This window comes from Streptomyces sp. NPDC020807, from assembly GCF_040641575.1.
GTDB lineage: Bacteria > Actinomycetota > Actinomycetes > Streptomycetales > Streptomycetaceae > Streptomyces.
This window is the reverse complement of the sequence record NZ_JBFADU010000033.1, coordinates 1-55,128: the sequence shown is the minus strand read 5'-3', so window position 1 is coordinate 55,128 and position 55,128 is coordinate 1. Positions and strand designations below refer to the sequence as shown.

Sequence of the window (55,128 nt, the reverse complement as noted above, 5' to 3'; positions counted from 1 at the left end):
GCACCCGACGGCCTCGCCCACCTCGGCGACTCCGAGTGGCGGGACGTCGACGCGGCGATCCGGTACGCGGTCCGGCGCGGTGCGGAGAAGGTCGTCCTGCACGGCTGGGGGACCGGCGCGTCGATGGCGCTGCGGGCCGCCGCCGAGTCGGGGGTGCGCGACCGGATCGCCGGCCTCGTCCTCGACTCCCCGGTCCTCGACTGGGAGGCCACCTTCCGCAACCTCGCCGCGGCCCACCGCGTCCCGTCCCCCCTGCTCCCGCTCGCGGTCCGCGCGGCCGAGGGCAGGACCGGCCTCCACGGCGACCGCCTCGAGGCGGCCTCGGAACCGGACGCCCTGAAGGTACCGGTCCTCCTCTTCCACGGCCCGGAGGACACGATCGCCCCCTGGGACCCCTCCGTGGAACTGGCCGTGCGCCGCCCCGGGCTCGTCACCCTCCAGACCGTCCGCCAGGCCCCGCACGCCGCCATGTGGAACGCCGACCCCTCCCGGTACGAGGAAGCCCTCCGCCGCTTCCTGACCCCGCTCCTCTGATTCCGCCGGGGCGCCCGGACGGGCGTTCGCGCGCCCCTTCCCGCGGCCGATCTGACGAGGCCGTGGATTCCGATTGGGCTTTCGGGCCGTCAGCGGGAAGACTGCCCCCGTGACGTCTCGAAAGCCCGATGAACCATTGGCGCGCAACTCCAGACTCCGACTCGTCCGTCCGCGGGCGCTTGCCACTGCCCGACGGGCCGTGACGAACCGGCGGACCCGCCCGGCGCCGCGCCCGCCCGAGGGCACTCCGCCCCGCGCGGAACTCGCCCGCCAGGCCCGGCACGTCCTCGCCGACGCCGTCCGGATCGCCCGATGGGCCGCCGCCCCCCGCGGGCCGCGGTCCCTCTCCCGTACGGGCCTGCCCCCGCAGGAACGGGCCGCGGTCGAGCTCGACCTGACCCCCGGCCAGGTCAGAACCGGCTGGGACCGCGCCCGGCTCGCCGGCCTCGTCGAGATGCACGGCGACACCGCCCGCCCCGGCTGGCGGCTGCACGCCTGGGACCGCGACGACTCCGCCGTCCTGCGCGGCTGGGTCGCCCTCTTCGACGCCTGGTCCCTGGTCCACCCGGCCCCCGAGGACGTCGCGCCCAGCGCCGTCGCCGAGGTCGTCGAGGCCGTCCCGCAGGTGCTCTCCCTCCTCCAGCTCTCCCAGGGCCCGGTCCCCGTCCCGGCCCTCCTCGACCTGCTCGGCCAGCGCGTCGCGGAGCTCCGCGAGGAGCGCTGCGAGGTCCCCGCGCCCGGCCAGCTCCCCGGTCAGACGGCGGGCCGGTCCGCCGACCTGCCCGCCGAGGAGCCCCCGGTCGGCCTCCCCGGCCTCCTCGACTGGGCCCTCGACGGCCTCGCCGCCGTCGGCGCGCTCACCCTCGACCCCGGCGCGGACGGCCGTCAGGCCACCCTCACACCCCTCGGCAACTGGGCGGTCTGGGTCAAGCTGGAGCAGATCTGCGTCGCCGCGCAGAGCCCCGCCGGCAACATCGAGCAGTCCGCCGAGGACATGCTCCGCGGCTGCGCCCGGCTCACCCCCGGCCCGGCCCGCGCCGAGTACCGGGCCTGGCTCGCCGCCCGCACCCTCTCCAGCGCCGTGGCCGAACTCCTCGCCGTCGCGCGTGGCGAGGACGCCCTCCTTCGCGGCCTCGCCTTCGAGGCGCTCCGCGTCGTCGGCGCCCCCGCCGAGGCCGAGGTCCGGGCCACCGTCACCGAGCCCTCCCTCCGCCCGTACGCCCTGCTGTGGATCGCGGAGTACGAGGGAGCGGACCCCGACGACGCCCCGGAGGTCCTCACCCGCGAGGAGGCCACCTGGCTCTGGGTGGACACGGCCGCCGCCGTCGCCGACCACGGCGAGAGCGAGCTCCTCGTCCGGCACCTCGAATCCGCCGTCCAGGGCACGGTCCCGGCGCTCCTCGACGAGGTCAGGGCCGTCGGCCACCCCCGTACGGTCCAGGTCCTCGTCGCCCTGGCCGCCGCCCACCCGGACCCGGCCCTCTCCAAGGCCGTCCGCCGGGCCGCGTTCCAGGTCCACACCGGCAGCGCCTGACCGCCCGGAGCGAGCCGTCCCGGCGCCCCCGCTACTCCGCGGCGGCGCCGGGCACGTACGTCCCGAAGCTCCAGATGTTGCCCTCGGCGTCTCTCGCCGTGTAGTCCCTGGCCCCGTACTCCTGGTCGGTCGGCGACATCAGGATCTCCATCGCCCGAATGTGACCCGGGTCTCATGGTCGCAGCCGCCACTGACAGCGCGGTCGCGACTCAGCGGAAGGTGTTGCACTGGGCCATGTCGCCGGTCCTGTACCCCTGGTAGAACCACTGCTGCCGCTGCGCCGCCGATCCGTGCGTCCAGCTCTCCGGCGTCACCCGGCCCTGGAACTTCTCCTGGATCCGGTCGTCGCCGACGGCGGCCGCCGCGTCGAGCCCGTCCCGGATGTCCGCGTCCGTGAGCCGCGTGAGCAGCAGCCGGCCCGTCTTGTCGTCGGGGGTGGTCGTCGCGTGCCGGGCCCACACCCCGGCGTAGCAGTCCGCCTGGAGCTCGACCCGCACCGCGTTGGAGTTCGCGCCGGTCCGCCCGTCCTGGGCGCGGCTCAGCGTCCCCATCAGGTTCTGTACGTGGTGGCCGTACTCGTGCGCCACCACGTACGCCTGCGCGAAGGGTCCGCCGCTCGACCCGAACTTGGTCCGGAGCTCGTCGAAGAAGCCCAGGTCCAGGTAGACCTGCCGGTCCCCGGGGCAGTAGAACGGCCCGACGGCCGAGCTGGCCGCGCCGCACGCGGTCCCGACCCGGTCGGTGAACATCACGGTCGACGCGTTGGCGTACGTCCCGCCCCGGCGCGCGTACTCGCTCCGCCAGAAGTCCTGGACGCTGTTGACCACGGCGACGGTCCGGCAGTCCTCGCGCGCGTTGGCGTCCGAGCCCTTCTTGCAGGCCTGGGTGACCTGGGCCGCCGACGACGAGGTCGCCACCGGCTGGTCCTCGCCGCCCGAGGAGAGCCCGAGCTGGTCCGGCCCGACCCCGAAGAGCACGCCCAGGATCAGCGCGATGAAGCCGATGATCCCGCCGCCGACGGTCGCCTTGCCGCCGGGGATGCGGCTGCCCCGCACGTCCCGGACCTCCGAGGTGTCCAGGTCGGCGTCGTCGTCGAACTGCACGGTCCACCACCCTCCGCGTCACTGCCGCGGCAGTGGCCGCCGCCCTGCGCCGAGTATCGGATGATCTGCACCGCATCGCCCCTTTTGGGGTTCAGGGGGGAGTAGGGGATGGTTTGTGGCGATCAGATCTGGCGGTGTTCCGTGCCCCACATGGCCGAAAACCAGTTGCAGGTGCCCGTTAGACTGGCCGTATGGACATTCTTCCCTGGGACCTGATCCCCTGGGACATTCTTCCCTGGGTGCATTAGCGGCGTCGAAGCCTGCCACCAGTCGTTCTTCCGCCGTTTCCCACCGCCTGGAGTCTGTCCGTGATCACCGCCACCGGCATCGAGCTGCGCGCCGGCGCCCGCGTCCTCATCGAATCCGCTTCCTTCCGCATCGCCAAGGGCGACCGCATCGGCCTCGTCGGCCGCAACGGAGCGGGCAAGACCACCCTCACCAAGTGCCTCGCGGGCGAGGGCCAGCCCGCCGCCGGCGCCATCGCCCGCTCCGGCGAGGTCGGCTACCTCCCGCAGGACCCGCGCACCGGCGACCTCGACGTCCTGGCCCGCGACCGGATCCTCTCGGCCCGCGGCCTCGACACGCTCCTCAAGAAGATGCGCATGAACGAGGAGCGCATCGCCACCGGCTCCGGGGCCACCCGCGACAAGGCCATGCGGCAGTACGAGCGCCAGGAGACCGAGTTCCTGACCAAGGGCGGGTACGCGGCCGAGGCCGAGGCCTCCACCATCGCCGCCGCCCTCGGCCTGCCCGACCGCGTCATGGGCCAGCCGCTGCACACCCTCTCCGGTGGTCAGCGCCGCCGCGTCGAGCTCGCCCGGATCCTCTTCTCGGACGCCGACACGCTCCTCCTCGACGAGCCCACCAACCACCTCGACGCCGACTCCATCGTCTGGCTGCGCGACTACCTGAAGACCTACCGCGGCGGCTTCGTCGTCATCTCCCACGACGTCGAGCTCGTCGAGACCGTCGTCAACAAGGTCTTCTACCTGGACGCCAACCGCTCCACGATCGACGTCTACAACATGGGCTGGAAGCTCTACCAGCAGCAGCGCGAGGCCGACGAGAAGCGCCGCAAGCGCGAGCGCCAGAACGCCGAGAAGAAGGCCGCGGCCCTCAACTCGCAGGCCGACAAGATGCGCGCCAAGGCCACCAAGACCGTCGCCGCGCAGAACATGGCCAAGCGCGCCGAGCGCCTGCTCTCCGGCCTGGAGGCCGTCCGCGCCTCCGACAAGGTCGCCAAGCTCCGCTTCCCGGAGCCCGCGCCCTGCGGCAAGACCCCGCTGACCGCCGAGGGGCTCTCCAAGTCCTACGGCTCGCTGGAGATCTTCACCGACGTCGACCTCGCGATCGACAAGGGCTCCCGCGTCGTCATCCTCGGCCTCAACGGTGCCGGCAAGACGACCCTGCTCCGCCTGCTCGGCGGCGTCGAGAAGCCCGACACCGGCGAGGTCACCCCCGGTCACGGCCTGAAGCTCGGCTACTACGCCCAGGAGCACGAGACGCTCGACCCGGAGCGGACCGTCCTGGAGAACATGCGCTCGGCCGCGCCCGACCTCGACCTCGTCGAGGTCCGCAAGACGCTCGGCTCCTTCCTCTTCTCCGGCGACGACGTCGACAAGCCGGCCGGGGTGCTCTCCGGCGGCGAGAAGACCCGGCTGGCACTCGCGACCCTGGTCGTCTCCTCGGCGAACGTGCTCCTCCTCGACGAGCCGACCAACAACCTCGACCCGGCCAGCCGCGAGGAGATCCTCGGCGCGCTGCGCACGTACAAGGGCGCGGTCGTCCTCGTCACCCACGACGAGGGCGCGGTCGAGGCGCTCGACCCGGAGCGGATCATCCTGCTCCCGGACGGCGTCGAGGACCTGTACGGCCCGGACTACCGGGACCTGGTGGCCCTGGCCTGACCCTCACGGGCCACGGTGATCATTCCGGGCTGGATCATTCGGCTCATGGGTGATCCTTCATCTGAGTGAGGATGTCTCGTACATCCCGGCGCGGTGCTCTGCCGAATCCTTCCGGCAGACCCGCGCCGTACGTGTGTTCCCCCTGCGTCGCTGACCTGGCACTTCCCGCGCCACCTCGGTCGGGAGCGGCTTCCCGCGTGCCCGGAATCGGGGACTCCGATCGTGATGAGCGCGTATGCCTCCGCAAACCGGGCGGGACGGACCTTGTCGAATGGGTGGCCAGGACGGCGGGGAGGGGTGATCATGAGAAGTCCAGAGCGCACTTCCCATGAGGAGGCACGGGTGGCCGAGACTCTGAAGAAGGGCAGCCGGGTGACCGGCGCCGCGCGCGACAAGCTCGCGGCAGACCTGAAGAAGAAGTACGACTCCGGTGCGAGCATCCGGGCGCTGGCCGAGGAAACCGGCCGCTCCTACGGATTCGTCCACCGGATGCTCAGCGAATCCGGAGTCACGCTGCGTGGACGCGGCGGAGCGACCCGGGGCAAGAAGGCGGCCTCGGTCTGACATCGGGGCGGCTCGTTCGGGCCACCGGGTCTCTCGGTGGCCACCCGGTCGACCTGCCGGTCGGCCAGGTGGTTACTGTGCAGTCACTTAGCATCCCGTTATGCAGTGCTGCACCGGAACCGGAGGCGCCCCATGACTACGCTCGACGATTCCGAGTTCGATACCGAGCTCGTGTTCGACAAGGACGGTGTACGGCTCACCGTCGAGGACGCCGTTGCCACGGTGACCCTGACCAACCCGGCGAAGCGCAACGCCCAGTCTCCCGCTCTGTGGCGGGCGTTGACGGAAGCCGGCCGGTCGTTGCCCGGCAGCGTGCGGGTCGTCGTCCTGCGCGGTGAGGGAAAATCCTTCTCCGCGGGACTCGACCGGCAGGCGTTCACGCCCGAGGGCTTCGACGGAGAGCCGTCCTTCCTCGATCTCGCGCGCGGTTCCGACGAGGACCTCGATGCCGAGATCGCCGAGTACCAGGAGGCTTTCACCTGGTGGCGCCGGAACGACCTCGTCTCGATCGCGGTCGTCCAGGGCCACGCCATCGGCGCGGGCTTCCAGCTCGCACTCGCCTGCGATCTGCGGATCGTCGCCGAGGACGTGCAGTTCGCCATGCGCGAGACCAGCCTGGGGCTCGTCCCGGACCTGACCGGGACGCACCCGCTCGTCTCGCTCGTCGGCTATGCCCGCGCGCTGGAGATCTGCGCCACCGGCCGCTTCGTCCACGCGGAGGAGGCCGAGCGCATCGGTCTCGCCAACATCGCCGTGCCCGTCGAGGAACTCGACGCGACGGTACGGGACTTGAGCGCCGCCCTGCTCGCGGCGCCGCGCGCCGCGGTCAACGAGACCAAGGCGCTCCTCCAGGGCGCCTCCGGTCGCTCGTACGAGGAGCAGCGCGTCGCCGAGCGCGCCGCCCAGGCCCGTCGCCTGCGCGACCTCGCGGGCGTCGGCGACTGACCCACCGGCTGCCGGACCTCAGCGCAGCTCCGAGACCAGCACCGTGACCGCCGTCACCCCAGGGGTGGCGGCGGTCACGGCCGTCCGGACGGCCCGGGCCACCTCCAGGGGTCTGTGCCCGGCGGTCACGGCGACCTCGACCCGCACCCGGTCCGGGGTGCGGCGGACCGGCGGGCCGAGCGTGTCCGTCACACCCGCCACCCCCGGCACCCGCAGCGCCGCGAGGGCGGCCGGATCGTCCGTGGCGGGGGAGGGTCGCCCGGACGGCGCAACGGGAGCGCCGGCGTCCTCCGGCACCGCGTCGAGCAGCTCCGTCACCCGCAGGTCCACGGCCGCGACGGCGAGCCCGAGGCCGTCCTCCGCCGCGCCCAGCAGGGCCGCGCGCAGCGCGGCCGCGAGCTCGGGCAGCGGCCGCAGCCCCGCGACGGCGGCGAACCCTCCGGAGATCCGCAGGGCCCCGGGCTCCGCCTCGTCCCTGCCGATCCTGAGCTCGCCCGGCACCGCGCCCGCCACGGACCGGGCGGCCGCGTCCAGCGCGACCCGTACCGCGCGCTCGGCGATCCACGCGTCCTCGGCCTCCGCCCCGAGCGGCAGCAGCCTGCCCGGCGCGAGGCGGTCCCGTACCGCAGCCGTCCAACTCTCCGCCGTCGTCATGACACCAGACTGCCGTATCCCCGGGGCGAGATCGGGAAGCCGCCCTTAGTGTGGGCGAAGTACCTCGAAATATCCCGGAAGGGGCTGAAACGCGATGACGGATACCGGACACGCGGACACCGGCGCGAGCGAGGAACAGCGCGAAGGGCGCCGTACCTCCGTGACCAAGAGGGGCGGCGGCGACCCGGCCTCGCGGGGCCGCACCACGATCGCCGACGGCGTCGTGGAGAAGATCGCCGGCCTCGCCGCACGCGACGTCGTCGGCGTCCACGCGATGGGCAGCGGCCTCTCGCGCACCTTCGGAGCCGTACGGGACAAGGTGCCCGGCGGCGGGAAGACGAACGTCACCAGGGGCGTGAAGGCCGAGGTCGGCGAGGTGCAGACGGCGCTCGACCTGGAGATCGTCGTCGACTACGGCGTCTCCATCTCCGACGTCGCCGGCGCCGTACGGGAGAACGTCATCGCCGCGGTGGAGCGGATGACCGGCCTCGAGGTCGTCGAGGTCAACATCGCGGTGAGCGACGTCAAACTCCCGGAAGACGAGGAGGACGAACCGGAGCCGAGACTCCAGTAGGCCCGAGACTCCAGTAAGGGGACGGCAATGAACATGGCGGTGGTCGGCCTGCTGGCCGGCATGGCTCTCGGCTTCGCCGGGTACTTCGGCGGCTTCGGGGCGTTTCTGCTGGTCGCGGCCCTGGGCGCGATCGGCTTCGTGGTCGGCCGCTTCCTCGACGGCGACCTCGAACCCGGCGACCTGTTCCGGGGCCGCGAGCGCGGCGACCGGCGGCGGTGACGCGGGTGGCAGGAGATTCGGTCCGCGACCGGGGGGCGACGACGATCGCCGACCGGGTCGTCGCGAAGATCGCCGCCCAGGCGGCGCGGGAAGCCCTGGGCACCGTCCCGGCGGGCGCCTCCGCGCCGCACGCCTCGGTGGTCGTCCACCGGGACGTCGCCCGGGTCGCGGTGAGCCTCGAACTCCCCTACCCCTCCGACATCGGCCGCCAGTGCGGGGCCGTACGGGGCCGGGTCCGCACCCGGGTGGAGGACCTCGTCGGCATGGAGGTGCACGAGGTGTCCGTCCACGTGGAACACCTGCACTCCCCGCACACCCGCAGCACCGACCCGAGGGGCCGCCTCTCATGACCACCACCCCGGACCCGGCCCCGGCACCCCCCGCCGGGGCCGCGTCCCCCGACCCCGTCCCCGTGCTCGCCGGTGAGCCCGCCCCCGGCGGGCCCGTTCGGCGTTTCTGGGCGGTCCGGCGCGTGCCCGCGGCGATCGTCGCCGCCGTCGTGCTCGGGGCAGCCGGGCTGCTGCTCTACGACGTCGCGGCGGTGCGGGCCGAACGGGACGCCATGGCGTGGCGGCGCGAGCTCGCCGACGCGCTGGCGACGAAGCCGCTCGACAGCACCACCGTGGTCGCCGGCGCCGCCCTCGCGGTCCTGCTCGGCCTCTGGCTGCTGGTCCTCGCGGCGACCCCGGGACTGCGCGCCGTCCTCCCCATGCGCCGCGAACACGCCGACGTGCGGGCCGGTCTCGACCGGGACGCCGCCGCGCTCGTCCTGCGCGACCGCGCCATGGAGGTCTCCGGCGTGCGGTCCGTCCGGGTGAACGTCGGCCGGTCCAAGATCGCCGTCCGCGCGGTCTCGCACTTCCGGGACCTCGACGAGGTCCGCACCGACGTCGAGAACGTCCTCGCCGCCGGGGTCGACGAACTCGGCCTCGCCCACCCGCCCGCGCTGACCGTCCGGGTCACCCGACCGCCCAAGAAGGGGTGACCCCGGTGACCGTCGTCCTCCGCCGCGTCAACCGCTTCCTGCTCGGCCTCGCCGGGCTGCTCCTCGTCCTCGGCGGCGGTGCCGTCCTCGCCGCCGTCCTCGACCTCTCGGTACCGTCCTGGTGGCCCTGGTCGGGCCCCGACGACGTCCTGCTCCCCGCCGCCGACCGGCAGCGCTGGCGCGAGGAGAGCTGGTGGTGGCCGGTGGTCATCGCGGCCCTCGCGATCGTCGTCCTGCTCGCCCTCTGGTGGCTGCTCGTCCAGTTCCGCCGGGCCCGCCTCCGCGAGGTCGTCGTCGACACCGGCGACGGCGAGGAGGCCCTGGTCCGCGCCCGGACCCTGGAAGCGGCCATGGAGGCCGACGCCACCGCCCAGGAGGGCGTGGCCCGGGCGAAGATCTCCCTCACGGGCCGCCGCACCGCGCCCCGCACGCGCGTCGCGCTCCTCCTGGAGCCGTACGCGGCCCCCGGAGACGCCCTGTCAGCCCTCAGCGACGAGGCCCTCGCCCACGCCCGTACGTCCACGGGCCTCGCCGCGCTTCCCACCGAGGCCCGCCTGCGGGCGGTGCGGCACCGCGCCCGCAGGGTGACCTGACGGAGCCCGTCAGAAACCGGAGCGCGCCCCGCCGTCCACCGGCAGCATCACGCCCGTCAGGTACGAGGCCGCGGGGGACAGGAGGAAGGCCGCCGTGCGGCCGAACTCCTCCGGCGTGCCGTAGCGGCGCAGCGGGATCTCGGCCTCGTTCGCCGCGCGCGCCGCGTCCGCGTCGCCCGACAGCGCGTCGAGCGAGCGCACCCGGTCCGTGTCGATGCGGCTCGGCAGCAGGCCGACGACCCGCACTCCGCGCGGCCCCAGGTCGTTCGCGAGCGACTTCGCGAAGCCCGCGAGGCCGGGCCGCAGGCCGTTCGAGATGGTCAGGCCGGGAATCGGCTCGTGCACGGAGGCGGAGAGCACGAAGCCGACGACTCCGCCCTCGGTCAGCGTCTCGGCCGCCGCGCGGGCGAGGCGCACGGCCCCGAGGAAGACGGTGTCGAAGGCCGCCGCCCACTGCTCGTCGGTGTTGTCGGCGGCGAAGCCCGGGGCCGGACCGCCGACGCTGATCAGGATGCCGTCGAAGCCGCCGAACCGGGCCCGCGCCTCGGCGATCAGCCGGGCCGGGGTCCCCGGGTCGGTGTTGTCGGAGGCTACGCCCGCCGCACCCGCCCCGAGCTCGGCCACGGCCTCGGCGACCGTCTTCTCCTCGCGCCCGGTGACCAGCACCTTCGCGCCCTCGGCGAGCAGCGCCTCGGCCGAGGCGCGCCCGAGTCCCCGGGTCGCGCCGGTCACGACGTACACGCGGTCCTTCAGTCCAAGATCCATGCGCCTATCCTGCCGGGTCCGGCTCCCCGGGTGCCAGCGCGAGGGCCGTGCCCACCAGGCCGATGTGGCTGAACGCCTGCGGGAAGTTGCCCAGCTGACGCCCGGCCACCGGGTCGTACTCCTCCGCGAGGAGCCCCACGTCGTTGGTGAGGCCGACGAGCCGCTCGAACAGCTCGCGCGCCTCCGCCTCGCGCCCGGTCAGCCGCAGCGCGTCCGCCAGCCAGAACGAGCAGACGAGGAAGGTCCCCTCCTGGCCGGGCAGCCCGTCCACGGCCGCCGTCCCCGTGCCGTCGGCGACGCTGTAGCGCCGCAGGAACCCGCCGTGCGAGAGCTCCGCCCGCACCGCGTCCACCGTCCCGACCACCCGCGGGTCGTCCGGCGGCAGGAAGCCGACCCGGGGGATGAGCAGCGTGGCGGCGTCCAGCTCCCGGGAGCCGTACGACTGCGTGAAGGTGTTCCGGTCGGGGTCGTACGCCTTCGCGCACACCTCCGCGTGGATCTCGTCCCGCATCGCCCGCCACCGCGCAGGGTCCCCGGGCAGCGTGGGGTCCGCCTCCAGGGTCCGTACGGCCCGGTCGGCGGCGACCCAGGCCATCACCTTCGAGTGGGTGAAGTGGCGGCGCGGCCCGCGCACCTCCCAGAGGCCCTCGTCGGGGTTCCGCCAGGTCGACTCCAGGAAGCCGAGCAGGCTCAGCTGGAGGTTCCAGGCGTGCCGCACGGGCGGGATCCCGGCCTTCCGCGCGAGGTGCAGCGAGTCCATGACCTCGCCGTACACGTCGAGCTGGAACTGCTCCACCGCCGCGTTCCCGGTCCGCACCGGCGCCGATTCGGCGTACCCGCGCAGCCACGGCAGGACCGTCTCGGGCAGCCGCCGCTCCCCGGCGGGGCCGTACATGATCTGGAGGTCCGCCGGGTCACCCGCGACGGAGCGGAGCAGCCAGTCCCGCCAGGCGGCCGCCTCCTCGACGTATCCGGCGGCGAGCAGCACGCCGAGGGTGAGGGAGGAGTCGCGCAGCCAGCAGGCGCGGTAGTCCCAGTTCCGTACGCCACCGAGCTCCTCCGGCAGGGAGGTGGTGGGGGCGGCGACGATCCCGCCGGTCGGGGCGTAGGTGAGCGCCTTGAGGGTGATGAGCGAGCGCAGCACGGTCGCCCGGTGGGGTCCTCGGTAGGTGCAGCGGGCCGCCCAGTCCCGCCAGTCGGCGACGGAGAGCTCCAGGGCCTCGAAGGGGTCGACGAGGACGGGGCGCGGTTCGTGGGAGGGGTGCCAGGTGAGGACGAAGGCGACCTTCTCGCCGGCGGCGACGGTGAAGGAGGAGCAGGTGGCGAACTGCTGGCCCCAGGTCTTCACGGGCGGCTCGCTGCGCAGCCAGACCGCGTCGGGTCCCGCGACGGCGACGCGGTGGCCGTCGGAGCGGCGCACCCACGGCACGATCGAGCCGTAGTCGAAGCGGAGCCGCAGCACGGAGCTCATCTCGACGGTGCCGCTGACGCCCTCGACGATCCGCATGACGTCGGGGGCCCTGTCCCGTTGCGGCATGAAGTCGACGACCTTGACCGTGCCCGTGCGGGTCTCCCAGAGGGTCTCCAGGACGAGCGTGTCCTCGACGTAGCGGCGGTCGGTGCAGCCCGTGGCGCCCTTGGGGGCGATCCGCCAGTGGCCGTTGTCCTCGTCGCCGAGGAGGGCGGCGAAGCAGGCGGCCGAGTCGAAGCGGGGGAGACACAGCCAGTCGATCGACCCGTCGCGGCCGACGAGCGCGGCGGTCTGGAGGTCGCCGATGAGGGCGTAGTCGTCGATACGTTGCGTCACGCTCTGGGCTGTTCCCGGAAGCGCGTGCCGTCAATCAGGGGGCCGGGGCCGCCTGGGGCTCCGCGTCCGCCCCGTCCCCCGCCGGGGAGCCCCGACCTGCCGCCGCCTCCGCGCGGTCGCGCTTCTCGCGGCGGACGAGGATCACCCAGCCGACGGGCACCCCGAGGGTGAAGAGCCACCACTGCACGGCGTACGCCATGTGTGCGCCGATCGAGTCGTGGTCGGGCTCGGCGATCTGCTCGGGCGTGCCGCCGGCCGCCCGGGGCCCGGTCTGCTCGACGTACCCGCCGAGGACCTCGCGCCCGATGAGCGCGGACTGCTGCTCGCTGCTGATCAGCATGACCTGCCGGTCCGGCAGGCCCTTGAGGTCCTTGATGCCGCTGGCGCCGGTCGTCTCGTCGGCCTTGAGGCGGCCGGTGACGGTGACCTCGCCCGTGGGGGCGGGCGGCACGTCGGGGTAGGCGCGCTGGTCGGCGGCGGCCGGCACCCAGCCGCGGTTCACGAGGAGGACCTTGCCGTCCTCCAGGACCAGCGGGGTCAGGACGTGCACGCCGACCCGGTCGTCGGAGGAGGTGCGGCGGCGGACGACCACCTCGTGGGAGGTGTCGAAGGTGCCGGTGGCGGTGACCTGGCGCCAGTAGTCGGCGCGCGGGACGGTGTGGCCGGGGGCGGTGAGCTCCTCGACCGGGACCGGCTTCGCCCGGAGGTTGTCCGCGATCAGGGCGTTCTGGGCGACCCGGCGCTCGTGCCGGTGGAACTGCCAGAAGCCCAGCTCGATCATCGTGGGGATGAGGACGAGGGCGACGAGGGTGAGGATCACCCACTGCCGGGACAACAGGAAGCGGTACACGCCGTCGACGGTACCTTGCGCCGAAAGGCCCCCTTGCGGCGGGTCGCCGGAGGGGGCCGGGTCCTGCGCGGGGGGCGAGCCCGGATCGTTTCCTCACACGCGGTCGACGATGCCCACCTTCCCCTCGGCCCGGGCGCAGTGGGCGCCGCAGTACCAGCTGCCCTCGACCTCGACGCCCTGGCCGATGATCTGGACCCGGCAGTGCTCGCAGATGGGCGCCATGCGGTGAATGGCGCAGGAGAAGCAGTCGAAGACGTGGATCGCGCCCTGGGCGTGAACCTCGAAGGACATGCCGTAATCGTTTCCGCAGACCTCGCAACGTGCCATGGGCCACAGGGTGGGGCTCCGGCCGGGCGCGCGCCGCGTGCCACGCCCGTCCGGCCCCGCGCGTCACCCGTCTGCCGGGGCCACGTCCCGCAGGAGCTGCGTGTAGGCCGCCTCGTCGACGACCGGGGTGCCGAAGGACTTCGCCTTGAGGGTCTTGGAGGTGGGCGCGTCGGGGTCGTTCGTGACGAGGAGGCTCGTCAGCCGGGAGACGCTCGTGGCGACGTGCAGCCCGGCCTCGACCGTGCGGTCCTCCAGGAGCTCCCGGTCGACCGAGGTGTCCCCGGAGAACGCGACCCGCATGCCCTGCTTGAGCGGCCGGTCCGCCTCGTAGCGGCCGGGGTTCGGGTGGGGGCAGGCCGGGCGCTTGCGCGAGGGGCGCCAGCTGTTCATGCGGTACGAGGCGGCGGCCCCGCCCCCGTACGAGGACTGGTGACCGACGCGCGGCCGCTCCGGCGCCGCCGAGGAGGCCCACTCCGTCAGCGGCCGGCACTCCAGCAGCGGGAGCCGGACGTTGCGCTCGGCCGCCGCGTGCAGGCTCGGCCGGAAGGCCTCGGCGAGGACGCGGGCGTCGTCGAGCGCGTTGTGCGCGCGCTGCTGGACGACGCCGAAGTGCGCGGCGAGCGTCGCCAGCTTGTGGTTGGGCAGCGGCAGCGCCAGCTCCTTGGCGAGCGCGATCGTGCACAGGCGCTGGCGGACGGGGGCGGTGGACTCGGCCCGCGCGTACTCCCTGGCGATCATCTGCCAGTCGAACATCGCGTTGTGCGCGACGAGGACCCGGCCGTCGAGGCGGGCCGCGAACTCGGCGGCGATCTCCGGGAAGAGCGGCGCGCCCTCCAGGACGTCGCTGGTCAGGCCGTGGATCCAGACCGGGCCCGGGTCGCGCTCGGGGTTGACGAGCGTGTACCAGTGGTCCTCGACGTTCCCCTGGGCGTCGAGCCGGTAGACGGCAGCGGACACTATCCGGTCGTCGCGGGCGAGGCCGGTGGTCTCCACGTCGACGACCGCGTACCCCTGCGGGTAGGCGGTCGGCCACGTCACTGCTGTCGTACGGTCGTCGGGCATAGCCCATGAGAATACGGCCCGCCACGGACACTCCCGTCCCCGGAGCCCTTCCGGCGGCGGGTTCAGGGCGTGCGGGCCCCCGCGAGCAGGCCCTCCACCAGGGCCCGTACGGACTCCGTGAAGAGCGCCTCGGTGTCGACCGGGGCGGCCAGGGCCTCGGCCAGGACCGGGTCCGAGCCGGTGGACGGCTCCTCGCGCCACAGCTCCTCCTCGCCCGGCGACTGGGCGGGGGAGCGCTCGCGGTTCCGCTCCACGAGGACGTACCCGACGACCTGGAACTGCACCGCGCGCACGGCCCGCGCCGCGTCCGCCCCGCGCAGCCCCGCCGCGTGGGCCTCGTGGACGAGGGCCCGCTGCGCCGGCAGGAACATGCGCTCCGTCAGGCCCCGCTCGTGGACCATCGCCACCAGGTGCGGGCGCTCGCGCAGCGACCGGCGCATCGCGCGGGCGACCGAGACCATCCGCTCGGCGGGGGTCGCGCCCCGCGGGCGGATCGTGCCGAGGTCGGTGACCGTGCGGTCGACGAGCGCGTCGAGGAGGGACTCGCGGTTGCCGACGTGCCAGTAGATCGAGGTCACCGCCGTGCCCAGCTCGGCGGCGAGCCTGCGCATGGTCAGGGCCGCCGGTCCGTGCTCCTTCACCAGCGCGGCTGCGGTGTCCAGGACTTCGTCGCGGCTGAGCGCCGAGCGTGCCATCGCTTCCCCCTCAACTCCATCGCGTGCACGGGTCTTTACCCGTCATCGGTCAGCGTGTAACTGTGTTACAGAGCCACCTGACGCCACGTCAGGTCGACTGTTGTCCCGAAGGGCGGTACGTCATGGCACGAGTACGGTACGGAGCGCGCAGCGACGCCGAGGCGGCGGCGGCGCGCGAACGGTCCGCGAAGCTCCCCGACATCTGGTCCACCGGAGTGGTCGCCGTCTGGGAGACCGACCCCGACGTCGTCGCGGCGGTCCTGCCGCCCCCGCTGAAGCCCACCGGCCGCCCGCTCGTCCGGGCCAACATCAGCAAGGTCGACCTCCCCGGCTACCCCCTCGGCGCCGGCTCCGTCGCCGTCGCCGCCGCCCACGGCGACCGCGAGGGCTGGTACCCGCTGGTCATGCCGATGACCCACGAGCGCGCCCTGATCGGCGGCCGCGAGGTCTTCGGCGAACCCAAGAAGCTCGGCGAGGTGAAGGTCGAGCGCGACGGACTCGTCGTCAGCGCCTCCCTCGCCCGCCACGGCATCGCCTTCGTCGAGGTGCGCGGCGCCGTCTCCGGCGAGCTGCCGGTCCCCGCGCCCGCCGAGAAGACCGACTTCTACTTCAAGTTCCTGCCCGGCGTCGACGGCACCGGCTTCGACGCCGACCCCGTCCTCGTCCACTGCGTCCGCAACGAGAAGGTGCGGAAACTGGAGGGCGTCACCGGCGACGTGGTCCTCCGCGAGTCCATGTACGACCCCGTCGCCGACCTCCCCGTCCGCCGGATCGTCGAGATCACCATCGGCGAGAAGACCACCGACCAGAAGGGCACGGTCGCCGAGCGCGTCTCCGCGCAGGCCCTCCTCCCGTACATCCACCAGCGGTACGACGACCCGCTCCAGATCCTCGACGGACCGCCGGAGGGGAGCGCCTGATGGAGCTGCGCGCAGGACAGGTGGCCGTCGTCACCGGCGCCGCGAGCGGCATCGGACTCGCCATGGCCCGCCGCTTCGCCGCCGAGGGCCTGGCCGTCGTCCTCGGGGACGTCGAGCAGGGCGCCCTCGCGGCCGCCGCCGAGGAACTGACCGGGAGCGGGGCCCAGGTCCTCGCCCGGACCGTCGACGTCTCCGACCAGGACGACGTCCGGGCCTTCGCGGACGCGGCCTACGACACCTTCGGCAACGTCCACGTCCTCTGCAACAACGCGGGCGTCGGCTCCGGCGCCGAGGGCCGCATGTGGGAGCACGAGCCGAACGACTGGAAGTGGGCCTTCTCCGTCAACATCTGGGGCGTCTTCCACGGCATCCAGGCCTTCGTCCCCCGCATGATCGCGAGCGGCCAGCCCGGCCACGTCGTCAACACCTCCAGCGGCGACGGCGGCATCGCCCCGCTCCCCACCGCCTCCGTGTACGCGGTCACCAAGGCGGCCGTCGTCACCATGACCGAGTCGCTCTACGCCCACCTCAGGGCCGAGGGCGCGAACGTCGGCGCCTCCGTCCTCTTCCCCGGCCCGCACATGCTCCGCACCGGGCTCTGGGAGTCGCACCGCAACCGCCCCGAGCGGTACGCGAAGCAGCGCCCCCGCAAGACCCCGTACCGCAGCCTCGACCAGTTCGAGGCGGCGATGAAGGAGGCCGGCAAGGAGGTCGCCTTCACCCCGGTCGAGGACGTCGCCGAGCACGTCGTCGACGGCATCCGCGCCGACCGCTTCTGGATGCTGCCGGCGAGCGAGCACAGCGACCGCCAGATCCGGGCGCGCTCCCGCTCGATGCTCGACCGCGCCAACCCGTCGTACCTGGAGAGCTTCATCCTCGACTGAGGCGGCGGGCTCCCGCGTACAAGAGGACACCGAGACACGCGAATCATCCCGAGGACAGTGACATGACGTACGAAGACCCGTACCTGATCATCTCCTCCGACTGCCACGCCGGGCTGCCCACCGAGCAGTACCGGCCCTACCTGGACTCCCGCCATCACCGCGCCTTCGACGAGTTCCTCGCCGGCCGCGACGCCCGCCGCGAGGCGATGACCCGCCTCGGGGTGCGCAACGAGGCCTTCGCCGACAAGTGGTTCCACGACAACGAGGAAGGCCTGCGCGGCGGCTGGGACGCGGCCCAGCGGCTCAAGGAACTCGACGGCGACGGCGTCGCGGCCGAGGTCGTCTTCCCCGACGCGGACGCCGTCGACAGCCAGACCGCCGCCCCCTTCGGCGTCGGCCTCGGCCTCTCCGGCGACCAGGACCCCGAGCTCGGCATGGCGGGCGCGCAGGCGCACAACCGCTGGCTCGCCGAGTTCGTCGGACAGAACCCCGAGCGGCACTGCGGCGTGGCGCTGCTCCCCGTCACCGCCGAGCCCGGCAAGGTCGTCGCCGAGATCCACCGGGCCAAGGAGTCCGGCCTCGGCGCGCTGATGATCCCCTCGATGTGGGTGGACAAGGCCCCGTACCACGACCGCCGTTACGACCCCGTCTGGGCCGCCGCCGCCGAGACCGGCATGCCCGTCGTCACCCACTCCGGCGCCGCACCCCGCGAGGAGTACGGCGACCACCTCGGGATCTACGTCTCCGAGGTCACCTTCTGGCCCGCCAGGCCGCTCTGGTTCCTGCTCTGGTCCGGCGTCTTCGAGCGCCACCCCGGCCTGAAGTTCGGCGTCGCCGAGTCCGGCTGCTGGTGGCTGCCGAACCTCCTGTGGTTCATGGACCGCCTCTACCTGGGCGCGCACGGCGGCAAGAAGCTGTCGCCGTTCGCCGAGCTGAAGCGACCCCCGAGCGAGTACCTCGACCGGCAGGTCTTCGTCTGCGCGACCAACACCAAGCGGCGCGAGCTGGCCCAGCGGTACGAGATCGGCGTCGACAACATCCTCTGGGGCTCGGACTTCCCGCACCCCGAGGGCACCTGGCCTGCCACGCGCGCGTGGCTGCGGAACACCTTCCACGACATCCCGGTGGAGGAGACCCGGCGGATCCTCGGCCTCGCGGCGGCGGAGGTCTTCGGCTTCGACACGGCCGCGCTCGAACCGATAGCCCGCCGGATCGGCCCCACCCCGGCCGAACTCGGCCAGTCGCCCGACCAGGCGGCGGTGGAGGCGTCCTGGGCGCGCTCGCGCGAGGTGGGCCGCCACTGGCTCACGGAACACGACTTCCCGTCCCTCGGAACGAACTGAGAGGCCTCCGGGACCATGGACAGATACACCGTCATCTCGGCCGACTGCCACGCGGGCGCGGACCTCCTGGACTACAAGCCGTACCTGGAGAGGAAGCACCACGACGACTTCGACGCCTGGGCGGCGACCTACGTCAACCCGTACGAGGACCTCCTCGCGGACACCGCCGACCGCAACTGGAACTCGGCGCGCAGACTGCGCGAACTGGAAGAGGACGGAGTCGTCGCGGAAGTCGTCTTCCCCAACACGATTCCCCCCTTCTTCCCCAAGGCGTCCCTCATGGCGCAGCCGCCGACCCGCGCCGAGTACGAGAAGCGCTGGGCCGGGCTCCAGGCGCACAACCGCTGGCTGGCCGAGTTCTGCGCGGACGCCCCGGGCCGGCGGGCGGGCGTGGCGCAGATCCTGCTCAACGACGTGGACGCGGCGGTCGCGGAGATCCGCCGCACCCGCGAGGCGGGCCTCACCGGCGGCATCCTGCTCCCCGGCGTCCCGCCCGGCTCACCCGTCCCCGAGCTGTACTCGGAGGCGTACGACCCGATCTGGGCGGTCTGCGCGGAGCTCGACGTCCCCGTCAACCACCACGGCGGCTCCGCGTCCCCGCCCCTGGGCGACGAACCGGCGGCGCGGGCGGTCTTCATGGTGGAGACGACCTGGTTCTCCCACCGGGCCCTGTGGCACCTGGTCTTCGGCGGCGCGTTCCGCCGCCACCCGAACCTCAAACTGGTCCTGACGGAACAGGGCTCGGGCTGGATCCCCGGCGTCCTGGACATGCTGGACTACTACCACGGCCGCCTGGTCTCCGCCGCGACGAAGGCGTCCACCGCCGAGTCCAAGTTCGGCGCGGGACTCGCCGAGTCCATGGGCAGGGGCCCCAGCGAGGTCTGGCGGGACAACTGCTTCGTCGGCGCGAGCTTCATGCGCCCGCACGAGGTGCCGCTGCGCGAACGGATCGGCCTCGACAAGATCATGTGGGGGACGGACTACCCGCACGACGAGGGCACGACCCCGTACTCCCGCGAAGGCCTGCGCATCGCCTACGCGGGCCTGCCGAAGGACGAGGTCGCGGCCATGGTCGGCGGCAACGCGGCCCGCGTCTACGGCTTCGACCTCCCCCTCCTCGACCGGCTGGCCGCCGTCCACGGCCCGACCGTCGAGGAGATCGCCGAACCCCTCAAGGAGGTCCCGGCGGGCGCCACCAGCCCCGCCTTCGCCCCGGGCGGGTCGGTCCGCGTCTGGTGACCTCGGGGGTGCGACCCTCCTGAGGTGACCGACGCGCCCGATCCCCCCGTCCACGACGAGGCCCACGGCGGAGGCCTCGGCTCCCGTCTCAACTGGCTCCGGGCCGCCGTGCTCGGAGCCAACGACGGAGTCGTCTCCACCGCGGGCCTCGTCGTCGGCGTGGCGGGCGCCACCGAGTCCCAGGCGGCCCTGCTCACGGCCGGCCTCTCGGGCCTCCTCGCCGGGTCGATGTCGATGGCCGTGGGGGAGTACGTCTCCGTCTCCACCCAACGGGACTCGGAGGAGGCCGCCCTCGCCGTCGAACGACGCGAACTCCGCGAGAGCCCGCAGGCGGAACTCGCCGAGCTCACCGCCCTCCTCACGGCCCGGGGACTCTCCCCGGACGTGGCCCGGGAAGCGGCGGAACAGCTCACCGAACGCGACGCCCTGCGCGCCCACGCGCGCGTGGAACTGGGCATCGACCCCGACGACCTCACCAACCCCTGGCACGCGGCATGGGCGAGCTTCCTCGCCTTCACCGCGGGCGCCCTGCTCCCCCTCCTCGCGATCGTCCTCCCCCCGCCCGCGACCCGCCTCTGGATCACCGTCGCCTCGGTCCTGGCGGCCCTGGTGCTCACCGGCTGGTGGAGCGCCCGCCTCGGCAACGCCCCGACGCGCCGCGCCATCCTCCGCAACGTGGGCGGCGGCGCCCTGGCGATGGCGGTGACGTACGGCGCGGGCTCGCTGCTGGGAGCGGTGGGGGTCTGAGGCACGACCCCTTGTGAGAAGGGGCTAAAAGCGACTGACCACGGGCCTCGCATACTTGTCGGTAACCGTCCTGGCGAGCCTCGGCGCCCCCGCCTACCGTCGACGCCACGAGAACAACGGCACCGGAGGTCGTCGTCGCATGAGCACCACCACTGCCCCGCCCTTCGCGGCGACGGCGTCGACCGCCTCGCGCGTCCTCCTCGGAGCGTTCGCCGTGGCGGCGGCGGTGGACCTGGGGTCGCTCCTCGTGGGCGCCGAGCTCGGCCACGTCCTGGCCAAGCCCCTCCTGATGACGCTGCTCGCCGCGTACGCGGCCACGCGGGGCGCCCCGAAGCTCCTGACGGCGGCGCTGCTGTTCGGCTGGGGAGGCGACGTCCTCCTCCTCCTGGACGCCGACTGGGCCTTCCTCGTGGGCATGGGCTCGTTCGCGGCCGGCCACGTCTGCTACCTGGCCCTCTTCGGCCGACGGAGTACGTCCACGTTCCTCGGCCTCGTCTACCTGGGGGCGCTGACCACGACCCTCGCGTCCCTCGTGCCGGACCTCCCGTCCGACCTGCGGATCCCGGTGGCCGGCTACTCACTGCTCCTGGCGGCGACGGCCTGCAAGTCCAGCTCCCTCGGACGGCTCGCGGGCCTCGGCGGAGCCCTCTTCCTGCTCTCCGACACCCTGATCGCGACGGGCATCGCGGGATGGCCCCAGCTGCCGGTGCCCGACTTCTGGGTCATGCTGACGTACATCGGGGCGCAGTACCTGCTGACCACGGGGGTACTGCGAGCAATGTACGGTGAACGTCGTACAACCGTCTGACAGCGAGGACCGTCCGCCATGCGCGCCACCACCATCCACGCCCCGTTCGACATGCGCGTGGAGGACGTGCCCGACCCGGTCGTCCAGGACCCCACGGACGTCGTCGTCCGCGTCCTGCGCGCCTGCATCTGCGGCAGCGACCTCTGGGCCTACCGCGGCGAGGCGGCCCGGCAGCCGGGCCAGCGGATCGGCCACGAGTTCCTCGGCGTGGTCGAGGCGGCCGGCTCCGACGTCACCGGCTTCGCCGCCGGCGACCTCGTCGTGGCTCCCTTCGTCTGGTCCGACGGCACCTGCGACTACTGCGCCGAGGGCCTCCAGACCTCCTGCCCGCGCGGCGGCTTCTGGGGCTCGGTCGGCTCCGACGGCGGCCAGGGCGAGGCCGTACGCGTCCCCTTCGCCGACGGCACCCTCGTGAAGCTGCCCGCCGAGGGGGCCTCCGACGACCACATGCTCACCGCGCTCCTCGCCCTCTCCGACGTCATGGGCACGGGCCACCACGCGGCGCTCGGCGCGGGCGTGAAGCCCGGCTCGACCGTCGCGGTCGTCGGCGACGGCGCGGTAGGCCTCTGCGGCGTCCTCGCGGCGAAGCGCCTCGGCGCCGAGCGGATCATCGCGCTGGGCCGCCACACGGCCCGTACCGACATAGCCCGCCTCTTCGGCGCGACGGACGTCGTCGCCGAACGCGGCGAGGCGGCTGAGGCGGCCGTCCGCGAACTGACGGGCGGCCAGGGCGCGCACGGCGTCATCGAGGCGGTCGGCACGGAGCAGTCCATGCGCACGGCGGTCGCGATCGCCCGCGACGGCGGCTCGATCGGCTACGTCGGCGTCCCCCACGGCAGCGGCACCGGCCTCGACCTCTCGGTCATGTTCGACCGCAACATCGCCCTGCGCGGCGGCGTCGCCCCCGTCCGCGCCTACCTCGCCGAGCTCCTCCCCGACGTCCTCGAAGGCCGCCTGGACCCGTCCCCGGTCTTCGACGCCACGGTCACCCTGGAAGACGTCCCCGCCGGCTACAAGTCGATGGACGACCGCACGTCCCTCAAGGTCCTGATCAAGCCGTAACCGACACCGCCGCGTCCCCCCACGGGGGTGACCGACGAACCCCGCGGCCGACCTCAGCCGGGGGCGCAGCCCCCGGGAAGAACCCCCTCACCCGCTCCCGCCCCCGGCAGGGTTCGGGAAGGGGCGGGGTGGGGGATCCGAACGTCCTACACCTCCCACCCCGCCACGTCGCCCCCGGCCACCCCCACCGGCCGCGCCCACCCCCCGGGCCCGCCCTCGTACGTCACCGGTGACACCGCGTGCCGCACCAGCCCGAGCGCGCTCGCCGTGTCCGTGAGGTGGCGGGCGGGCTCGTACCGCGGGAGGGCGTGGGTCAGCCAGTGGCCCGTCTGCGCGAGCGCGAGCCGTACGAGCCGCGACCCGCCCTCCCGCTCCTGCTCCGTCAGCGACCGCAGCACCGCCGCCGCCAGCAGGTACCCCGTCCCGTGGTCGAGCGCCTGCGCCGGCAGCGCCCCGGGGTCGTCCGTCGACCCCTCCGTGACCGCGACCCCCGTCGCCACCTGCACCAGCGAGTCGAAGCCCCGCCGCTCCGCCCACGGCCCGTAGTCGCCCCAGGCGGAGAGCCGCGCGGTCACGAGCCCCGGCCGGTCGAGGCCGAAGCGGTCGAGCGCGCCGGGCCGGTAGCCGGTGACCAGGACGTCGGCCGAGTCGAGGAGTTCGTCGAAGGTACGGCGGTCCGACGCCCGGTCCAGGTCGAGGGCCACCGTCCGCTTGCCGACGTCCGTGTCCGCGTGCTGGTCCGGCAGTTCGGGGTTGCCGGGCGGGTCGACCCGCAGCACGTCCGCCCCGAGCAGCGCGAGCGTCCGCGTCGCCACCGGCCCGGCGATCACCCGGGTCAGGTCCAGGACCCGGAGCCGCCCGGTGCGCCGCCGGGGCGCGGCCTCGTCCAGCCGTTCCCGCGTCAGCAGCGGCCGTGAGGCCACCTCCCGCCCCTGCGCGCTCGCGGCCCACTCCTCGGGCGTCCGCAGGGCCACGGCCAGGCCCCCGGCCGCGTACACCGCCGTCTCGACGTCGACGGCCTTCCGCTCGGCGACGGCCGCGGCCACCGCCTCCACGGATTCCTCGACGCCCAGCGCCGCCAGCAGCGCCGCCCGGTGGTGCGGGTAGTTCGCGTGCGTCCGCACCCACCCGTCCGCCGCCCGCCAGAACCGCGACAGGGGCGCGAAGTTCACCGGTACCCGCCCGTCCACCCGCAGGTGGCGCTCGCTCACGAAGGCGGTGGCGACGGCCCCGTCGTCGACCCGGACCGCGGGACGGCCGGGGAGCCGCTCCACCGCGGCCAGCGAGCAGACGGCCACCGCCGCCCGCGCGAGGTCCATCACGGGCAGCCGCGCCGGCAGCAGCCCGGAGACCCCGCCGTACTCCACGCGGTCGACGAGGGCGGGATCGCCGCCCAGGGCCGACCACAGCAACTCCGTACCCGTACGCACTCCGTTGTTCATGACCGCACTATGCACAAAGGGTGGCACTGAGTGCCACCCTTTGCCTTGCGTCCACCTACTGCGTACCGCTTACTTCACGGCGTCCAGCGCGTCGACCAGACCGGCCCCGTAGAAGCCGTTCTTCTGCTTGCCGCCCTCGCACACCGCGTCAACGGTGCCGTTCCCGTCGATGTCGTACGGGTTCGTGCACGCGCGCTCGTCGGCCTGCGCGGCGAGGAGCGCCTTGAGCGCCGCCGGGCTGGCCTTCGGGTGCGAGGACTTGAGGAGCGCGAGGACACCCGCCGCGTGCGGCGAGGCCATCGACGTACCGGCCTTGTAGTTGTAGCCCCCGTTGACCGTGGTCGACAGGATGCGGCCGTTCACCGCCGGGGCGTCCGGCGTCTGGTACTCGGTGCGGTCGCCACCGGGGGCGGCGACGTCGATGACGCCGAGACCGTAGTTGGAGTACGACGCCTTCAGGTCCTTCGCGCCGGTCGCCGAGACCGTCACGACGCCCGGCAGCTGCGCCGGGTAGTCGAAGCACTCGCTCGGGTCGATGATCCGGTCACCGGGGGTGGTGTCGTTCGGGCTGCTGTTGTCGAGGATCTCGTCGGCAGCCAGGTCGAACTTGGAGTTGCCGGCCGCGGCCACATTGACCGTGCCCTTCTTCTCCGCGTACCGGGTCGCGCGGGTGACCGCCTCGATGAGGGCCTTCTGGTCCTCGTCGGTCTTGCAGGCGAACATCCACGGGTCGGTGTAGTAGCTGTTGTTCGTGATGTCGACGCCGTGCTCGGCCGCCCACACGAAGCCGCAGACCACGGCCTCGGTGTAGAAGAAGCCGTCCGGGGTCGACACCTTGATGCCGGAGACCTTGACGCCCGGGGCGACACCGGTGATGCCGACGCCGTTCTTGGCGGCGGCGATGGTGCCGGCGACGTGCGTGCCGTGGTCGCTCTCGCCCGCGTTCGGACGCCACGAGCCGGCGGTGGTGTCCGGCTTGCCGGACACGCAGTTGGCGGACGCGGCGGCGTCGAAGTTCGGCGCCAGGTCCGGGTGGGTGTCGTCGACACCCGTGTCGATGACGCCGACGGTGACGTTCTTGCTGCCGAGCGTCTTCTTGTGCGCCTGGTCGGCCTTGATGGCCGGCAGGTCCCACTGGAGGGGCTCGAGCGGGTCCTGACCGTCCGCGGCGGTGGCCGCGGCGGCCTGCGCCTCGGCGGCGGACAGCGCCTGGGCGCCCTCGCCGACCGAGTCGTCCGACTGGACGGTGAGCGGGGCGGTGCGGGTCGCACCGGCCGACAGCACGCCGCGCGCCTGCCGGATCGTCTTCGCGAACTCGGGGTTCTGCGAGTGGACGACTATGACGCCTATCTGGTCGTACGAGATGACCACTTCGCCGCCCGCGGCGGCTATCGCCTTCCGCACCGAGCCGGCGGTCCAGCGACCACCCTCGACGTTGACGACGTACGAGAGCTTCGGCCCGTTCGTCGCCACCACGGAGGCGGCGGGAGCGTCACTCAGTTCCGCGGCGGAGGCGGCGCCGGAGGGAAGGAAGCCGAGCGAGGCCGTGAGCGCGAGACCAGCAGGCAGAGCAAGAGCTCGGCCGCGCCTCGATCCCAGATGAGCCATGGGTTCTCCACATCATCCGATGTACTGCCCATACGCGGGTTTACGCACGGACAGGTGCATGACGAGTGAAGTTATCGCTGATCAGCCCATTTCTTCAATGAGTTGAGAAGACTTGATGAAGATCTGTTCGAAGATGTCACCCGTCTGAACCATTTCTCCGTGCCGCCCGTGCCGTTGGGCAGGGGAGGAGCTCCGAACCGGAGCCCCGGTTTCCACACCCCTGGTGAGGCCCCCTTGACCCAGTCCTCCGTCCCCGCGTCACGAGGAGATTCCGTGGCTACCGAAGCCCCGCCGCCGCCCAGAAACGGAGCGGAGGCCGACCGCGTCCCCGGCCGGCCCACGACGGAACAGTTCGTCGAGGTCCAGGAGGGCGAGGAGTTCGGCGAACTGCGCCGCACGTACCGCTCCTTCGCCTTCCCCCTCACGATCGCGTTCATCGCCTGGTACCTGCTCTACGTGCTGCTCTCCAACTACGCGGGCGGCTTCATGGGCACCAAGCTCTTCGGCAACATCAACGTGGCACTGGTCCTGGGCCTCGGCCAGTTCCTGACGACCTTCCTCATCGCCTGGCTGTACTCGCGGCACGCGGCGAACCGTCTCGACCCCCGAGCCGAGGCGATCCGGAACCGCATGGAGGGCGACGCATGAGCACCCTGAGCACCCTGGGCTCCACCGTCACCACCCTGGGCTCCCCCGCCACCCTGATCACGGCGGCCGACGCGGGCAACGCCACCAGCGAGCACCGGACGCTGATCATCGCCCTCTTCGGCGCCTTCGTCGTCGCCACCCTGTGCATCACCGTCTGGGCCGGCCGCCAGACCCGCAGCGCCGCCGACTTCTACGCGGGCGGCGGCCAGTTCACCGGCTTCCAGAACGGCCTGGCGATCTCCGGCGACTACATGTCCGCCGCGTCCTTCCTCGGCATCAGCGGCGCCATCGCCCTCTACGGCTACGACGGCTTCCTCTACTCGATCGGCTTCCTCGTCGCCTGGCTCGTCGCCCTGCTCCTGGTCGCCGAACCCCTGCGCAACTCCGGCCGCTTCACGATGGGCGACGTCCTCGCGTACCGCATGCGCCAGCGGCCCGTCCGCACCGCCGCCGGCACCTCCACGATCGTCGTCTCGATCTTCTACCTGCTCGCGCAGATGGCCGGGGCCGGCGTCCTCGTCTCCCTGCTCCTCGGCATCACCAGCGACGGCGGCAAGATCGCGATCGTCGCCCTCGTCGGCGTCCTGATGATCGTCTACGTGACGATCGGCGGGATGAAGGGCACCACCTGGGTGCAGATGGTGAAGGCCGTCCTGCTCATCGCGGGCACGCTCCTCATCACCTTCCTCATCCTCCTGAAGTTCGACTTCAACCTCTCGGACCTCCTCGGCGCAGCCGCCACCAACAGCGGCAAGGGAGACGCCTTCCTGGAGCCCGGCCTCAAGTACGGCGCCACCGCGCTCTCGAAGCTGGACTTCATCTCCCTCGGCATCGCCCTCGTCCTCGGCACCGCCGGCCTGCCCCACATCCTGATCCGCTTCTACACGGTGCCGACCGCCAAGGCCGCCCGGAAGTCGGTCAACTGGGCCATCGGCATCATCGGCGCCTTCTACCTGATGACGATCGTCCTCGGCTTCGGCGCCGCCGCCCTGCTCAGCGGCGACACCATCAAGGCCTCCAACAAGGCGGGCAACACGGCCGCCCCGCTCACCGCCCTCGAAGTCGGCGGCGGCGCCGACTCCACCGGTGGCGCGATCCTCCTCGCGATCATCTCCGCCGTCGCCTTCGCCACCATCCTCGCCGTGGTCGCCGGACTGACCCTGGCCTCCTCCTCGTCCTTCGCGCACGACATCTACGCGAACGTGATCAAGCGCGGAAAGGCCACCGAGCAGCAGGAGATGCGGGCCGCCCGCTGGTCGACCGTCCTCATCGGCATCGTGTCGATCGCGCTCGGCGCCCTCGCCCGCGACCTCAACGTCGCCGGCCTCGTCGCCCTCGCCTTCGCGGTCGCCGCCTCCGCCAACCTGCCGACGATCCTCTACTCCCTCTTCTGGAAGCGGTTCACCACCCAGGGCGCGCTCTGGTCGATCTACGGCGGACTGGTCTCCTCCGTCGTCCTCGTCCTCTTCTCCCCGGTCGTCTCCGGCGGACCCGCCTCCATGTTCAAGGGCGTGGACTTCCACTGGTTCCCGCTGGAGAACCCCGGCCTCGTCTCGATCCCGCTCGGCTTCCTCCTCGGCTGGGTCGGCTCGCTCCTCTCCAAGGAGGAGCCGGACGCGGGCAAGTACGCCGAACTGGAGGTCAAGTCCCTCACCGGCGTCGGCGTCGCCGCCGCGGTCAAGCACTGACCGAACCGGACCGCAGGGGTACGGACCGGAGCGCGGCGAGTCGTATACGTTCCGCGACCGAACGGAGGCCGCGTCGTAGAGTTCTACGACGCGGCCTCCCCGGTCCTCGTGACAATCTGGCCTGCTCGTTGTCCGAGAGCTCACGTAGGCTCGAACCATCAGCAACGACAACACCGCTTCACGGGGGAGGGGGCCCACAGTGCTCATCGACACCTACGGCAGGGTCGCCACCGACCTGCGCGTCTCGCTCACCGACCGGTGCAACCTGCGGTGCACGTACTGCATGCCGGAAGAGGGCCTCCAGTGGCTCGCCAAGCCGGACCTGCTCACCGACGACGAGATCGTCCGGCTCATCCGCATCGCGGTCACCGACCTCGGCGTCACCGAGGTCCGCTTCACCGGCGGCGAACCGCTGCTCCGCCCCGGCCTCGTCGGGATCGTCGAGCGCTGCGCCGCCCTGGAGCCCCGCCCCCGAATGTCCCTCACCACCAACGGCATCGGGCTCAAGCGCACCGCGACCGCCCTCAAGGCCGCCGGCCTCGACCGGGTCAACGTCTCCCTGGACACGCTGCGCCCCGAGGTCTTCAAGACCCTCACCCGCCGCGACCGCCACCAGGACGTCCTCGACGGCATGGCCGCCGCGCGGGACGCCGGCCTCACCCCGGTGAAGGTCAACGCGGTCCTGATGCCCGGGCTCAACGCCGACGAGGCACCCGACCTGCTCGCCTGGGCGATCGAGGAGGGGTACGAGCTCCGCTTCATCGAGCAGATGCCGCTCGACGCCCAGCACGGCTGGAAGCGCGACGGCATGATCACCGCGGGGGACATCCTGGAATCCCTGCGCACCCGCTTCACCCTGACCGCCGAGGGCGCCGACGAGCGCGGATCGGCCCCCGCCGAGCGCTGGGTCGTCGACGGCGGACCGCACACGGTCGGCGTGATCGCCTCCGTCACCCGCCCGTTCTGCCGGGCCTGCGACCGGACCCGCCTGACGGCCGACGGCCAGGTGCGCACCTGCCTCTTCGCGACCGAGGAGACGGACCTGCGGGCGGCGCTCCGCTCGGACGACTCGGACGCGGCCGTCGCGGAGATCTGGAAGAAGGCCATGTGGGGCAAGAAGGCCGGCTCGGGCCTCGACGACCCGAGCTTCCTCCAGCCCGACCGTCCGATGTCAGCGATCGGCGGCTGACCCGCCGCCCTCCGCGGGTTCCTCCCAGGCGCTCAGCTCCACCACGTCCTTGAGGAATCCCCGTACCCCCAGGAACTGGGAGAGGTGCTCGCGGTGCTCCTCGCACGCGAGCCACGTCTTGCGCCGCTCGGGCGTGTGCAGCTTGGGGTTGTTCCACGCGAGGACCCAGACGGCGTCGGCGCGGCATCCCTTGGCGGAACAGATCGGCTTCTCTTCGCTCACCTGATCATTGTCCAGCAACAGCGATGCCGAGCAGCCACGGGGGGAGCTGCCCGGCATCGGTCCGTCGCTCCGACGGGGGATGCGGAGCGCGTAGGCAGTATGTCACGGCACACGGGGTGCGGTGCACTGGAACTCCATGATTGATCTGAGCTTTATCTGAGGTTTCCGGCCACCGTGTGTGATCAGTTCCGGCCGTACGGGCCGTCGCCCCCCGCGCCCTCCCCGGGCTCCGACGCGCCGAGCGCAGGGCGGACCGGGGCCGGTACGAAGGTGGAGGGAAGGGACGGAGCCGACTCGCGGCCCGCGTTGGCGATCACCACGGCGATGTACGGGAGCAGGACACCGAGGGCCAGAGCCACGATCGCCACGTGCCGTTCGACGTTCCACAGCACCGCGGCGGCGATCACGGACAGTGTCCGGACCGTCATCGAGATGACGTACCGCCGCTGCCGTCCCCGGACGTCGTCCGCGAGCCCCTGACGAGCCCCCGTGATCCGGAAGACCTCGGTTCCGCCGCGCTTCGGCATCGCCGTCCACCACCCACTGGTCGTGCCGGACTCTCCCCGGTCCGGACCTCGCTCCACCGTACGCCCGCCCCCACCCGCCGACGAGACCGGGGCACGGATGGACCCGCCCGACATGCGCCGTATGGCCGAGGGGCCGAGACTGGGCCCACATGCGTACTAGGAGGCGACGATGAGTTGGTTGTGGGCGATCATCGTGGGATTCGTCCTCGGTCTGATCGCGAAGGCGATCCTGCCGGGGAAGCAGCAGATCCCGCTGTGGCTGACGACCGTGTTCGGCATTCTCGGCAGCGTGCTCGGCAACGCCGTCGCGACCTGGATCGGGGTCAACGACACCAAGGGCATCGACTGGACCCGACACCTGCTCCAGCTGCTCGGCGCCGTCGCCGTCGTCGGCGTGGGCGACATGCTCTGGATGTCCCTCAAGGGCAAGCGCGCCTGACGGGCGGGCAACGGACGGACCGCGACCCCGCGGACCGCGAACGAACGGCGAAGGGCCCGGTACGGCGCACAGCGCCCGTACCGGGCCCTTCGCCCGTCCGGTACGGAGGACCTACCCGGCGGTGAACTCGATCGCCGCCAGGTTCTTCTTGCCGCGCCGCAGCACCAGCCAGCGGCCGTGCAGCAGCTCCTCGGCCGCCACCTCGGCGTCCTCGGCAGTGACCTTCACGTTGTTCACGTACGCACCGCCCTCCTTCACCGTGCGGCGCGCGCCCGACTTGCTCGGCGCGAGGCCGACCTCGGTGAACAGGTCCACGACCTGGCCGAGCTCGGTCACGCGCGCGTGCGGCAGCTCGGACAGGGCGGCGGCGAGCGTCGCCTCGTCCAGCTCCGCCAGGTCACCCTGGCCGAACAGCGCCTTGGAGGCGTTGATGACGGCCGCGCACTGCTCCGCGCCGTGCACCAGCGTCGTGAGCTCCTCGGCGAGCGCCCGCTGCGCGGCGCGCGCCTGCGGCCGCTCTGCGGTCTGCGCCTCCAGCTCCTCCAGCTCCTCGCGGGACTTGAAGGAGAGGATCCGCATGTACGTCGAGATGTCGCGGTCGTCCACGTTCAGCCAGAACTGGTAGAACGCGTACGGCGTCGTCATCTCGGCGTCCAGCCAGACGGCGCCGCCCTCGGTCTTGCCGAACTTGGTGCCGTCCGCCTTGACCATCAGCGGGGTGGCGAGCGCGTGCACCTCGGCGCCCGGCTCCACGCGGTGGATCAGGTCGAGCCCGGCCACCAGGTTGCCCCACTGGTCCGAGCCGCCCTGCTGGAGCGTGCAGCCGTAACGGCGGTACAGCTCCAGGAAGTCCATGCCCTGGAGCAGCTGGTAGCTGAACTCCGTGTAGCTGATGCCCTGCTCGGACTCCAGGCGGCGGGCCACGGAGTCCTTGGTCAGCATCTTGTTGACCCGGAAGTGCTTGCCGATGTCCCGCAGGAACTCGATCGCCGACATGCCGGCGGTCCAGTCCAGGTTGTTCACCATGATCGCCGCGTTCTCCCCCTCGAAGGAGAGGTAGGGCTCGATCTGCGTGCGCAGCCGGTTCACCCAGTTCGCGATCGTCTCGGGATCGTTCAGGGTGCGCTCGGCCGTCGGCCGCGGGTCGCCGATCTGGCCCGTGGCCCCGCCGACCAGCGCCAGCGGCCGGTGCCCGGCCTGCTGGAGCCGGCGCACGGTGAGGACCTGGACCAGGTGGCCGACGTGGAGACTGGCCGCGGTCGGGTCGAAACCGCAATAGAACGTGACGGGACCGTCCGCGAGAGCCTTGCGCAGTGCGTCCTCATCGGTGGACTGGGCGAAGAGCCCACGCCACTTCAGCTCGTCGACGATGTCCGTCACGTCGTCCGTCTCCTCTGGCCGTACAGGTGGAATGGTCGTCTCAGTCTAGGTGGGTCAGACCCCCTTGCTGACCGAGCTCATGTTGAAGTCGGGCACCCGCAGGGCGGGCATGGCGGTACGGGTGAACCAGTCGCTCCATTCGCGCGGCAGCGTCTTCTCGGTCCGGCCCGCCTCCGTGGCCCGCGACAGCAGGTCCACCGGCGACTCGTTGAACCGGAAGTTGTTCACCTCGCCGACCACCTCGCCGTTCTCGACGAGGTAGACGCCGTCCCGGGTCAGCCCGGTCAGCAGCAGCGTCGCCGGATCGACCTCGCGGATGTACCAGAGGCAGGTCAGCAGGAGTCCGCGCTCCGTGGAGGCCACCATCTCCTCCAGCGAGCGCTCCCCGCCGCCGTCCAGGACCAGGTTCCCCGCCTCGGGGGCCACGGGCAACCGAGTAAGTCCCGCGGTGTGCCGGGTGGTCACCAGGTGGGCCAGGCTGCCCGCCTTCACCCAGTCGACGGGACCGACCGGCAGACCGTTGTCGAAGACGGAGGACCCGTCGCCCGAGGCGTGCGAGATCACGAACGGCGCGGACTCCAGGCCCGGCTCGTTCGGGTCGCTGCGCAGGGTCAGCGGCAGCGGCGAGAGCGTCTCGCCGAGCCGGGTGCCGCCGCCGGGCTTGGAGAAGACCGTCCGGCCCTCGACCGCGTCCCGGGCCATGGACGACCACAGCTGGTAGATCAGCAGGTCCGCCACCGCGGTCGGCGGCAGCAGCGTCTCGTACCGCCCGGCGGGCAGCTCGATCCGGCGCTCCGCCCAGCCGAGCCGGACCGCGAGCTCGGCGTCGAGCTCGCCCGGGTCCACGTCCTTGAAGTCCCGCGTCGAGCGACCGGCCCAGGCGGAGCGCGAGCGGTCGGGGGACTTCGCGTTCAGGTCGAGGGTGCCGTTGGGCTGGTCGTGGCGGAGCCGCAGACCCGTGGACGTCCCCAGGTAGGTGGAGGTCATCTCGTGGTTGGCGAAGCCGTACAGCTCGCGGCCGCCGGCCCTGGCGCGGGCGAAGGCCTCGCCGAGCGCCGGGGCGAAGTCGGTGAAGACCGCGGAGGAGGTCTCGGCCGGCGGCTCGGTGAAGTCGGCGGAGACCGGCACGCCCTCGACGAGCGGCTGCGCGTCCTCCGCGGGCCCGGCCGCCCGAGCCGCGGCCTCGGCGGCCCGGACCAGCGGCTCCAGGTCGTCGAGGGTCACGGCGGAGCGCGAGACGACGCCGGACGCGGTGCCCTGCCCGCCGTCGACGGTCGCGACGACCGTGACCGTACGGCCCCGGGTGACACCGTTCGTCGTCAGCGCGTTCCCCGCCCAGCGCAGGTTGGCGGACGACTCCTCGTCGGCGATGACGACACACCCGTCGGCACGGGACAGCTCGAGGGCCCGCTCGACGATCTCGTACGGCTTGCTGACGCGGCTCATCGACCGGCCTCCTGCGTCGTGTTCAGGCTGTGCTTGCCCGGGGGACGCCCCCCGGACCCCCGGCAAATCTGGTGGCGAGCGTTCATCGACCGGCCTCCTGCGTCGTGTTCAGAATGTTGACGCCCCGGAAGAGGGCGGAGGGGCAGCCGTGCGAGACCGCGGCGACCTGGCCCGGCTGGGCCTTTCCGCAGTTGAACGCGCCGCCGAGCACGTACGTCTGCGGGCCGCCGACCTGCTCCATCGAGCCCCAGAAGTCGGTGGTCGTCGCCTGGTACGCGACGTCCCGCAGCTGCCCCGCGAGCCGGCCGTTCTCGATGCGGAAGAAGCGCTGGCCGGTGAACTGGAAGTTGTAGCGCTGCATGTCGATCGACCACGAGCGGTCGCCGACCACGTAGATGCCCCGCTCGACGCCGCCGATCAGGTCCTCCGTCGACAGACCGCCCGGATCGGGCTGGAGCGAGACGTTCGCCATCCGCTGCACCGGCACGTGCGCGGGGGAGTCGGCGTAGGCGCAGCCGTTCGACCGGCCCAGGCCGGTGAGCCGCGCGATCCGCCGGTCCGTCTGGTAGCCGACGAGCGTGCCGTCCTTCACCAGGTCCCAGCTCTGCGCCTCGACGCCCTCGTCGTCGTACCCGATCGTCGCCAGGCCGTGCTCGGCGGTCCTGTCACCCGTCACGTTCATGACGGAGGAGCCGTACGCCAGCTTGCCCAGCTGGTCGAAGGTGGCGAAGGAGGTGCCGGCGTAGGCCGCCTCGTACCCGAGCGCCCGGTCCAGCTCCGTCGCGTGGCCGATGGACTCGTGGATCGTCAGCCACAGGTTCGACGGGTCCACGACCAGGTCGTACCGTCCGGCCTCGACGCTCGGGGCCCGCATCTTCTCGGCGAGCAGCGCCGGGATCTCGTCCAGCTCCTTGTCCCAGTCCCAGCCGGTGCCGGTCAGGTACTCCCAGCCCCGCCCGACCGGTGGCGCGATCGTCCGCATCGAGTCGAACTCGCCGGTCGTCTCGTCGACGGCGACCGCCGTCAGCTGCGGGTGCAGCCGCACGCGCTGCTGGGTCGTGACCGTGCCGGCCGTGTCCGCGTAGAACTTGTTCTCGTGGACGGTGAGCAGCGACGCGTCCACGTGCGCCACGCCCTCCGCCCGCAGCAGCCGCCCGCTCCAGTCGGAGAGCAGCGCGCTCTTCTCCTCGGCGGGTACGGAGAAGGGGTCGACCTCGTACGAGGAGACCCAGGTCCGCTCGGGGTGCACCGGCTCGGCGGCCAGCTCCACGCGCTCGTCCGAACCCGCCGCGGCGATCACCTTCGCCGACAGCTTGGCCATGGCCACCGCCTGCGAGGCGACCCGCGCGGCCGCGTCCATCGTCAGGTCCACCCCGGACGCGAACCCCCAGGCCCCGCCGTGCACGACGCGGACCGCGTACCCGAGGTCGGTGGTGTCCGAGGACCCGGACGGTTTGGCGTCGCGCAGCCGCCAGGACGCGCTGCGCACCCGCTCCAGGCGGAAGTCCGCGTGCTCTGCGCCGAGCGCCCGCGCCCGGGCCAGCGCCGCGTCGGCGAGCGCCCGCAACGGCAGCGCGACGAACGAAGGGTCGATCTGATGGACCACGAGCGGCCTCGCTCTCGGTGATCGGAAGAGGGTCTGAAGATCAAGGTGGGGCTGTTCCGGAAGTCAACCACGGGACGGCCGACCGGGTGGGCGCATCCGGCCGCACCTGTGGATAACTCGTCGTCACGCCCTCCCGCGGGCCCCTCACGCCCCGCCCACGAGCTGTAGGGACCCGACAGTGCCGCCCGTATGCCACTGTCGGAGGTCGATTCCTCGTGCAGCAACTACTACCGATAGGTTTTCGGGTATCAGACCGCTATCGAAAGGGTGATCCGTTGAGCCGCTCGGTTCTCGTCACCGGAGGAAACCGGGGCATCGGCCTCGCCATCGCCCGCGCGTTCGCCGAAGCCGGCGACAAGGTCGCGATCACGTACCGCTCGGGCGAGCCCCCGGCCGCCCTGGCCGAGCTCGGCTGCCTGGCCGTCCGGTGCGACATCACCGACGCGGAGCAGGTGGAGCAGGCGTACAAGGAGATCGAGGAGAAGCACGGTCCGGTCGAGGTCCTCGTGGCCAACGCCGGCGTGACGAAGGACCAGCTCCTCATGCGCATGTCCGAGGAGGACTTCACGTCCGTCCTCGACACCAACCTCACCGGCACCTTCCGGGTCGTCAAGCGTGCCAACCGCGGGATGCTGCGTGCCCGGAAGGGCCGCGTCGTCCTGATCTCCTCGGTCGTCGGTCTGCTGGGCTCCGCGGGCCAGGCCAACTACGCCGCCTCCAAGGCCGGCCTGGTCGGTTTCGCCCGTTCCCTCGCGCGTGAGCTCGGCTCGCGCAACATCACGTTCAACGTCGTCGCCCCCGGCTTCGTCGACACCGCGATGACCGCGGTCCTCAGCGACGAGCAGCGCGCGGGCATCGTGTCCCAGGTGCCGCTCGGCCGCTACGCGCAGCCGGAGGAGATCGCCGCGGCGGTGAAGTTCCTCGCCTCCGACGACGCCTCGTACATCACTGGAGCCGTCATCCCGGTTGACGGCGGATTGGGCATGGGTCACTGATCACATGAGCGGAATTCTCGAAGGCAAGCGCATCCTGATCACCGGTGTGCTGATGGAGTCCTCCATCGCTTTCCACGCCGCGAAGCTGGCCCAGGAGCAGGGCGCGGAGATCATCCTCACCGCCTGGCCCCGGCCCTCGCTCACCGAGCGCATCGCCAAGAAGCTCCCCAAGCCGGAGAACGTGAAGGTTCTCGAGCTCGACGTCACCAACGACGAGCACCTCGCCCGCCTCGAGGGCCTCGTCCGCGAGAACCTGGGCGACCGCCTCGACGGCGTCGTGCACTCCATCGGCTTCGCGCCGCAGGACGCCCTGGGCGGCAACTTCCTGAACACGCCGTTCGAGTCCGTCGCCACCGCCATGCACGTCTCCGCGTACTCCCTGAAGTCGCTGACCATGGCCGTCCTGCCGCTCATGAGCGAGGGCGGCTCGGTCGTCGGCCTCACCTTCGACGCGCAGTACGCCTGGCCGCAGTACGACTGGATGGGCCCGGCCAAGGCCGCGCTCGAGGCCACCAGCCGCTACATGGCGCGCGACCTCGGCAAGCAGGACATCCGCTGCAACCTGATCTCGGCGGGCCCGCTGGGCTCGATGGCCGCGAAGTCCATCCCGGGCTTCGACGGTCTGGCCGCCGTGTGGGACAGCCGCTCCCCGCTCGAGTGGAACCTCACGGACCCGGAGCCGGCCGGCCGCGGCATCGTCGCCCTGCTCTCGGACTGGTTCCCCAAGACGACCGGCGAGATCATCCACGTCGACGGCGGTCTGCACGCGATCGGCGCCTGACCCGCTCGCGCCCCGCGCACACCAGGGCCCGTGCGTTCACCCATTCGGGTGGGCGTGCGGGCCCTCGGCGTTCCCTGACCCGTTCGACTCGAAAAGTCGCGCGAATCGCCCCAGACTGGTGCGAAGCGTGAGGTTCTGCTGCTGACGGGGAGGAGGTACGGGCATGCGCGCGATACGTGACGGTTTCGGGGCCTTCGCCCTGGTCGCCGTTCTGCTCGCGGGAACCGCCGTCGCCGCCGAGGTGCGCGACGCGCCCGCTCCGACCGAGGAACTCCCGGCCGGAAGCCGGTCCTCCGCCGACGGGTTCGCGGCTGACGGGGCCGCGACTGACGGGACCGCCGCCGACGGGTCCTCCGTTGACGGGTCCTCCGTCGGAGGGCGGGAGAACTTCGGAGCCTCCTGCCGCACCGTCGTCCAGGGCTCCCGCGTCACCGCCTACTGCCAGAACCCGTACCCCGACACCGACCGCGTCCGCCTCCACGTCGAGTGCGACCGCTGGTGGGACGTCGACACCGACAGCGCCCCCGTCGACGTCGGCGCCGCGGACTACGCCCAGATCAGCGGCCGCTGCTGGAAGGAGGTCGGCTCCGCCTGGGTCACCCACGAGCAGGTGGAACCGGTCACTCCGTAGCGGCCGGCGGGTTGCCGCCCCCGAGACACGTGAAGGGATAGACGGCCGCCTCCGCGCCCGCCCGCTCGGCGTCGCCCGCGCGGATCGCCGCGACCAGACGCGCGTGGTCCATGTGGTTCTCCGGCCGCAGGTCCTGGCCCACGTCCCCGCGCAGCCACTCCCGCAGGAGATCGCCCAGGTCCGCGTACAGCTCGGTCAGGACCTCGTTGCCCGAGGCGGCGACCACCGCGTGGTGGAAGGCGGCGTCGGCCGTCACGAACTTCTCCGCCTCTCCCGACTCCCAGGCCTCCTCGCGTCGTGCGAGCAGCGCGTCGAGCTGTCTCAGGTCCCGCTCCGAGCGCCGCTCCGCCGCGAAGCGCGCGGCGGCCGACTCCAGGGTCGAACGCAGCTCGGCGACGTGCCGGGGATCGGCGTCGGCGAACCTCCGGTGCATGACGCCCGCGAGCTCGCTGGTGGCGACGACGTACGTGCCCGATCCCTGGCGGATGTCGAGGAGCCCGTTGTGGGCGAGCGCGCGGACGGCCTCGCGCACGGTGTTGCGGGCCACGCCCAGCTGCTCGACCAGCTCGGGTTCGGTCGGGATGCGCGAACCCACCGGCCACTCGCCGGAGGTGATCTGGTTCCGCAGCTCGGCGATCACCTGATCGGAGAGACCTGCGCGCCGCGGGGGGCCGAGAGCCATGGAACACCTTCCTGAAGGGCGACTGAAGGGACGACTGAGGGACGACTGAGGAGCGACTGAAAGGGCGACTGGAGGGCTGCGGGGAGGCGATTGGTTCGAGATTGGACAACCAATCATCCCATGATTCTATGATGGGCCCATGCCTGCCGAGCCGAAGACCCTCACATCCGCCCCCGAGGCCCCCACCGGGTCCTCCTCCACGCCCACCCCCGTGCCCGGCGCCCCCGCCCGCTGGACCCTCGGTCTCGTCGCCGTCGGCCTGGTCCTCGCCGCCCTCAACCTGCGTCCCGCGATCACCAGCCTCGGCGCGCTCCTCGAAGAGGTCAGCGAGGGCCTGCACATGAGCGGCAGCGTCGCCGGCGTGCTCACCTCGGTCCCGCCGCTCTGCTTCGCGGTCTTCGGCATCACCGCCCCGCGCCTCGCCCGCCGCTTCGGCCCCGCCGCCGTCGTCTGCGCGGGCATGGCCGCGATCTTCCTCGGCCTCGCGCTCCGCCCCTTCGCCTCCGGCACGGCCGTCTTCCTCGCCGCCAGCGCCCTCGCCCTCATGGGCATCGCCGTCAGCAACGTCCTGATGCCCGTGATCGTCAAGCGGTACTTCCCCGACCGCGTCGGCACCATGACCGGCCTCTACTCCATGGCGCTCGCCCTCGGCACCTCCCTCGCGGCCGCCGTGACCGTCCCGCTGACCGACGCCCTGGGCGGCGACTGGCGCCTCGGCCTCGGCGTCTGGGCGGTGCTCGCCGCGCTCGCCGTCCTGGCCTGGATCCCGCTGGTACGGGACAGGGGCCGCGGCCACACGGAGAAGGCGACCGCGACGGCCCCGGCGGGCGCCGTCGCGCAGACCGCCACCGACGCCCCGCGCGTCACCCGCAGCCGCACCGCCTGGGCCCTCGGCTGCTTCTTCGGCCTCCAGGCCACGGGTGCGTACATCACCATGGGCTGGATGCCGCAGATCTTCCGCGACGCCGGCGTCCCCGCCTCCACCGCGGGCGTGCTCCTCGCCGTCACCATGGTCATGGGCGTCCCGCTCGCCTTCGTCATCCCGCGGCTCGCGACCCGCATGCGGACCCAGGGGCCGATCGTCGTCGCCCTCGCGCTCTGCGGCCTCACCGGCTACACCGGCCTGTTCTTCGCCCCGGCCGCCGGAGCCTGGGTCTGGGCGGTGCTGCTCGGCATCTCCAACTGCGCCTTCCCGCTCGCCCTCACGATGATCGGGATGCGGTCGAGGACCGGCGCCGGAGTCGTCCGGCTCTCCGCCTTCGCCCAGAGCGTCGGCTACCTCATCTCCATCCCCGGCCCCCTCCTCGTCGGCGTGCTCTACCAGCACAGCGGCGGCTGGGGACTGCCCATCGCCCTCATGGGCGGCCTGATGATCCCGCAGATGATCGTGGGAACCCTCGCGGGACGGGACCGGACGATCGAGGACGAATGCTGAGATGCGAGACTGGCTCCATGCCAGTCCTCGAACCCAATCCCCAGAACGGCCAGAAGAAGCTGCTCGTCGTGCTCGGCGCGATGCTCGGCATCACCGTGGTCATCGCCCTCATCGCCTCCTTCGCCTCCCCCTGAGGGTAGGGACAACCCCCCGTCCCCTAGGGGGAGAGTCTCAGGGGTAAGTGGGTGGATCACCCGATGGGCCCGGGGCCGCCCGGTCCGTACGGTGGAACCGGCGTCGGAAACGGCGCGGACCACGGTTTCCCATCCCACGGAGGCGGCCATGTCGGCCCGTTCGCAGCTCAGCACCCGGCCCCTGCCGGCCGCGGTCGGCACCCGACTGCCCTGGTGGGCCCTCGCCCTGCCCGTGGCCGCCTTCCTGGTCCTCCTCTTCCTGCTCGTATCAGGGCCTGGTGGGGCCCAGGCGACCGCTGGTGACCTGGGGGTCGACCGGGTTCTCGACCAGCTCCGGCAAACGCTCGCTCTCTGAGTCACCGCGGGCCGTTTCGTGCAAAGCTGTTGACCATGAGCGTCGATACACCCCGCAGGATCGTGCTGCTGCGTCACGCCAAGGCCGACTGGGGCCAGGAGTCCGACCACGAGAGGCCCCTCGCCGACCGGGGCCGCCAGGACGCCCCCGCCGCGGGCCGCCGGCTCGCCGGGACCGGCATCCCGATCGACCTGGTCCTCTGCTCGACCGCCGCCCGCACGCGCGAGACGTGGAAGCTGGCCGCACCCGAACTGCCCAAGCGCCCCAAGACCGTGTACGAGGACCGCATCTACGAGGCCTCGCTCGGCGAGCTCATCGCCGTGCTCAACGAGACCCCGGACGACGCGGCGAACGTGCTCCTCATCGGCCACAACCCCGGGGTGCACGCCCTCGCCGACGCCCTCGCCGGCGACTCCGAGGGAGACCTCCTGCCCCGGATGAACCGCAGCGGCTTCCCGACCTCCGCCATCGCCGTCCTCACCTTCACCGGCGGCTGGAAGTCGGTGGAGCACGGCGTCGGCCGTCTCGTGGACTTCTGGACCCCGCACGCCTGAGGCACCGGGGTACGAGAAGGGCCCGGCCGTCACGAGACGACCGGGCCCTTCCTCGTACCGGCGACGCCGTACCGACGTCTCAGTCAGTGCAGGAGGTCCTCGCCGCCGTCGGCGGCCTCGACCTCTTCGCGCGTGATCCCCAGCAGGTACAGCACGGTGTCGAGGAACGGCACGTTCACCGCCGTGTGGGCGGCCTCGCGCACCACGGGCTTGGCGTTGAACGCGACACCGAGCCCGGCCGCGTTCAGCATGTCCAGGTCGTTCGCCCCGTCGCCGATGGCCACGGTCTGCGCCAGCGGCACACCCGCCTCCCGGGCGAAACGGCGCAGCAGCCGCGCCTTGCCCGCCCGGTCGACGATCTCGCCGGTCACCCGCCCGGTGAGTTTGCCGTCCACGATCTCCAGGGTGTTGGCCGAGGCGAAGTCGAGACCGAGCCGCTCCTTCAGGTCGTCGGTGACCTGCGTGAACCCACCGGAGACGACCCCCACCTGGTAGCCGAGCCGCTTGAGCGTACGGATCAGGGTCCGGGCCCCCGGCGTCAGCCGCACCTCGGCGCGGACCTTGTCGACCACCGAGGCGTCGAGGCCCGCGAGCAGCTCCACGCGCGCGTGGAGGGACTGCTCGAAGTCCAGCTCGCCGCGCATCGCCGCCGCCGTCACCTCGGCGACCTTGTCCTCGCACCCCGCGTGCGCCGCGAAGAGCTCGATGACCTCGTCCTGGATCAGGGTCGAGTCGACGTCCATGACGACGAGCCGCTGCGCCCGCCGGTGCAGCCCGGCCGAGACCACGGCCACGTCCACCCCGATGGTGTGGGCCTCGGTCGCGAGCGAGGTCCGCAACGGCTCGGTCTCGCATCCGGAGACGGCGAACTCCACCGCCGTCACGGGGTACTTCGCGAGACGGAAGATGCGGTCGATGTTGCCGCCGGCCTCCGCGATCCTCGCCGTTATGGCCGCCGTCTGCTCGGCCGTCAGCGGGTTGCCGAGCACGGTGACGTGCGAGCGGCCCTCGCCGCGGGGCCGGTTGTCGCCGGTACCGGAGATGATCTCGGCCTGGAGCTTCAGGGACTCGGCCCAGCTGTGGATGGTCGCCCGCAGTTCGCCCTGCGGGGCGACGGTCGGCTCGGTGACGAGCGCGCACAGGACGAGGCGGCCGCGGGAGACCACCTGCTCGATGTCCACGACGTCGACGGAGTAGGCGGCGAGGGTGTCGAAGAGCCCGGCGGTGATCCCGGGCCTGTCCTTCCCGAAGATCTTGACGAGAAGAGTGGGAACGTCTGAGGTCTGCGATGCGCTCATGGTGGTTCCACCGTATCGGGCACCGCGTGCCACCCGACCCCCCGTCCCGCCCAGCGGACACCCGACTGGCCGGTGGACTCGCCGTACACCTCTTCCAGCAGCCCGACTTCCGGAGACGGGACCGGGCCTGAAATAGTTCCCCAGGATGATTCGCCATCCCTGGACTCCCGAAGACGGGGGGACATCGGGGGACAAGTAGTGGGGCATGGAGTGCCAGAACTCGTACTGGAATTGAACGGCAGGACCTGGACGCTCGATCCGTCCCGGTCGTACACCCTGGGCAGGGACCCGCAGGGTGACCTGGTCATCGACGACGCCAGGGTCTCGTGGCGGCACGCCACCATCAGCTGGGGCGGCCGGAGCTGGGTCATCGAGGACCACGGCTCCACGAACGGCACCTTCGCCCAGGGCCAGCGGATCCACCAGCTGGAGATCGGCCCCGGCTCGGCCGTGCACCTGGGCAACGCGACCGACGGACCGCGGCTGAATCTCGCCGCTGCCGGCGCCCCGGCCCAGCAGCAGCCGGCCCAGCAGCTGGCCCAGCAGCCGGCCCCGCACCAGGCACCCGCCCACCAGGGCGCCCCGGCGCAGGCCGGTGCCCAGGCAGAGTGGGCCCAGCAGCAGGCGCCGCAGCACCCGTCGCCGCACCAGCCCCCGCAGCAGCCGGGCTGGCAGCAGCAGCCGCAGCAGGCGCAGCCGCACTTCCCGCAGCAGCAGGGCGGTCCCGTCGAGCAGCTCGCGCAGAAGGTCCCGGCCGGCCGCGGACCGGCGGGCGCCTCCTCGGCCTACGCGGACCGCAGCCCCACCACGTTCCACCAGCTGGCCCTCGGCCACGTCATGCGCATCGGCCGTGCCCTGGAGAACGAACTGGTCGTCTCCGACCTCCAGGTCTCCCGGAACCACGCCGAGTTCCACGCCACGCCCGACGGCCGGTTCGAGATCCGCGACCTCGGCTCGCACAACGGCACGTACGTCAACGGCCAGCCGATCCCCAAGGGCGGCACCGCCCTCCTCGGCCCGCAGGACATCGTCGGCGTCGGCCACTCGACGTTCCGGATCGTCGGCGGCCAGCTGGAGGAGTTCGTCGACACCGGCTCCGTCTCCTTCTCGGCCCGCCACCTCACGGTCACCGTCGACGGCGGCAAGCAGATCCTCAAGGACGTCACCTTCGGCGTCCCCGAGAAGTCGCTGATCGGCGTCATCGGCCCGTCCGGCTCCGGCAAGTCCACCCTCCTCAAGGCGCTGACCGGCTACCGCCCGGCCAACGAGGGCGACGTCCTGTACGACAACCGCAGCCTCTACAAGCAGTTCGCCGAGCTGCGCCAGCGCATCGGCCTGGTCCCGCAGGACGACATCCTGCACAAGGAGCTGACGGTCCAGAAGGCGCTGCGCTACGCGGCCAAGCTCCGCTTCCCCGGCGACACCGCCGAGGCCGAGCGCGAGGCCCGCATCGACGAGGTGCTGCGCGAGCTCAAGCTCGACATCCACAAGGAGAAGAAGGTCACCTCCCTCTCCGGTGGCCAGCGCAAGCGCGTCTCCGTCGCCCTGGAGCTCCTCACCAAGCCCTCGCTGATCTTCCTGGACGAGCCGACCTCCGGCCTGGACCCGGGCATGGACCGCGACGTCATGCAGCTGCTCCGCGGCCTCGCCGACGACGGCCGCACGGTCCTGGTCGTCACCCACTCGGTCGCCGAGCTGGGCCTGTGCGACAAGCTCCTCGTGATGGCCCCCGGCGGCTCGGTGGCGTACTTCGGCCCGCCGGAGGAGGCGCTGAACTTCTTCGGCTACTCCACCTGGGCCGACGTCTTCTCCGCCTTCGAGAACTACCGCGACTACGACTGGGCGGGCCGCTGGAAGGGCTCGCAGCACTACCAGATGTACGCCGCCGAGATCGACGCCGTCGCCGCGCAGCCCGTCCAGATGCCGCAGCAGGCGATGGCCAGGCCGCCGAAGCCGCAGGGCTGGGGCTCGCAGCTGTGGACCCTGATCCGCCGCTACGTCTCCGTCATCGCCTCCGACAAGGGCTTCATGGCCCTGATGGTGATCCTGCCGGCCGTCCTCGGCGCCGTCTCCGTCGTCATCCCCGCCGACTTCGGCCTCGGCAGACCCACGCCGCCGTCCCGCTTCAACGGCGACGCCGGCACGATCATGCTGATCCTCGCGGTCGGCATGTGCTTCTCCGGCGCGGCCAACTCGGTCCGTGAGCTGATCAAGGAGCGGGTCATCTACGAGCGCGAACGCGCCGTCGGCCTCTCCCGCTCCGCGTACCTGATGTCCAAGGTCATCGTCCTCGGCCTGATCACGGCCTTCCAGGGCGTCATCATCTGCGGCATCGGCTTCTCCACGCGCGCGCTGCCCGAAGAGGGCCTGTTCATGCCGCCGGCCGTCGAGCTCTGCGTCCAGGTCATCGCCCTCGGACTGACCTCGATGATGTTCGGCCTGGTCATCTCCGCCCTGGTGAAGACCGCCGAGAAGACCATGCCGCTGCTGGTCATGTTCGCGATCATCCAGGTCGTCTTCACCGGCATCCTGTTCCAGGTGTACGGCTCGCCGGGCCTGGAGCAGTTCGCCTGGCTCATGCCCTCCCGCTGGGGCATCGCGGGCGCCGGCACCACCCTGGACCTGGCGGTCCTCATGCCGCCGTGGGACCACAAGGACCCCACGAACACCGACCCCCTGTGGGAGCACACGGTCGGCCAGTGGAGCCTGGACCTCGGCATCCAGCTGCTGATGGCCACGGTCTGCTGCGTCCTCGTGGCCCGGCTGCTGCGCCGCCACGAGCCCGAGGTCATGCGCAAGTAGCGACCGAGGCGGTACGACGGAGGGCGGCACCCCGCACAGGGGTGCCGCCCTCCGTCGTACGACAGCGGTCGACCGGGTGCGATCAGTACGCGCTGTTGACGTTGTCGATCGAGCCGTAGCGGTCGGCCGCGTAGTTGGCGGCGGCGACGATGTTGGCGACCGGGTCGTACTGGTCGAACTTGGTGCCGGGCACGTGGTACGCCTTGAAGGTCGGGTAGATCACCTGGAGCAGGCCCTTGGACGGCACGCCGTTGACGGCGTTGACGTCCCAGTTGTTGATGGCGTACGGGTTGCCGCTGGACTCGCGCATGATGTTCTTGTGCAGGCCGTTGTACGTGCCCGGGATGTTGTGCTTGTCCATGATGAACAGCGCCTCGCGGATCCAGCCGTCGAGGTTGTTCGCGAACACCGGGGTACGGGCGACGGAGCGGCTCGCGGCGGCCTTCTCGGCGGCGCGCTTCTTGGCGTCCGCCTTCGCCTTCGCGGCGGCCTTGGCCCGCGCGTCCGCCTTGGCCTTCGCCGCGGCCTGCGCCTTGGCGGCGGCCCTGGCCTGCGCGTCGGCCTTCGCCTTCGCGTCCGCCTTCGCCTTGGCGGCGGCCTTGGCCTTCGCCTCGGCCTCCTGCTGGGCCTTCAGGCCCACGGCGGTGTGCTGCTCGGTGAGGCTGGCGGCCAGCGCCTTCGCCTGCGGGGCGGCGGCGTCGTACGACCAGGCGACCTGCTGCGTACCGGCGGCGAGGGCCACCGGCTCGGTCTCGGTGGAACCGTTGCCCTGGACGAGGGAGAGCGTGAGGGCTGCGGCGCCCAGAGCGGCGACGCCGGCGATCGAGGCCTTGTGGGTCTTCTTCAGACCACGACTGTGGCCAGGGGTGTTCGCAGTCATGCTCGGCTACCTCTTCGAATCGCTGGGGGTCGCTCCGCCGGGGCGGCGCTGCGCCTGCTGGGCGGCGACGGGGGCAATTCTTAGCGGCAGCAAAAAGCCGTGGCAAAGGTGTGACGTACGATCCGGGATAGTGGATCAGGGCCTCGTGTACGACCCACGGAACGGCCCCTATGACCCGGTTCCCCCGTGGATATCCGCCCTCGGGGTTCCACTACGCGCCTTCGTAAGTGATGTGCGTCCTATGCGCGGGCTCACATCGGCCACGTAACGAACTCACCGAACGTTGCGGCAGCAACGCACACGGTGAAAGCCCGTACTCCTTAAGGAGGAGACCGGCGGGCAGGCCCTGCGACCTAGGTCCCGCGACCCCCACGCAGTGGTCCCCGGTCGGATACGGACCGTCACACCCCGCCGGTACGGTGAACACATGAGCCATCGACCCGGCTCCGGCCTCGCCGCCGTGAGCACCGCACTCCTCGCGATGAGCCGCCGCCTGGAGGTCCGCGACGTCCTCAAGACGATCGTCGCCTCCGCCCGCGAGCTCCTCGACGCCGAGTACGCGGCCCTGGGCGTCCCCGACGACCACGGCGGCTTCGCCCAGTTCGTCGTCGACGGCGTCAGCGACGCCCAGTGGAAGGCGATCGGCCCCCTGCCCCGCCAGCACGGCATCCTCGACGCGATGCTCCACCAGGCCCGTCCCGAGCGCATCGCCGACGTCCGCGACGACCCCCGCTTCGGGGGCTGGCCGGCCGCCCACCCCGAGATGTCCGACTTCCTCGGCCTTCCCGTGAGGGACGGCGACGAGATCCTCGCCGCCCTCTTCCTCGCCAACAAGAGGGGCCCCAAGGGCGACGGAGAGGGCGGATTCACCGCCGAGGACGAGGAGCTGCTCGGCATCCTCGCCCAGCACGCGGCCATCGCCCTCACCAACGCCCGTCTGTACGAGCGCAGCCGCGAGCTCACCATCGCCGAGGAGCGCTCCCGCCTCGCCCACGAGCTGCACGACGCCGTCAGCCAGAAGCTCTTCTCCCTCCGCCTGACCGCCCAGGCGGCCGCCGCCCTCGTCGACCGGGACCCGGCCCGCGCCAAGGGCGAGCTCCAGCAGGTCGCCGCACTCGCCGCCGAGGCCGCCGACGAGCTGCGCGCCGCCGTCGTCGAGCTGCGCCCCGCCGCGCTCGACGAGGACGGCCTCGTCCACACCCTGCGCAACCAGATCCAGGTCATGGACCGCGCCCACACCGCCCGGGTCGCCTTCGAGAGCGCGGGCGTGCGCGCCCTGCCCGCCGCCCAGGAGGAGGCCGTCCTCCGGGTCGCCCAGGAAGCCCTGCACAACGCCCTGCGCCACGCCGACGCGGAGCACGTCACCGTCGCCCTCACCCGCAGTGGCCAGGGCGCCCGGCTGACCGTCGCCGACGACGGCAAGGGCTTCGACCCGCGTACGGTCCGCAGCGCCGGACGTCACCTCGGCCTGGTCTCCATGCGCGACCGGGCGAGCGGCGTCGGCGGCGCCCTCACCGTGACCTCGGCCCCGGGCCGGGGCACCACGATCGAGATGGAGGTTCCCGGTGGCTGACAAGCCGATCCGTGTCCTGCTGGTCGACGACCACCAGGTCGTCCGCCGAGGCCTGCGCACCTTCCTGGAGGTGCAGGACGACATAGAGGTGGTGGGGGAGGCCGCCGACGGCGCCGAGGGCGTCGCCCTGGCCGAGGAGCTCCGCCCCGACGTGGTCCTCATGGACGTGAAGATGCCCGGCATGGACGGCGTCGAGGCGCTCAAGCGACTCCGCGAGCTCGCCAACCCGGCCAGGGTCCTGATCGTCACCAGCTTCACCGAGCAGCGCACGGTCGTCCCCGCGCTCCGCGCCGGCGCCTCCGGGTACGTCTACAAGGACATCGACCCCGACGCCCTGGCCGGCGCCATCCGCTCCGTCCACGCGGGGCACGTCCTCCTCCAGCCCGAGGTCGCCGACGCCCTCCTCAGCCAGGACGACACCCCCAGCGGTACGGGACGGGGCTCGGTCCTCACGGAGCGCGAGCGGGAGGTCCTCGGCCTCATCGCGGACGGCCGCTCCAACCGGGAGATCGCCCGCGCGCTCGTCCTCTCCGAGAAGACGGTCAAGACGCACGTCTCGAACATCCTCATGAAGCTCGATCTGTCCGATCGCACCCAGGCCGCCCTCTGGGCCGTCCGGCACGGCCTCACGGACTGACGCGCCCCCAGTGCGCCGGGGCGCACGACCGTTCAGTACTTCATACGGTCGTGTGTACATCCCCCGTTCGGCGCAACCGGACGGGGGCGGCGGCGTTCTCCATGGCGTGCTGCGGCGGACCGGCCGCAGCGATGACCAGGAGGAAGTACCAAGTGAAGAACCTCAAGAAGGCCGCTGCCCTCACCATGGTCGCCGGTGGCATCGTCGCCGCCGGTGCGGGTGCCGCCTCCGCGCACGGCGCCGAGGCCACGGGCAAGGCCCTCAACTCGCCGGGCGTCGGCTCCGGCAACCTGGTGCAGGTCCCGGTCCACGTCCCCGTGAACGTCTCCGGCAACACGGTCAACGTGATCGGCCTGCTCAACCCGGCCTTCGGCAACGGCGCCGTCAACGCCTGACCACCCAGCCCGAGCGGCCCCCGGGAATCTCCCGGGGGCCGCTCGCGTCTCCCACCCCCACACCGTCACGGCCACGGCCAGCAGCGAACCGCCACGGCCGGCCGTTCCACGCCGGACGGGTTGTGGGCAGTCGTTCCGCAGGGCGGAACGGGTGGGCAACCCCTCAGGGCGTCGCCCGTCCCCGCACCACCACCCGACGCGCCTCCCCGGCCCGCGAGCCCCGACCCCCAAGGGCCCAAGGGCCCAGCAACCCATACAGGGCCAGGCGGCCCCAGGGTCCAAGGCTCAGGCGAGGCCAGGCAGGGCCAGAAACGCGGGACCAGGGGGGCAGGCCCCGAGGTCTCCCGACCCGCAAGGGTCAGACCCCCCGCTCCCGCTCCCTCTCCTCCACATACGCGTTGTACGCGGCGACCCGCGCCCGCCGAGCCACCCGCTCCACCGGCCGCAGCGCCTCCCCCCGCGCCGCCATCTCGGACGCGCTCACCGCACCCCCCTTCCCGTTGCCGTACGCCAGGTCCACCATCAGCCCCACCCGCTGGGCCAGCTCCAGGACCCGCACCGCCCGCGGCGGGTACCCGGGCGCAAGGACCTCGCGCCCCACATCCGCCCGCGCCCGGTACGCCTCGCGCGCCGCCTCCGCCGCCGGCCCCGACGCCGCCACGTCCAGCCGCGTCAGCGCGGCCGTCGCGTCCCGCAGCGCCTCCGCGAGCTCCCGCTCCGCCTCGCTCAGCGACGGTACGTCCGCGGGGGGCGCCTCCCGCACCGCGAGGCAGCGCCAGACCACCTCGACGTGCACGTCACCCGCGGGCCCCGCCTCCGAGACCTCCGGCACGAGCCCGTACGGCGCGCCGAAGCCCACCACGGCCTCCTCCGCCTCCAACGCGCGCGCGTTGAAGTCCGGCGGCCCGCTCAGCCCCAGCGGATGCCCCGGCGCCGGCAGCGCGACACGCCACCCGGTCACCCCGAGTCGCCGCAGCCGCCCGAGGGCCAGCGTCAGCCCCACCGGCCCCGCCTCACCCGGCAGCCCCTCGACGCGGTGCACCGCGTCGTCCCCGACAATCGCCAGCGCCGCGTCGTCCGGCGACACCGCCCCGGCCAGCAGGGCGTTGCCCCAGGCGGCCAGGCGTCCTGAACGTGGTTCGACAAGCATTCCCCAAGACTAGGGCGCGTCCGGTGGCCCGAACGACGCCCTAACGAAGCCCTACGGACCGGCCCGCCCGCTCGATAACGTAGGTTTTCCCCTGGACGCCGCGCCCATCGGCGCAAGGCGACGACACGACTCGACCGCAAGGGGAGACAACGCGCTCATGAGCGATGTACTGGAGCTGGTGGACGTATCCGTGGTCCGCGACGGACGGGCTCTGGTGGACGAGGTCTCCTGGTCGGTCAAGGAAGGCGAGCGCTGGGTCATCCTCGGACCCAACGGCGCCGGCAAGACGACCCTCCTGAACATCGCCTCCAGCTACCTCTTCCCCACCAAGGGCACCGCCCACATCCTGGGCGAGCAGCTGGGCGGCGTCGGCACGGACGTCTTCGAGCTCCGCCCCCGCATCGGCATGGCCGGCATCGCGATGGCGGAGAAGCTGCCCAAGCGGCAGACCGTCCTCCAGACCGTCCTCACCGCCGCGTACGGCATGACCGCCACCTGGCACGAGGACTACGACCCGGTCGACGAGCAGCGCGCCAAGGCCTTCCTCGACCGCCTCGGCATGAGCGACTACCTGGACCGCAGGTTCGGCACCCTCTCCGAGGGCGAGCGCAAGCGCACCCTGATCGCCCGCGCGATGATGACCGACCCCGAGCTCCTCCTCCTCGACGAGCCCGCCGCCGGCCTCGACCTCGGCGGCCGCGAGGACCTCGTCCGCCGGCTCGGCCGCCTCGCCCGGGACCCGTACGCCCCCTCCATGATCATGGTCACGCACCACGTCGAGGAGATCGCCCCCGGCTTCACCCACGTCCTGATGATCCGCCAGGGCAGGGTCCTCGCCGCCGGCCCCGTGGAGACCGAGCTCACCTCCCGCAACCTCTCGCACTGCTTCGGCCTCCCGCTCGTCGTCGAGCGCGTCGGCGACCGCTGGACCGCGCACGGCCTGCCGCTGAAGTGACCCGCCCGGGGGACCGGCGACCCGCACAGCCGCCAGAACCCCCGGCGCGCGCCAACTACCGCGCCCTGTCACGGAACAGCCCCACCGCCCTACCATTGACCACGTGGACATCGACGCGTGGGTCTGGTGGTTGATCGGCGCGGTGGGGCTCGGCATTCCGCTGGTCCTGACCGCGATGCCGGAGTTCGGCATGCTGTCCGTCGGCGCCGTCGCGGGCGCCGTCACCGCGGCACTCGGCTACGGTGCCGTCGCCCAGGTCGTCGTCTTCGCCGTCGTCTCGACGGCCCTCGTCGCCGTGGTCCGCCCGATCGCCGCACGCCACCGCGACGGCCGTCCCCGGCTCGCCACCGGCGTCGAAGCCCTGAAGGGCCGTCAGGCCGTCGTCCTGGAAAGGGTCGACAGCGACGGCGGCCGCGTGAAGCTCGCCGGCGAGGTCTGGTCCGCCCGCACCCTCGACACCGGCCAGACCTTCGAACCCGGCGAACGGGTCGACGTCGTCGAGATCGACGGCGCGACGGCCGTGGTCATGTGACGGAACCTCACCCATTGGCCGAACCTCACCCATGACGTTCCGCCGTCTGGGAAACTCGATCATCGAAAGCAACCCGGCAGTCAACCGGCAGCGAAGGGCACGGGGAACACGATGTCAGCAGTCATCATCGTCCTGATCATTCTGGTGGTGCTCGTCTTCATCGCCCTGATCAAGACGATCCAGGTCATCCCGCAGGCCAGCGCCGCGATCGTGGAGCGCTTCGGCCGCTACACCCGCACGCTCAACGCCGGTCTGAACATCGTCGTCCCGTTCATCGACACGATCCGCAACCGCATCGACCTCCGCGAGCAGGTCGTCCCCTTCCCGCCCCAGCCGGTCATCACCCAGGACAACCTCGTCGTCAACATCGACACGGTCATCTACTACCAGGTGACCGACGCCAGGGCAGCGACCTACGAGATCGCCAGCTACATCCAGGCGATCGAGCAGCTCACCGTCACCACCCTGCGCAACATCATCGGCGGCATGGACCTGGAGCGGACCCTCACCTCCCGCGAGGACATCAACGTCGCCCTCCGCGGCGTCCTGGACGAGGCCACCGGCAAGTGGGGCATCCGCGTCAACCGCGTCGAGCTCAAGGCCATCGAGCCGCCGACCTCCATCCAGGACTCGATGGAGAAGCAGATGCGCGCCGAGCGCGACAAGCGCGCCGCCATCCTCACCGCCGAGGGCACCCGCCAGTCCCAGATCCTCACCGCCGAGGGCGAGAAGCAGTCCGCGATCCTCCGTGCCGAGGGCGAGGCGAAGGCCGCCGCCCTCCGTGCCGAGGGCGAGGCCCAGGCCGTCCGCACGGTCTTCGAGGCCATCCACGCCGGCGACCCGGACCAGAAGCTCCTCTCGTACCAGTACCTCCAGATGCTCCCGAAGATCGCCGAGGGCGACGCCAACAAGCTCTGGATCGTGCCCAGCGAGATCGGCGACGCCCTGAAGGGCCTCTCCGGCGCCTTCGGCAACCTCGGCGGCGGCACCCCCGGCTTCAACACCAAGGACGGCGTCCCGTCCGCCAGGCGAGAAGAACCCCAGGTCGACTGACGCGTACACGCACACCTCCTGCATGATCAGTGCGAGCCCCTCGACTCCGACGACCTCGGGGCGGGGAGGCGAGCCACTGACCCTGTAAGGAGATGGCGTTGTCCATCTGGGAAGCCCTGGCGGTCTTCGCCGCCGGCATCGGCGCCGGCACCATCAACACGATCGTCGGATCGGGAACGCTGATCACGTTCCCGGTCCTCCTCGCGACCGGACTCCCTCCGATCACCGCGAACGTCTCCAACGCCCTCGGCCTCGTCCCCGGCTCGATCAGCGGAGCCATCGGCTACCGTGCCGAGCTCGCCGGACAGAAGAGCCGCATCCTGCGCCTCGGCGGGGTGGCCCTCCTCGGCGGCCTCATCGGCGCGGTCCTCCTCCTCGCCCTGCCGTCCGACGCCTTCGACGCGATCGTCCCCGTCCTCATCGGCCTCGCGCTGGTCCTCGTCGTCCTCCAGCCCCGCATCGCCGCCGCCGTCCAGCGCCGCCGCGAACAGACCGGCACCGAGGCCCACCCCGACGGAGGCCCCGTCCTCCTCGTCGGCCTCCTCCTCGCCAGCATGTACGGCGGATACTTCGGCGCCGCCCAGGGAGTCCTCTACCTCTCCCTCATGGGCCTGCTGCTCCACGACACCCTGCAGCGCATCAACGCCGTCAAGAACGTCCTCGGCGCCCTGGTCAACGGCGTCGCCGCCGTTTTCTTCCTCTTCGTCGCCGAGTTCGACTGGACGGCCGTCCTCCTCATCGCCGTCGGCTCCACCATCGGCGGCCAGATCGGAGCCAAGGTCGGCCGCAAGCTCCCGCCCAACGTCCTGCGCGGAGTGATCATCGCCGTCGGCGTCGTCGCGATCCTCCAACTGACCCTCAAGTAGCCGGAGTACGCGGAAGGGCCCGCCCCCTGACCCAGGAGGCGGGCCCATCCCCGTACGCGTTACGCCGCCGAGTCCCCGGCCAGCCACTCCGGCAGCGCCGACCGCTCACCCGACCGCATCGCGAGCAGCATCGCGTCTGCCGGCGTCGGCACGAACGGCTGGTGCAGCAGCGGCATCCCCGCCTGCTCGGGCGTCCGGTCGGCCTTGCGGTGGTTGTCCTCGGCACAGGAGGCGACCGTGTTCAGCCAGCTGTCCCCACCACCCTGCGCCCGCGGCACGACGTGGTCCACGGTCGTCGCCCGCTGCCCGCAGTACGCGCACCGGTGTTGGTCCCGTATCAACACCCCCCGCCTCGACCACGGCGCGTGTCTTCGGAACGGAACCCGCACGTACCGGCAGAGCCTGATCACCCGAGGCACCGGAAGATCGACGGCGGCACCGCGCATCCGCAGATCGGGATGGGCCTGCTCGACGACGGCCTTGTCCGTCAGGACGAGCACCACCGCGCGGTTGAGAGTGACCGTCGACAGCGGCTCGAAGCTCGCGTTCAGTACCAGCGTGTCCCGCATTGTGCCCACCTCCCGTGTGCCGGCCCCGCCCCGGAGCGGGGCGCGGAGCCTGGATCAACGATGGCCGGGCCGGCCGGGGTCGGACAACGTAATTTCGCGCGCAACAAAAGATGCCCGCTTCTGATCTCTCCAAGACCAGAAGCGGGCAAACAACAAACGAACGATCAGACCGCCGCGGGAGCCGCGTACTCACCGACCAGCTGGGCACGGCCCAGCGTGTGGAACCGCAGGTTGAACCCGATGGCCGCCGGCGACGCGTCCGCGTCGGGCCCGAGCTTCTCGCTGTCCACCGCGTACACCGTGAAGACGTACCGGTGCGCCGGGTCCCCGGGCGGGGGAGCGGCCCCACCGAAGTCGCGCGAGCCGTAGTCGTTCCGCACGTGCACGGCACCGGCCGGCAGGCCCGGGAAGGATCCGGACCCGGCACCCACCGGCAGCTCCGTGACCTCCACGGGGATGTCGATCAGCGACCAGTGCCAGAACCCACTGCCCGTAGGGGCGTCGGGATCGAAGCAGGTGACGGCGAAGCTCTTCGTTCCCTCCGGGAACCCCTCCCACCGCAGGTGCGGCGAGGTGTTCCCCTCCGCGTACACCTGAGCGTCCTTCAGGACCCCGCCCGGCGCGATGTCGTCGCTCACCACAGTGAACGCGGCCACCGGCGGGTGGAAGTCATGAGGAAGCGGCGCCCTCTTGCCCTCGGACACGTCGAATACCTCCGGGATCGTCCGTCAACGCTGACCCTGCCGAGCCTAGAGCCAGTTGCGACGGCCGCCGACCTCGGCGAGCCACTGGTTCAGGTACGCCGACCAGTCGGTCGCGTGGAAGTCGTTGAGCCCCACCTTGAAGGCACGGAAGGAGTCGCTGCCCTCACCGAAGAGACCCGGCTTCTTGTCCATCTCCAGGACGACGTCCATCTCGCGCTCGTCGGCGATGAAGCTGACCTCGACCTGGTTCAGCCCGCGGTACTGCTGCGGCGCGAAGAACTCGATCTCCTGGTAGAAGGGCAGCTTCTGCCGGGTGCCCCGGATGTGCCCGCGCTCCATGTCCGCGCTCTTGAAGCGGAAGCCCAGGTTGATGAAGGCGTCCAGGATCGCCTGCTGCGCCGGCAGCGGGTGCACGTTGATCGGGTCCAGGTCGCCGGAGTCCACCGCGCGCGCGATCTCCAGCTCGGTCGTCACACCGATGTCCATGCCGCGCAGCTGCTGACCGGCGACCGTCGTCACCGGCGTCTCCCACGGGATCTCCAGACCGAACGGCACCACGTGCACGGCCCCGGCCTTCACCTCGAAGGCACCGCCCAGACGCACCTTGACGAACTCGATGTCCTGCTTGTGCTCCTGGTCACCGCCCTCGACCTCGACCCGCGCCTGGAGCCCGACCGAGAGCCCCTCGATCTGCTGGTCGACGCTGCCGCCCTGAATGCGGACCTCGCCCTGGACGACACCGCCCGGAACGACGTTCGCCTCGGTGAGCACGGTCTCCACGGTGGCCCCACCGGCGCCCAGGCTCGCGAGCAGCTTCTTGAATCCCATGACTTCCACTCCTTCTCGGTACTGCCCCTACATACGCGCGACGACGGTAGCCGGTTCCCCGCCGCCCGCCACTACCCTCGGACGCCATGACCGAGACCCCCGGCCGCGCGCCGCTCCCGCGGTCCTTCTTCGACCGCCCCGTCCTCGAAGTGGCCCCCGACCTCCTGGGCCGCACCCTCGTCCGCAACACCGCCGAAGGCCGGATGGAGCTGCGCCTCACGGAGGTGGAGGCGTACGCCGGCGCGATCGACCCCGGCTCGCACGCCTTCCGCGGCCGCACCGCGCGCAACGCCGTCATGTTCGGCCCGCCCGGACACGCGTACGTCTACTTCACGTACGGCATGTGGCACTGCCTGAACCTGGTCTGCGGCCCCGAGGGCGAGGCGAGCGGGGTCCTCCTGCGTGCCGGCGAGATCCTGACGGGCGCCGAGCAGGCCCGCCCGCGCCGCCGCTCGGCCCGCGCGGACAAGGAGCTGGCCAAGGGCCCCGCCCGGCTGGCCACCGCCCTGGACGTCACCCTCTCCCTGAACGGCACCGACACCTGCGCCGGGGAGGACGCCCCGCTCTCCCTCCTCACCGGCACCCCGCCGCCCCCCGACCTGGTCGCCAACGGCCCCCGAACGGGCGTGGGAGGCGACGGGGCTCCCCACCCCTGGCGCTACTGGATCACCGACGACCCCACCGTCAGCCCCTACCGCCCCCACACTCCCAGGAAGCGCCCCCTTGACTCGGGGAAGCGACTCGTCTAACGTAGCCCGAGCAGCTGGTTACGGACCTGCTTATCGAGCACCCCGCAGCTGCCATCCACTACACACGATGAATCCCCTAACGGGGCTTATTTCGGCATGCCGGAATTCGTTTCGAAACCCTCGATTATGAGGCGCCGAGAAAATCAGCTAACGTGGTGGACACGCCGAAAGGCCCCCGGAGTGAAAACGAAAGGGACCGGAAAGCACCGAGGAAATCGGATCGAAAAGATCTGATAGAGTCGGAAACGAAGGAA

At 72.0% G+C, this 55,128-nt stretch carries 59 protein-coding genes (1 of these 59 only partly in view); 37 read left to right on the top strand and 22 right to left on the bottom strand.

Going from position 1 to position 55,128, the window contains the following annotated elements; genetic code table 11:
* Both AB0G79_RS30770 and AB0G79_RS30765 read left to right on the top strand, forming a co-directional pair.
* On the top strand, positions 1-534 hold the final stretch of the coding sequence (locus tag AB0G79_RS30770; protein WP_360812266.1) for a hypothetical protein. The gene continues 594 nt to the left of window position 1, outside the view; the window shows 534 of its 1,128 coding nt (coding positions 595-1,128); the start codon falls outside the window, past its left edge; it ends in the stop codon at positions 532-534.
* Positions 535-733: 199 nt separating this feature from the next.
* On the top strand, positions 734-2,068 hold the full coding sequence (locus AB0G79_RS30765) for a hypothetical protein (protein WP_360812264.1): 1,335 nt from the start codon (positions 734-736) through the stop codon (positions 2,066-2,068).
* A gap of 209 nt (positions 2,069-2,277) precedes the next feature.
* Here AB0G79_RS30765 and AB0G79_RS30760 read toward each other — a convergent pair whose 3' ends face one another.
* A complete protein-coding gene (locus AB0G79_RS30760; RefSeq protein ID WP_360812262.1) occupies positions 2,278-3,171 on the bottom strand; it encodes a neutral zinc metallopeptidase in 894 nt (297 codons plus the stop codon).
* Positions 3,172-3,479: 308 nt separating this feature from the next.
* Here AB0G79_RS30760 and AB0G79_RS30755 point away from each other — a divergent pair, with 308 nt between their 5' ends.
* The 3 genes from AB0G79_RS30755 to AB0G79_RS30745 all read left to right on the top strand — a co-directional run bounded on the left by AB0G79_RS30755 (position 3,480) and on the right by AB0G79_RS30745 (position 6,587).
* Positions 3,480-5,078, top strand: coding sequence for an ABC-F family ATP-binding cassette domain-containing protein (locus tag AB0G79_RS30755; RefSeq protein ID WP_360812260.1), 1,599 nt, complete (start codon positions 3,480-3,482; stop codon positions 5,076-5,078).
* Between the two features lie 342 nt (positions 5,079-5,420).
* Entirely contained in the window at positions 5,421-5,642 is a 222-nt protein-coding gene (locus AB0G79_RS30750) for a helix-turn-helix domain-containing protein (RefSeq protein ID WP_024756249.1), read from the top strand.
* A 132-nt stretch (positions 5,643-5,774) separates the two neighbouring features.
* Positions 5,775-6,587, top strand: coding sequence for an enoyl-CoA hydratase/isomerase family protein (locus tag AB0G79_RS30745; protein ID WP_360812258.1), 813 nt, complete (start codon positions 5,775-5,777; stop codon positions 6,585-6,587).
* Between the two features lie 18 nt (positions 6,588-6,605).
* On the opposite strand, the gene AB0G79_RS30740 is transcribed toward AB0G79_RS30745, so the two are convergent.
* Positions 6,606-7,241: a hypothetical protein gene (locus AB0G79_RS30740; RefSeq protein WP_360812256.1), complete on the bottom strand. Its 636-nt coding sequence runs from the start codon at positions 7,239-7,241 to the stop codon at positions 6,606-6,608.
* A gap of 94 nt (positions 7,242-7,335) precedes the next feature.
* On the opposite strand from AB0G79_RS30740, the gene AB0G79_RS30735 reads away from it, so the two are divergent.
* Genes AB0G79_RS30735 through amaP form a run of 5 tightly spaced genes read left to right on the top strand, consistent with a single transcriptional unit; the run spans position 7,336 to position 9,612 of the window.
* Entirely contained in the window at positions 7,336-7,815 is a 480-nt protein-coding gene (locus tag AB0G79_RS30735) for an Asp23/Gls24 family envelope stress response protein (protein ID WP_360812254.1), read from the top strand.
* Positions 7,816-7,842: 27 nt separating this feature from the next.
* Positions 7,843-8,034 carry a hypothetical protein gene (locus tag AB0G79_RS30730; protein WP_360812252.1) on the top strand — a complete coding sequence of 64 codons (192 nt, stop codon included), beginning with the start codon at positions 7,843-7,845 and terminating at the stop codon, positions 8,032-8,034.
* Positions 8,035-8,039: 5 nt separating this feature from the next.
* Positions 8,040-8,384, top strand: a complete 345-nt coding sequence (locus AB0G79_RS30725) for an Asp23/Gls24 family envelope stress response protein (RefSeq protein WP_360812250.1) — start codon at positions 8,040-8,042, stop codon at positions 8,382-8,384.
* Complete coding sequence (locus AB0G79_RS30720; protein ID WP_360812248.1) at positions 8,381-9,019, top strand: DUF6286 domain-containing protein; 639 nt, start codon at positions 8,381-8,383, stop codon at positions 9,017-9,019. Before AB0G79_RS30725 ends, AB0G79_RS30720 begins: the two co-directional genes overlap by 4 nt.
* Positions 9,020-9,024: 5 nt before the next feature.
* A complete protein-coding gene (amaP, locus tag AB0G79_RS30715; protein ID WP_360812246.1) occupies positions 9,025-9,612 on the top strand; it encodes an alkaline shock response membrane anchor protein AmaP in 588 nt (195 codons plus the stop codon).
* Between the two features lie 9 nt (positions 9,613-9,621).
* Here amaP and AB0G79_RS30710 read toward each other — a convergent pair whose 3' ends face one another.
* The 6 genes from AB0G79_RS30710 to AB0G79_RS30685 form a co-directional block, all read right to left on the bottom strand.
* Positions 9,622-10,377, bottom strand: coding sequence for an SDR family oxidoreductase (locus tag AB0G79_RS30710; protein ID WP_360812244.1), 756 nt, complete (start codon positions 10,375-10,377; stop codon positions 9,622-9,624).
* A gap of 4 nt (positions 10,378-10,381) precedes the next feature.
* The gene (locus AB0G79_RS30705) at positions 10,382-12,184 is read right to left on the bottom strand and encodes a glycoside hydrolase family 15 protein (RefSeq protein WP_360812242.1); all 1,803 of its coding nucleotides are present in this window, start codon (positions 12,182-12,184) and stop codon (positions 10,382-10,384) included.
* Between the two features lie 34 nt (positions 12,185-12,218).
* Positions 12,219-13,034 (bottom strand): SURF1 family protein, encoded by an 816-nt coding sequence (locus AB0G79_RS30700; protein ID WP_360812240.1) that lies wholly within the window; start codon positions 13,032-13,034, stop codon positions 12,219-12,221.
* A 93-nt stretch (positions 13,035-13,127) separates the two neighbouring features.
* Positions 13,128-13,361, bottom strand: a complete 234-nt coding sequence (locus tag AB0G79_RS30695; protein ID WP_360812238.1) for a hypothetical protein — start codon at positions 13,359-13,361, stop codon at positions 13,128-13,130.
* Positions 13,362-13,424: 63 nt separating this feature from the next.
* On the bottom strand, positions 13,425-14,423 hold the full coding sequence (locus AB0G79_RS30690) for a DEDDh family exonuclease (protein ID WP_360812236.1): 999 nt from the start codon (positions 14,421-14,423) through the stop codon (positions 13,425-13,427).
* 62 nt (positions 14,424-14,485) lie between these two features.
* Positions 14,486-15,118: a TetR family transcriptional regulator gene (locus tag AB0G79_RS30685; protein WP_360812234.1), complete on the bottom strand. Its 633-nt coding sequence runs from the start codon at positions 15,116-15,118 to the stop codon at positions 14,486-14,488.
* A 122-nt stretch (positions 15,119-15,240) separates the two neighbouring features.
* On the opposite strand from AB0G79_RS30685, the gene AB0G79_RS30680 reads away from it, so the two are divergent.
* From AB0G79_RS30680 to AB0G79_RS30650, 7 genes are all read left to right on the top strand, one after another.
* Positions 15,241-16,038, top strand: coding sequence for an acetoacetate decarboxylase family protein (locus AB0G79_RS30680; protein ID WP_360812232.1), 798 nt, complete (start codon positions 15,241-15,243; stop codon positions 16,036-16,038).
* On the top strand, positions 16,038-16,922 hold the full coding sequence (locus AB0G79_RS30675; RefSeq protein ID WP_360812230.1) for an SDR family NAD(P)-dependent oxidoreductase: 885 nt from the start codon (positions 16,038-16,040) through the stop codon (positions 16,920-16,922). The genes AB0G79_RS30680 and AB0G79_RS30675 overlap by 1 nt, the downstream gene beginning before the upstream one ends.
* Before the next feature lie 62 nt (positions 16,923-16,984).
* Complete coding sequence (locus AB0G79_RS30670) at positions 16,985-18,265, top strand: amidohydrolase family protein (protein ID WP_360812228.1); 1,281 nt, start codon at positions 16,985-16,987, stop codon at positions 18,263-18,265.
* 15 nt (positions 18,266-18,280) lie between these two features.
* Positions 18,281-19,504 carry an amidohydrolase family protein gene (locus AB0G79_RS30665; protein WP_360812226.1) on the top strand — a complete coding sequence of 408 codons (1,224 nt, stop codon included), beginning with the start codon at positions 18,281-18,283 and terminating at the stop codon, positions 19,502-19,504.
* Between the two features lie 24 nt (positions 19,505-19,528).
* Entirely contained in the window at positions 19,529-20,251 is a 723-nt protein-coding gene (locus AB0G79_RS30660; RefSeq protein ID WP_360812224.1) for a VIT family protein, read from the top strand.
* 139 nt (positions 20,252-20,390) lie between these two features.
* A complete protein-coding gene (locus AB0G79_RS30655) occupies positions 20,391-21,059 on the top strand; it encodes a lysoplasmalogenase (RefSeq protein WP_360812222.1) in 669 nt (222 codons plus the stop codon).
* A gap of 18 nt (positions 21,060-21,077) precedes the next feature.
* Entirely contained in the window at positions 21,078-22,121 is a 1,044-nt protein-coding gene (locus AB0G79_RS30650) for a zinc-dependent alcohol dehydrogenase family protein (protein WP_360812220.1), read from the top strand.
* Positions 22,122-22,267: 146 nt separating this feature from the next.
* Here the strand turns inward: AB0G79_RS30650 and AB0G79_RS30645 are convergent, their stop codons facing one another.
* The gene (locus AB0G79_RS30645; RefSeq protein WP_360812218.1) at positions 22,268-23,563 is read right to left on the bottom strand and encodes a CoA transferase; all 1,296 of its coding nucleotides are present in this window, start codon (positions 23,561-23,563) and stop codon (positions 22,268-22,270) included.
* A gap of 69 nt (positions 23,564-23,632) precedes the next feature.
* On the bottom strand, positions 23,633-25,171 hold the full coding sequence (locus AB0G79_RS30640) for a S8 family serine peptidase (RefSeq protein ID WP_360812216.1): 1,539 nt from the start codon (positions 25,169-25,171) through the stop codon (positions 23,633-23,635).
* A 273-nt stretch (positions 25,172-25,444) separates the two neighbouring features.
* Between AB0G79_RS30640 and AB0G79_RS30635 the strand changes: the two genes are divergently transcribed.
* The 3 genes from AB0G79_RS30635 to moaA all read left to right on the top strand — a co-directional run bounded on the left by AB0G79_RS30635 (position 25,445) and on the right by moaA (position 28,696).
* Positions 25,445-25,819, top strand: a complete 375-nt coding sequence (locus AB0G79_RS30635) for a DUF485 domain-containing protein (RefSeq protein WP_360812214.1) — start codon at positions 25,445-25,447, stop codon at positions 25,817-25,819.
* Positions 25,816-27,507: a cation acetate symporter gene (locus AB0G79_RS30630; RefSeq protein WP_360812212.1), complete on the top strand. Its 1,692-nt coding sequence runs from the start codon at positions 25,816-25,818 to the stop codon at positions 27,505-27,507. Before AB0G79_RS30635 ends, AB0G79_RS30630 begins: the two co-directional genes overlap by 4 nt.
* A 199-nt stretch (positions 27,508-27,706) precedes the next feature.
* Entirely contained in the window at positions 27,707-28,696 is a 990-nt protein-coding gene (gene moaA, locus AB0G79_RS30625) for a GTP 3',8-cyclase MoaA (RefSeq protein ID WP_360812210.1), read from the top strand.
* Here the strand turns inward: moaA and AB0G79_RS30620 are convergent.
* Positions 28,679-28,918, bottom strand: coding sequence for a hypothetical protein (locus tag AB0G79_RS30620; RefSeq protein WP_360812208.1), 240 nt, complete (start codon positions 28,916-28,918; stop codon positions 28,679-28,681). The two genes, moaA and AB0G79_RS30620, sit on opposite strands and share 18 nt — an antisense overlap.
* Before the next feature lie 182 nt (positions 28,919-29,100).
* Positions 29,101-29,445, bottom strand: a complete 345-nt coding sequence (locus AB0G79_RS30615) for a DUF3099 domain-containing protein (protein WP_360812206.1) — start codon at positions 29,443-29,445, stop codon at positions 29,101-29,103.
* Between the two features lie 169 nt (positions 29,446-29,614).
* Here AB0G79_RS30615 and AB0G79_RS30610 point away from each other — a divergent pair, with 169 nt between their 5' ends.
* Positions 29,615-29,884 carry a GlsB/YeaQ/YmgE family stress response membrane protein gene (locus AB0G79_RS30610; protein WP_360812204.1) on the top strand — a complete coding sequence of 90 codons (270 nt, stop codon included), beginning with the start codon at positions 29,615-29,617 and terminating at the stop codon, positions 29,882-29,884.
* A gap of 111 nt (positions 29,885-29,995) precedes the next feature.
* Here AB0G79_RS30610 and tyrS read toward each other — a convergent pair whose 3' ends face one another.
* From tyrS to AB0G79_RS30595, 3 genes are all read right to left on the bottom strand, one after another.
* Positions 29,996-31,264 carry a tyrosine--tRNA ligase gene (gene tyrS / locus AB0G79_RS30605; protein WP_360812202.1) on the bottom strand — a complete coding sequence of 423 codons (1,269 nt, stop codon included), beginning with the start codon at positions 31,262-31,264 and terminating at the stop codon, positions 29,996-29,998.
* Between the two features lie 54 nt (positions 31,265-31,318).
* A complete protein-coding gene (locus AB0G79_RS30600) occupies positions 31,319-32,710 on the bottom strand; it encodes a metallopeptidase TldD-related protein (protein WP_360812200.1) in 1,392 nt (463 codons plus the stop codon).
* A gap of 82 nt (positions 32,711-32,792) precedes the next feature.
* Positions 32,793-34,316 (bottom strand): TldD/PmbA family protein, encoded by a 1,524-nt coding sequence (locus AB0G79_RS30595; protein WP_360812198.1) that lies wholly within the window; start codon positions 34,314-34,316, stop codon positions 32,793-32,795.
* Positions 34,317-34,591: 275 nt separating this feature from the next.
* Between AB0G79_RS30595 and fabG the strand changes: the two genes are divergently transcribed.
* The 3 genes from fabG (at position 34,592) to AB0G79_RS30580 (ending at position 36,723) form a co-directional block, all read left to right on the top strand.
* Positions 34,592-35,311, top strand: coding sequence for a 3-oxoacyl-[acyl-carrier-protein] reductase (gene fabG, locus AB0G79_RS30590; RefSeq protein WP_360812196.1), 720 nt, complete (start codon positions 34,592-34,594; stop codon positions 35,309-35,311).
* A gap of 4 nt (positions 35,312-35,315) precedes the next feature.
* Positions 35,316-36,092 (top strand): enoyl-ACP reductase FabI, encoded by a 777-nt coding sequence (gene fabI / locus AB0G79_RS30585; RefSeq protein ID WP_360812194.1) that lies wholly within the window; start codon positions 35,316-35,318, stop codon positions 36,090-36,092.
* A 163-nt stretch (positions 36,093-36,255) separates the two neighbouring features.
* Positions 36,256-36,723 (top strand): hypothetical protein, encoded by a 468-nt coding sequence (locus AB0G79_RS30580; RefSeq protein WP_360812192.1) that lies wholly within the window; start codon positions 36,256-36,258, stop codon positions 36,721-36,723.
* Here the strand turns inward: AB0G79_RS30580 and AB0G79_RS30575 are convergent.
* Entirely contained in the window at positions 36,713-37,405 is a 693-nt protein-coding gene (locus AB0G79_RS30575) for an FCD domain-containing protein (protein ID WP_360812190.1), read from the bottom strand. The genes AB0G79_RS30580 and AB0G79_RS30575 overlap by 11 nt on opposite strands.
* 139 nt (positions 37,406-37,544) lie before the next feature.
* Between AB0G79_RS30575 and AB0G79_RS30570 the strand changes: the two genes are divergently transcribed.
* The 4 genes from AB0G79_RS30570 to AB0G79_RS30555 all read left to right on the top strand — a co-directional run bounded on the left by AB0G79_RS30570 (position 37,545) and on the right by AB0G79_RS30555 (position 39,883).
* Positions 37,545-38,840 carry an MFS transporter gene (locus AB0G79_RS30570; protein ID WP_360812188.1) on the top strand — a complete coding sequence of 432 codons (1,296 nt, stop codon included), beginning with the start codon at positions 37,545-37,547 and terminating at the stop codon, positions 38,838-38,840.
* A gap of 17 nt (positions 38,841-38,857) precedes the next feature.
* The gene (locus AB0G79_RS30565) at positions 38,858-38,974 is read left to right on the top strand and encodes an SGM_5486 family transporter-associated protein (RefSeq protein WP_360812186.1); all 117 of its coding nucleotides are present in this window, start codon (positions 38,858-38,860) and stop codon (positions 38,972-38,974) included.
* Between the two features lie 148 nt (positions 38,975-39,122).
* On the top strand, positions 39,123-39,329 hold the full coding sequence (locus AB0G79_RS30560) for a hypothetical protein (RefSeq protein ID WP_360812180.1): 207 nt from the start codon (positions 39,123-39,125) through the stop codon (positions 39,327-39,329).
* 35 nt (positions 39,330-39,364) lie between these two features.
* Positions 39,365-39,883 (top strand): histidine phosphatase family protein, encoded by a 519-nt coding sequence (locus AB0G79_RS30555; protein WP_360812169.1) that lies wholly within the window; start codon positions 39,365-39,367, stop codon positions 39,881-39,883.
* A gap of 83 nt (positions 39,884-39,966) precedes the next feature.
* On the opposite strand, the gene serB is transcribed toward AB0G79_RS30555, so the two are convergent.
* Positions 39,967-41,181, bottom strand: coding sequence for a phosphoserine phosphatase SerB (gene serB, locus AB0G79_RS30550; RefSeq protein ID WP_360812167.1), 1,215 nt, complete (start codon positions 41,179-41,181; stop codon positions 39,967-39,969).
* 198 nt (positions 41,182-41,379) lie between these two features.
* Between serB and AB0G79_RS30545 the strand changes: the two genes are divergently transcribed.
* The gene (locus AB0G79_RS30545) at positions 41,380-43,983 is read left to right on the top strand and encodes an FHA domain-containing protein (protein ID WP_360812165.1); all 2,604 of its coding nucleotides are present in this window, start codon (positions 41,380-41,382) and stop codon (positions 43,981-43,983) included.
* 82 nt (positions 43,984-44,065) lie between these two features.
* Here AB0G79_RS30545 and AB0G79_RS30540 read toward each other — a convergent pair whose 3' ends face one another.
* Positions 44,066-44,863 (bottom strand): transglycosylase SLT domain-containing protein, encoded by a 798-nt coding sequence (locus AB0G79_RS30540; protein WP_360812163.1) that lies wholly within the window; start codon positions 44,861-44,863, stop codon positions 44,066-44,068.
* A 427-nt stretch (positions 44,864-45,290) separates the two neighbouring features.
* On the opposite strand from AB0G79_RS30540, the gene AB0G79_RS30535 reads away from it, so the two are divergent.
* The 3 genes from AB0G79_RS30535 to AB0G79_RS30525 all read left to right on the top strand — a co-directional run bounded on the left by AB0G79_RS30535 (position 45,291) and on the right by AB0G79_RS30525 (position 47,468).
* Positions 45,291-46,436 (top strand): GAF domain-containing sensor histidine kinase, encoded by a 1,146-nt coding sequence (locus tag AB0G79_RS30535; RefSeq protein ID WP_360812161.1) that lies wholly within the window; start codon positions 45,291-45,293, stop codon positions 46,434-46,436.
* Positions 46,429-47,073, top strand: a complete 645-nt coding sequence (locus AB0G79_RS30530) for a response regulator transcription factor (protein WP_360812159.1) — start codon at positions 46,429-46,431, stop codon at positions 47,071-47,073. Before AB0G79_RS30535 ends, AB0G79_RS30530 begins: the two co-directional genes overlap by 8 nt.
* Positions 47,074-47,225: 152 nt before the next feature.
* Positions 47,226-47,468, top strand: a complete 243-nt coding sequence (locus AB0G79_RS30525) for a chaplin (RefSeq protein ID WP_360812157.1) — start codon at positions 47,226-47,228, stop codon at positions 47,466-47,468.
* A gap of 358 nt (positions 47,469-47,826) precedes the next feature.
* Here the strand turns inward: AB0G79_RS30525 and AB0G79_RS30520 are convergent, their stop codons facing one another.
* Positions 47,827-48,618 (bottom strand): hypothetical protein, encoded by a 792-nt coding sequence (locus tag AB0G79_RS30520; protein ID WP_360812155.1) that lies wholly within the window; start codon positions 48,616-48,618, stop codon positions 47,827-47,829.
* Between the two features lie 157 nt (positions 48,619-48,775).
* On the opposite strand from AB0G79_RS30520, the gene AB0G79_RS30515 reads away from it, so the two are divergent.
* The 4 genes from AB0G79_RS30515 (at position 48,776) to AB0G79_RS30500 (ending at position 52,024) form a co-directional block, all read left to right on the top strand.
* Positions 48,776-49,573, top strand: coding sequence for an ABC transporter ATP-binding protein (locus tag AB0G79_RS30515; protein ID WP_360812153.1), 798 nt, complete (start codon positions 48,776-48,778; stop codon positions 49,571-49,573).
* Positions 49,574-49,676: 103 nt separating this feature from the next.
* Positions 49,677-50,105 carry an NfeD family protein gene (locus AB0G79_RS30510; protein WP_360812151.1) on the top strand — a complete coding sequence of 143 codons (429 nt, stop codon included), beginning with the start codon at positions 49,677-49,679 and terminating at the stop codon, positions 50,103-50,105.
* Between the two features lie 111 nt (positions 50,106-50,216).
* Positions 50,217-51,158 (top strand): SPFH domain-containing protein, encoded by a 942-nt coding sequence (locus tag AB0G79_RS30505; RefSeq protein WP_360812149.1) that lies wholly within the window; start codon positions 50,217-50,219, stop codon positions 51,156-51,158.
* 92 nt (positions 51,159-51,250) lie between these two features.
* Complete coding sequence (locus tag AB0G79_RS30500) at positions 51,251-52,024, top strand: sulfite exporter TauE/SafE family protein (RefSeq protein WP_360812147.1); 774 nt, start codon at positions 51,251-51,253, stop codon at positions 52,022-52,024.
* 59 nt (positions 52,025-52,083) lie between these two features.
* On the opposite strand, the gene AB0G79_RS30495 is transcribed toward AB0G79_RS30500, so the two are convergent.
* From AB0G79_RS30495 to AB0G79_RS30485, 3 genes are all read right to left on the bottom strand, one after another.
* Positions 52,084-52,593 (bottom strand): HNH endonuclease, encoded by a 510-nt coding sequence (locus AB0G79_RS30495; RefSeq protein WP_360812145.1) that lies wholly within the window; start codon positions 52,591-52,593, stop codon positions 52,084-52,086.
* A 164-nt stretch (positions 52,594-52,757) separates the two neighbouring features.
* Positions 52,758-53,297 carry a YbhB/YbcL family Raf kinase inhibitor-like protein gene (locus tag AB0G79_RS30490; RefSeq protein ID WP_360812142.1) on the bottom strand — a complete coding sequence of 180 codons (540 nt, stop codon included), beginning with the start codon at positions 53,295-53,297 and terminating at the stop codon, positions 52,758-52,760.
* A 45-nt stretch (positions 53,298-53,342) separates the two neighbouring features.
* A complete protein-coding gene (locus AB0G79_RS30485) occupies positions 53,343-54,125 on the bottom strand; it encodes a sporulation protein (RefSeq protein ID WP_360812140.1) in 783 nt (260 codons plus the stop codon).
* 86 nt (positions 54,126-54,211) lie between these two features.
* Here AB0G79_RS30485 and AB0G79_RS30480 point away from each other — a divergent pair, with 86 nt between their 5' ends.
* Entirely contained in the window at positions 54,212-54,874 is a 663-nt protein-coding gene (locus AB0G79_RS30480; RefSeq protein WP_360812138.1) for a DNA-3-methyladenine glycosylase, read from the top strand.
* The last annotated feature ends 254 nt before the right edge of the window (positions 54,875-55,128 follow it).

Bases quoted from the DNA above. Each gene is read 5' to 3' on its own strand.
- AB0G79_RS30500 (WP_360812147.1), top strand. From the start codon at position 51,251: ATGGCGTTGTCCATCTGGGAAGCCCTGGCGGTCTTCGCCGCCGGCATC.
- AB0G79_RS30610 (WP_360812204.1), top strand. From the start codon at position 29,615: ATGAGTTGGTTGTGGGCGATCATCGTGGGATTCGTCCTCGGTCTGATC.
- AB0G79_RS30615 (WP_360812206.1), bottom strand. From the start codon at position 29,445: ATGCCGAAGCGCGGCGGAACCGAGGTCTTCCGGATCACGGGGGCTCGT.
- AB0G79_RS30565 (WP_360812186.1), top strand. From the start codon at position 38,858: ATGCCAGTCCTCGAACCCAATCCCCAGAACGGCCAGAAGAAGCTGCTC.
- serB (WP_360812167.1), bottom strand. From the start codon at position 41,181: ATGAGCGCATCGCAGACCTCAGACGTTCCCACTCTTCTCGTCAAGATC.
- AB0G79_RS30720 (WP_360812248.1), top strand. From the start codon at position 8,381: ATGACCACCACCCCGGACCCGGCCCCGGCACCCCCCGCCGGGGCCGCG.
- AB0G79_RS30695 (WP_360812238.1), bottom strand. From the start codon at position 13,361: ATGGCACGTTGCGAGGTCTGCGGAAACGATTACGGCATGTCCTTCGAG.
- AB0G79_RS30535 (WP_360812161.1), top strand. From the start codon at position 45,291: ATGAGCCATCGACCCGGCTCCGGCCTCGCCGCCGTGAGCACCGCACTC.
- AB0G79_RS30690 (WP_360812236.1), bottom strand. From the start codon at position 14,423: ATGCCCGACGACCGTACGACAGCAGTGACGTGGCCGACCGCCTACCCG.
- AB0G79_RS30650 (WP_360812220.1), top strand. From the start codon at position 21,078: ATGCGCGCCACCACCATCCACGCCCCGTTCGACATGCGCGTGGAGGAC.
- AB0G79_RS30665 (WP_360812226.1), top strand. From the start codon at position 18,281: ATGGACAGATACACCGTCATCTCGGCCGACTGCCACGCGGGCGCGGAC.
- AB0G79_RS30495 (WP_360812145.1), bottom strand. From the start codon at position 52,593: ATGCGGGACACGCTGGTACTGAACGCGAGCTTCGAGCCGCTGTCGACG.
- AB0G79_RS30570 (WP_360812188.1), top strand. From the start codon at position 37,545: ATGCCTGCCGAGCCGAAGACCCTCACATCCGCCCCCGAGGCCCCCACC.
- AB0G79_RS30540 (WP_360812163.1), bottom strand. From the start codon at position 44,863: ATGACTGCGAACACCCCTGGCCACAGTCGTGGTCTGAAGAAGACCCAC.
- AB0G79_RS30745 (WP_360812258.1), top strand. From the start codon at position 5,775: ATGACTACGCTCGACGATTCCGAGTTCGATACCGAGCTCGTGTTCGAC.
- AB0G79_RS30740 (WP_360812256.1), bottom strand. From the start codon at position 7,241: ATGACGACGGCGGAGAGTTGGACGGCTGCGGTACGGGACCGCCTCGCG.
- AB0G79_RS30655 (WP_360812222.1), top strand. From the start codon at position 20,391: ATGAGCACCACCACTGCCCCGCCCTTCGCGGCGACGGCGTCGACCGCC.
- AB0G79_RS30485 (WP_360812140.1), bottom strand. From the start codon at position 54,125: ATGGGATTCAAGAAGCTGCTCGCGAGCCTGGGCGCCGGTGGGGCCACC.
- AB0G79_RS30560 (WP_360812180.1), top strand. From the start codon at position 39,123: ATGTCGGCCCGTTCGCAGCTCAGCACCCGGCCCCTGCCGGCCGCGGTC.
- AB0G79_RS30735 (WP_360812254.1), top strand. From the start codon at position 7,336: ATGACGGATACCGGACACGCGGACACCGGCGCGAGCGAGGAACAGCGC.
- AB0G79_RS30685 (WP_360812234.1), bottom strand. From the start codon at position 15,118: ATGGCACGCTCGGCGCTCAGCCGCGACGAAGTCCTGGACACCGCAGCC.
- AB0G79_RS30645 (WP_360812218.1), bottom strand. From the start codon at position 23,563: ATGAACAACGGAGTGCGTACGGGTACGGAGTTGCTGTGGTCGGCCCTG.
- AB0G79_RS30505 (WP_360812149.1), top strand. From the start codon at position 50,217: ATGTCAGCAGTCATCATCGTCCTGATCATTCTGGTGGTGCTCGTCTTC.
- AB0G79_RS30640 (WP_360812216.1), bottom strand. From the start codon at position 25,171: ATGGCTCATCTGGGATCGAGGCGCGGCCGAGCTCTTGCTCTGCCTGCT.
- AB0G79_RS30710 (WP_360812244.1), bottom strand. From the start codon at position 10,377: ATGGATCTTGGACTGAAGGACCGCGTGTACGTCGTGACCGGCGCGACC.
- AB0G79_RS30555 (WP_360812169.1), top strand. From the start codon at position 39,365: ATGAGCGTCGATACACCCCGCAGGATCGTGCTGCTGCGTCACGCCAAG.
- AB0G79_RS30730 (WP_360812252.1), top strand. From the start codon at position 7,843: ATGAACATGGCGGTGGTCGGCCTGCTGGCCGGCATGGCTCTCGGCTTC.
- AB0G79_RS30480 (WP_360812138.1), top strand. From the start codon at position 54,212: ATGACCGAGACCCCCGGCCGCGCGCCGCTCCCGCGGTCCTTCTTCGAC.
- fabI (WP_360812194.1), top strand. From the start codon at position 35,316: ATGAGCGGAATTCTCGAAGGCAAGCGCATCCTGATCACCGGTGTGCTG.
- AB0G79_RS30575 (WP_360812190.1), bottom strand. From the start codon at position 37,405: ATGGCTCTCGGCCCCCCGCGGCGCGCAGGTCTCTCCGATCAGGTGATC.
- AB0G79_RS30580 (WP_360812192.1), top strand. From the start codon at position 36,256: ATGCGCGCGATACGTGACGGTTTCGGGGCCTTCGCCCTGGTCGCCGTT.
- AB0G79_RS30515 (WP_360812153.1), top strand. From the start codon at position 48,776: ATGAGCGATGTACTGGAGCTGGTGGACGTATCCGTGGTCCGCGACGGA.
- AB0G79_RS30675 (WP_360812230.1), top strand. From the start codon at position 16,038: ATGGAGCTGCGCGCAGGACAGGTGGCCGTCGTCACCGGCGCCGCGAGC.
- AB0G79_RS30520 (WP_360812155.1), bottom strand. From the start codon at position 48,618: ATGCTTGTCGAACCACGTTCAGGACGCCTGGCCGCCTGGGGCAACGCC.
- AB0G79_RS30670 (WP_360812228.1), top strand. From the start codon at position 16,985: ATGACGTACGAAGACCCGTACCTGATCATCTCCTCCGACTGCCACGCC.
- AB0G79_RS30680 (WP_360812232.1), top strand. From the start codon at position 15,241: ATGGCACGAGTACGGTACGGAGCGCGCAGCGACGCCGAGGCGGCGGCG.
- AB0G79_RS30630 (WP_360812212.1), top strand. From the start codon at position 25,816: ATGAGCACCCTGAGCACCCTGGGCTCCACCGTCACCACCCTGGGCTCC.
- AB0G79_RS30600 (WP_360812200.1), bottom strand. From the start codon at position 32,710: ATGAGCCGCGTCAGCAAGCCGTACGAGATCGTCGAGCGGGCCCTCGAG.